General features: G+C 73.5%; 33 protein-coding genes and 1 pseudogene (1 of these 34 running past the window's edge). 10 read left to right on the forward strand and 24 right to left on the reverse strand.

Going from position 1 to position 57,671, the window contains the following annotated elements:
• The 7 genes and pseudogenes from ACWEFJ_RS30875 to ACWEFJ_RS30905 form a co-directional block, all read right to left on the reverse strand.
• Positions 1-690 (reverse strand): annotated as a pseudogene (locus tag ACWEFJ_RS30875) (molybdopterin-dependent oxidoreductase); the annotation flags it as partial.
• Between the two features lie 50 nt (positions 691-740).
• On the reverse strand, positions 741-1,817 hold the full coding sequence (locus ACWEFJ_RS30880) for an anti-sigma factor (RefSeq protein ID WP_449715893.1): 1,077 nt from the start codon (positions 1,815-1,817) through the stop codon (positions 741-743).
• The gene (gene sigK, locus ACWEFJ_RS30885; RefSeq protein WP_378097019.1) at positions 1,814-2,416 is read right to left on the reverse strand and encodes an ECF RNA polymerase sigma factor SigK; all 603 of its coding nucleotides are present in this window, start codon (positions 2,414-2,416) and stop codon (positions 1,814-1,816) included. The genes ACWEFJ_RS30880 and sigK overlap by 4 nt, the downstream gene beginning before the upstream one ends.
• Before the next feature lie 133 nt (positions 2,417-2,549).
• Positions 2,550-3,101 carry an HPP family protein gene (locus ACWEFJ_RS30890; RefSeq protein WP_449715894.1) on the reverse strand — a complete coding sequence of 184 codons (552 nt, stop codon included), beginning with the start codon at positions 3,099-3,101 and terminating at the stop codon, positions 2,550-2,552.
• Positions 3,098-3,556 (reverse strand): hypothetical protein, encoded by a 459-nt coding sequence (locus ACWEFJ_RS30895; RefSeq protein WP_378097013.1) that lies wholly within the window; start codon positions 3,554-3,556, stop codon positions 3,098-3,100. The genes ACWEFJ_RS30890 and ACWEFJ_RS30895 overlap by 4 nt, the downstream gene beginning before the upstream one ends.
• A 2-nt stretch (positions 3,557-3,558) precedes the next feature.
• A complete protein-coding gene (locus ACWEFJ_RS30900; protein WP_449715895.1) occupies positions 3,559-6,066 on the reverse strand; it encodes a molybdopterin oxidoreductase family protein in 2,508 nt (835 codons plus the stop codon).
• 154 nt (positions 6,067-6,220) lie between these two features.
• Complete coding sequence (locus ACWEFJ_RS30905) at positions 6,221-7,999, reverse strand: thiamine pyrophosphate-requiring protein (protein WP_378097008.1); 1,779 nt, start codon at positions 7,997-7,999, stop codon at positions 6,221-6,223.
• A 412-nt stretch (positions 8,000-8,411) separates the two neighbouring features.
• On the opposite strand from ACWEFJ_RS30905, the gene ACWEFJ_RS30910 reads away from it, so the two are divergent.
• Positions 8,412-8,822, forward strand: coding sequence for a hypothetical protein (locus ACWEFJ_RS30910; RefSeq protein ID WP_449715896.1), 411 nt, complete (start codon positions 8,412-8,414; stop codon positions 8,820-8,822).
• 72 nt (positions 8,823-8,894) lie between these two features.
• Here ACWEFJ_RS30910 and ACWEFJ_RS30915 read toward each other — a convergent pair whose 3' ends face one another.
• Positions 8,895-12,998 carry a beta-L-arabinofuranosidase domain-containing protein gene (locus tag ACWEFJ_RS30915; RefSeq protein ID WP_449715897.1) on the reverse strand — a complete coding sequence of 1,368 codons (4,104 nt, stop codon included), beginning with the start codon at positions 12,996-12,998 and terminating at the stop codon, positions 8,895-8,897.
• A gap of 938 nt (positions 12,999-13,936) precedes the next feature.
• Positions 13,937-14,926 carry a DUF1702 family protein gene (locus ACWEFJ_RS30920; RefSeq protein ID WP_449715898.1) on the reverse strand — a complete coding sequence of 330 codons (990 nt, stop codon included), beginning with the start codon at positions 14,924-14,926 and terminating at the stop codon, positions 13,937-13,939.
• 533 nt (positions 14,927-15,459) lie between these two features.
• On the opposite strand from ACWEFJ_RS30920, the gene ACWEFJ_RS30925 reads away from it, so the two are divergent.
• Entirely contained in the window at positions 15,460-15,882 is a 423-nt protein-coding gene (locus ACWEFJ_RS30925) for a hypothetical protein (protein ID WP_449715899.1), read from the forward strand.
• Complete coding sequence (locus ACWEFJ_RS30930) at positions 15,879-17,240, forward strand: cytochrome P450 (protein ID WP_449715900.1); 1,362 nt, start codon at positions 15,879-15,881, stop codon at positions 17,238-17,240. The genes ACWEFJ_RS30925 and ACWEFJ_RS30930 overlap by 4 nt, the downstream gene beginning before the upstream one ends.
• A 75-nt stretch (positions 17,241-17,315) precedes the next feature.
• Here ACWEFJ_RS30930 and ACWEFJ_RS30935 read toward each other — a convergent pair whose 3' ends face one another.
• Positions 17,316-18,044 carry a helix-turn-helix transcriptional regulator gene (locus ACWEFJ_RS30935; RefSeq protein ID WP_378096627.1) on the reverse strand — a complete coding sequence of 243 codons (729 nt, stop codon included), beginning with the start codon at positions 18,042-18,044 and terminating at the stop codon, positions 17,316-17,318.
• Positions 18,045-18,833: 789 nt separating this feature from the next.
• Here ACWEFJ_RS30935 and ACWEFJ_RS30940 point away from each other — a divergent pair.
• Both ACWEFJ_RS30940 and ACWEFJ_RS30945 read left to right on the forward strand, forming a co-directional pair.
• Positions 18,834-19,364 carry a DUF5987 family protein gene (locus tag ACWEFJ_RS30940; RefSeq protein ID WP_449715901.1) on the forward strand — a complete coding sequence of 177 codons (531 nt, stop codon included), beginning with the start codon at positions 18,834-18,836 and terminating at the stop codon, positions 19,362-19,364.
• The gene (locus ACWEFJ_RS30945; protein ID WP_378096620.1) at positions 19,361-21,001 is read left to right on the forward strand and encodes an FAD-dependent oxidoreductase; all 1,641 of its coding nucleotides are present in this window, start codon (positions 19,361-19,363) and stop codon (positions 20,999-21,001) included. The genes ACWEFJ_RS30940 and ACWEFJ_RS30945 overlap by 4 nt, the downstream gene beginning before the upstream one ends.
• A gap of 442 nt (positions 21,002-21,443) precedes the next feature.
• On the opposite strand, the gene ACWEFJ_RS30950 is transcribed toward ACWEFJ_RS30945, so the two are convergent.
• Together ACWEFJ_RS30950 and ACWEFJ_RS30955 are read right to left on the reverse strand one after the other, a co-directional pair.
• Positions 21,444-22,631 (reverse strand): acyl-CoA dehydrogenase family protein, encoded by a 1,188-nt coding sequence (locus ACWEFJ_RS30950; RefSeq protein ID WP_449715902.1) that lies wholly within the window; start codon positions 22,629-22,631, stop codon positions 21,444-21,446.
• Positions 22,632-22,676: 45 nt separating this feature from the next.
• Positions 22,677-24,008, reverse strand: a complete 1,332-nt coding sequence (locus tag ACWEFJ_RS30955) for an FAD-dependent oxidoreductase (protein ID WP_449715903.1) — start codon at positions 24,006-24,008, stop codon at positions 22,677-22,679.
• A 289-nt stretch (positions 24,009-24,297) separates the two neighbouring features.
• On the opposite strand from ACWEFJ_RS30955, the gene ACWEFJ_RS30960 reads away from it, so the two are divergent.
• Together ACWEFJ_RS30960 and ACWEFJ_RS30965 are read left to right on the forward strand one after the other, a co-directional pair.
• Positions 24,298-25,542 carry a cytochrome P450 family protein gene (locus ACWEFJ_RS30960; RefSeq protein WP_449715904.1) on the forward strand — a complete coding sequence of 415 codons (1,245 nt, stop codon included), beginning with the start codon at positions 24,298-24,300 and terminating at the stop codon, positions 25,540-25,542.
• A complete protein-coding gene (locus ACWEFJ_RS30965; protein ID WP_449715905.1) occupies positions 25,535-26,731 on the forward strand; it encodes an epoxide hydrolase family protein in 1,197 nt (398 codons plus the stop codon). The genes ACWEFJ_RS30960 and ACWEFJ_RS30965 overlap by 8 nt, the downstream gene beginning before the upstream one ends.
• A 66-nt stretch (positions 26,732-26,797) precedes the next feature.
• Here ACWEFJ_RS30965 and ACWEFJ_RS30970 read toward each other — a convergent pair whose 3' ends face one another.
• From ACWEFJ_RS30970 to ACWEFJ_RS31000, 7 genes are all read right to left on the reverse strand, one after another.
• Positions 26,798-27,217 carry an SgcJ/EcaC family oxidoreductase gene (locus tag ACWEFJ_RS30970; protein WP_378097844.1) on the reverse strand — a complete coding sequence of 140 codons (420 nt, stop codon included), beginning with the start codon at positions 27,215-27,217 and terminating at the stop codon, positions 26,798-26,800.
• Positions 27,218-27,480: 263 nt separating this feature from the next.
• Positions 27,481-28,308 (reverse strand): glycosyltransferase family 8 protein, encoded by an 828-nt coding sequence (locus ACWEFJ_RS30975; RefSeq protein ID WP_449715906.1) that lies wholly within the window; start codon positions 28,306-28,308, stop codon positions 27,481-27,483.
• Between the two features lie 291 nt (positions 28,309-28,599).
• A complete protein-coding gene (locus tag ACWEFJ_RS30980; protein WP_378097650.1) occupies positions 28,600-29,793 on the reverse strand; it encodes an MFS transporter in 1,194 nt (397 codons plus the stop codon).
• A gap of 121 nt (positions 29,794-29,914) precedes the next feature.
• Complete coding sequence (locus ACWEFJ_RS30985) at positions 29,915-31,171, reverse strand: RNA polymerase sigma factor (protein WP_449715907.1); 1,257 nt, start codon at positions 31,169-31,171, stop codon at positions 29,915-29,917.
• Between the two features lie 16 nt (positions 31,172-31,187).
• Positions 31,188-31,553 carry a YciI family protein gene (locus tag ACWEFJ_RS30990; protein WP_378097645.1) on the reverse strand — a complete coding sequence of 122 codons (366 nt, stop codon included), beginning with the start codon at positions 31,551-31,553 and terminating at the stop codon, positions 31,188-31,190.
• A gap of 37 nt (positions 31,554-31,590) precedes the next feature.
• Positions 31,591-33,207, reverse strand: coding sequence for a GMC family oxidoreductase (locus tag ACWEFJ_RS30995; protein WP_449715908.1), 1,617 nt, complete (start codon positions 33,205-33,207; stop codon positions 31,591-31,593).
• On the reverse strand, positions 33,204-34,568 hold the full coding sequence (locus ACWEFJ_RS31000; RefSeq protein WP_449715909.1) for an aminotransferase family protein: 1,365 nt from the start codon (positions 34,566-34,568) through the stop codon (positions 33,204-33,206). The genes ACWEFJ_RS30995 and ACWEFJ_RS31000 overlap by 4 nt, the downstream gene beginning before the upstream one ends.
• A gap of 216 nt (positions 34,569-34,784) precedes the next feature.
• Here ACWEFJ_RS31000 and ACWEFJ_RS31005 point away from each other — a divergent pair, with 216 nt between their 5' ends.
• The gene (locus tag ACWEFJ_RS31005) at positions 34,785-36,260 is read left to right on the forward strand and encodes an NAD(P)/FAD-dependent oxidoreductase (protein ID WP_449715910.1); all 1,476 of its coding nucleotides are present in this window, start codon (positions 34,785-34,787) and stop codon (positions 36,258-36,260) included.
• Positions 36,261-36,518: 258 nt separating this feature from the next.
• Here the strand turns inward: ACWEFJ_RS31005 and ACWEFJ_RS31010 are convergent, their stop codons facing one another.
• Positions 36,519-37,748, reverse strand: coding sequence for a glycosyltransferase (locus tag ACWEFJ_RS31010; protein WP_449715911.1), 1,230 nt, complete (start codon positions 37,746-37,748; stop codon positions 36,519-36,521).
• 15 nt (positions 37,749-37,763) lie between these two features.
• The gene (locus tag ACWEFJ_RS31015; RefSeq protein WP_449715912.1) at positions 37,764-38,735 is read right to left on the reverse strand and encodes a zinc-binding dehydrogenase; all 972 of its coding nucleotides are present in this window, start codon (positions 38,733-38,735) and stop codon (positions 37,764-37,766) included.
• 422 nt (positions 38,736-39,157) lie between these two features.
• Here ACWEFJ_RS31015 and ACWEFJ_RS31020 point away from each other — a divergent pair, with 422 nt between their 5' ends.
• Together ACWEFJ_RS31020 and ACWEFJ_RS31025 are read left to right on the forward strand one after the other, a co-directional pair.
• A complete protein-coding gene (locus tag ACWEFJ_RS31020) occupies positions 39,158-40,627 on the forward strand; it encodes an MFS transporter (protein ID WP_378098214.1) in 1,470 nt (489 codons plus the stop codon).
• Between the two features lie 369 nt (positions 40,628-40,996).
• A complete protein-coding gene (locus ACWEFJ_RS31025; protein ID WP_378093497.1) occupies positions 40,997-41,779 on the forward strand; it encodes a TIGR03084 family metal-binding protein in 783 nt (260 codons plus the stop codon).
• Between the two features lie 214 nt (positions 41,780-41,993).
• Here ACWEFJ_RS31025 and ACWEFJ_RS31030 read toward each other — a convergent pair whose 3' ends face one another.
• From ACWEFJ_RS31030 to ACWEFJ_RS31040, 3 genes are all read right to left on the reverse strand, one after another.
• Complete coding sequence (locus ACWEFJ_RS31030) at positions 41,994-43,469, reverse strand: hypothetical protein (protein ID WP_449715913.1); 1,476 nt, start codon at positions 43,467-43,469, stop codon at positions 41,994-41,996.
• Positions 43,470-43,489: 20 nt separating this feature from the next.
• The gene (locus ACWEFJ_RS31035; RefSeq protein WP_449715914.1) at positions 43,490-56,827 is read right to left on the reverse strand and encodes a hemopexin repeat-containing protein; all 13,338 of its coding nucleotides are present in this window, start codon (positions 56,825-56,827) and stop codon (positions 43,490-43,492) included.
• Between the two features lie 414 nt (positions 56,828-57,241).
• Positions 57,242-57,671: the 3' portion of a TetR-like C-terminal domain-containing protein gene (locus tag ACWEFJ_RS31040; protein WP_449715915.1), read on the reverse strand. 134 nt of this gene lie beyond the right edge of the window; only the last 430 of its 564 coding nucleotides appear in the window; its start codon lies off the right edge, out of view — the gene reads right to left on this strand; it ends in the stop codon at positions 57,242-57,244.

Raw genomic sequence — 57,671 nt, forward strand, 5'->3', positions numbered from 1 at the left:
GGTCGCGGCACTGCTGGCGGCGGCGCGGTCGGCGGCGGCGCGGTCGGCGGCGGCGCGGTCGGCGGCGGCGCGGTCGGCGGCGGCGCGGTCGGCGGCGGCGCGGTCGATGGCGGTGGCGGTGGCGGTGCCGTCACTGCCGGCGGTGCGGGTGCCCGCGCCGGCGTTGGCGGTGCTGTCGATGGGGTGCGGCTCGGCCGCAGCGGGCGTGTCCGCCGGGCTGTGGCGGGCGAGCCGGTGCAGCCGGCGGAAGACCAGCACGCCCACGGCCAGGCCGGCCAACGGTGCCGCCAGGGCGATCGCGCCCAGCGTGGGCCGGGTGAGCACCGCCGCGACGCCGAGCACGCCCAGCGCCGCGGCCAGGAGCGTGCCGGGCAGCGGACCGCGGCGCGACAGCAGGCCGGCCAGGACCGCCGCGGCAGCGACGACCGTGGCCATGCCCGCCAGCAGCACCGCCTTGTCGTGCTCGCCGAACGTGCGGACCGCGAAGTCCTTGACCGGGTGCGGTGTCAGGTCGATCGCGGTGTTGCCCACGGCCAGGAACGGGGACGCGAGCGGGTCGGTCAGCGCGGCCACGAGGTGACCCGCGGCCAGTGCCGCGGCCACCGCGACCAGACCCACCGCGACCGCCGCCCGCGACCGCAGGCGCGGCGTCCCGGCTTCCGACGACTGCCTGCGCGTGGAGGTGTCCATGCCCGGTGTTCGCGGCCGAGCGCCCGGCGGATTGCCCCGGCGGGCGATGCTCAGACCAGCGGCAGGACCACGACGGTGGGTGTGGTGGGTCGGGGCGACCCTCCTCGCGGCTCCACCGTGAGGCCCACGGCTTCCCGACCGGTGAAACCGCTCGCCAGCAGGGGTTCGGGGGCGTCGGCGGACGTGAGCAGCCCCGCCGGCCGTGGACCGTCGGCACCGATCAGCCACATCTGGTAGGTGCGGTCGTCCGGCAACCGGGCCAGCCCGTGGGCGAGGAACAACACCTGGCCCCTCGCCGACGATGCCACGACGGTGCCCGTGCCGCCGCCGGCGACCTCGCCGCGGACGAGCTTGGCGTCCGGTGCGGCCAGCAGCTCGGCGACCTGGCTGTTGCGGCTGTTGACCTGCTCCAATGCCTGGAGGTCGCGCTCCAGCCGATCGTTGGTCCGCACGCCCTGGACGCCCAGGGTCACCGCCACCGCGACGGCCGCCGCACCGGCCAGCGCCGCCGTCCTGCGCAACCAGGTGCCCCGCCTCCCGCCGGCACGCCGCCGGTGCGGTTCCGCGGGCAGGTCGGGCCGATCGCCGGAACCCCACCCGATCGGCCCGGCAGGCCGATCACCGGAGCCCGGCGCAACCGGCCCGGCAGGCCGACCCGACCGATCGCCCGAACCCCGCCCGATCGGCCCGGCAGGCCGATCACCGGAGCCCGGCGCAACCGGCCCGGCAGGCCGACCCGACCGATCGCCCGAACCCCGCCCGATCGGCCCGGCAGGCCGATCACCGGAGCCCGGCGCAACCGGCCCGACGGGCTGATCCGGCCGATCACCGGAGCCCGGCGGGAACGGCTCGGCGGGCCCATCCGACCGGTCGTCGGGGTCCGGCGGGAGCTGGGGGGTGCGGAGCGCGGCGGCCAGCACTTGTTCACGCAGGTGCGCGGGCGGCTCGGCCTCGGTGCCGCCGGCGAGCTGCGTGGCCGTCGCCAGCAGTTGGGTGGTCTCCTGCGCGCAGCTCGAGCACACCGCGATGTGGTCCTCGAACAGGCGGCGCTCGGCGGCGGAGACCGCGTCGAGCGCGTAGGCGCCGATCAGCGTGTGCGCCTCGGCGCGGGCGGTGTCGTCGGTCATCGGGTCACCCCCAGGCAGTCCCGGAGCCTGATCAGGCCGTCGCGCATCCTGGTCTTCACTGTGCCCAGCGGGATGCCGAGGACGGCGGCCGTCTCGGGGTAGCTGTAGCCCCGGAAGTAGCCCAGCAGGATGGACTCCCGCTGCAGGTCGGTCAACGTGGCCAGGCACCGGCGCACCTGCCGCTGCTCGATGCGCGCGGCCACCTGCTCGCTGACCGCGTCGAACGGCGTCTCGACGTCGCGGCGGGCGGCGAGGTCCTCCCGCCGGGTCGCGGCCTGCGCCGAGCGGACCCGGTCCACGGCGCGGCGGTGCGCCACGGTCAGCACCCACGTCTCGGCGCTGCCCCGGCGCGGGTCGAAGCGGGCGGCGGTGCGCCACACCTCGACCAGGACTTCCTGGGTGACCTCCTCGGACTGCGCGTGGTCGCGCACCACGCGGCGGACCAGCCCGAACACCCTGCCGACCACCTTGTCGTACAGCCGCGCGAACGCCGCGTCGTCGCCGCGCGCCACCAGGCCCAGCAACTCCTCGGCCGGGACGTCGTCCTCGTCACCGGTGTCGGTGGGTACGGCTTGGAGCTTGCGCTCACGGCCTGTCATCGTGCCCCTTCTCGGGTGGAACGGTCCTCGACCGCCGGCCGCGCCGCTCGCACGCGACTGCTCCCGACCGCACGGCCCGCTGCCCCCGGTTCGTCGCGGACCCCGCGTCGGATTGGTCCGGGTCCCGGGTCGATCACCGCCACAGCGGTTGGCGCACGCCGAGCAGGCGGTTGAGGGCCACGCCGAGCACGGTCACCAGCAGCACCCCCACGCCGATGGCGACCAGCTCGGAGGCGGACGTGAGCAGGCCCAGGCTGATGATCAGGGTCGTCGCCCCGGCGGGCGGGTGCGGGCAGTCCAGCACGCGCAGGACCAGGGCGGTCAGGGCGACCGAGAGGGCGGCGGCGCCGACGCGGGCTCCCGTGACGCCCTCCTGGAGCACCGGCGGGTGGTCGGTCAGGCCGAACAGGGCCAGGCAGCCCGCCCCGGCCAGGATCGCCACGCCGTGCCCGATCAGGGTGCTGCGGGGCGCGGCCGACTGCTGCCGGGGTGACTCGAAGAACAGCATCACGGTCGGGCCGAGGCTGGGGAACAGGTAGGGCTGCCTGACGAGCAGGGCGACACCACCCGCGGCGGCCAGGACCGCCAGGCACAGCGCGAAGGCGTACCCGGCGGCGCCGAGGCTGCCCGCCCGTCGTTCGGCCGCTTGGAGCGCGCCGCCGGGCCCGTCGTCCACGTCGCTCACCGGGCCGCGATGAGGGCCTGGGGCGCGGCCTGCTTGATCCGGGTGCGCAGCCAGGTCAGCTGGCGGGCGGTGTCCTGTTCGCAGGCGTTGACGAGGTCGAGCAGTTCCCGGTCGCGCAGGCCCTGGGCGGCCTGGCCGACGACGGTCCAGGTGATGTCGGTCAGGCTCGCCAGGGTGTAGAGGTCCTGGAGGTCGCGCAGCAGGCCGACCGCCCCGCTGCGGGTGGAGTCCAGGCCGGCGGCGTGCAGGCGTTCGGGTTCCTCCTCGCGGTGCTCGCCGTAGCGCTCCACGACCGGCGCCAGGGCCTCGGCCTGGTGGTCGGTCCGCTCGGCGAGGACCTGGCAGGTGTGCCACACGTCGGGCTCGTCCGCGTGGCCCCGGCCGACCTCGCGGAAGGCGCCGGCGAGCGTGGTCAGCGACGTGTGCAGCAGTCCCAGGTAGGTGGCCAGGTGCATGATCAGCCCTTCGACGCGGCGTGCGGCAGCACGTTCGGGGTGCGGTCGGGGGTCGGTGGCGGCGGGGGCGGGCCGGTCGGGGCCACCTCCTCGCGCACGTCGTCCTCGCCCGCGGTCGCCGGCACGCCCGCCGGGTCGTGCGGCGCGGACGCCGTCGTGGTGGGCGCGGGCGCGGGGCCGGTGGCGTCGGCGAGCCTGGTCACCCGGACCGCGCCGATCTTGAACAGCGGCTGCTTGGACACCGGGTCCCACTCGGTCAGGGTCAGCTCGTTGGCCGCCCGAGCGTGCCGGTCGTCGTCGGTGTCCCAGTAGCCGTAGTGGAACGGCACGAACACCACGCCGTCGCGGCCCCGGCCGATCCGGGCCCGCGCCTCGACCCGGCCGCGCGGCGACTCGACCCGGACCAGGTCGCCCTCGGCCACGCCCAGGGCGGCGGCGTCGTGGGCGGACAGCTCGACCCACGGCTCGGGCGCGGCGCGGCGCAGCTGCCGGGAGCGGCCCGTCTTGGTGCGGGTGTGGAAGTGGTAGGCGGTGCGGCCGGTGGTCACCACGAACGGGTAGTCGTCGCTCGGCCGCTCCGGTGGCGGGGCGTACTCGGCGGCCTTGAGGAACGCCCGGCCGTCGGGGCGCTGGGCCCGGTACTGCTCGGGCGAGGTGGAGCCGCCGGTGAGCAGGTCGTGGCCGTAGTCCTCGCACACGTCCGGGTGGGTGGGGAACACCCCGTCGGCGTAGAGGCGGTCGCAGCCGTCGGGGTGCTCGTCGTTGCACGGCCACGGGATGCCGCTGCCGCCGCGCAGCTCGTCGTAGGACAGGCCGGTGTAGTCGCACAGCCGGCCGCGGCTGCACTCCTGCCAGGCCCGGAACGCGCCCTCGGGGTCGGACCACTTGATCAACGGCTGCCCGTCGCGGTCGCGGAAGTCCATGCGGCGGGCGTAGTCGAGGAAGATGTCCAGGTCCGACCGGGCCTCGCCGGGCGGTGCGACGGCCTGGTCCGACAGGTGCACGGTGCGGTTGACGTTGGTGAACGTGCCCTGCTTCTCGCCCCACAGCGCCGCCGGGAGCACCACGTCGGCGTACTCGGCGGTCTCGGTGCGGAACCCGTCCTGCACGACCACGAACAGGTCTTCCCGGGCCAGGATCTCCCGGACGCGCGGCAGTTCGGGCAGGGACACGGCCGGGTTGGTGGCGGAGATCCACAGGAACCGGATGGAGCCCTGCTCGGCGTAGCGCCACAGCTGCATCGCGTGGGTGGGCGGGGCCCAGTGCGGGATGGTCAGCGGGTCGACGTTCCACAGCTGCGCCAGCTGCCCGACGTGCTCGGGGTTGTCCCAGTTGCGGAAGCCGGGCAGGTCGCCGTCGGCCCCGGTCTCGCGGGTGTTCTGCGCGGTGGGCTGGCCGTTCATCTGCAGGATGCCGCACCCGGGCCGGCCGATCAGGCCGCGCAGCAGGTGCAGGTTGTTCACCTGGCAGGACGCCGCCGTGGCCTGGTGGGACTGGTAGAAGCCCTGCAACACGGTGGACAGCACCCGCTCGGACGTGCCGAAGATCCGGGCCGCCCGGCGCAGGTCGGCGGCGTCGACCCGGCAGGTGTCCGCGACGTGCTCGGGCGTGTACGGCTCGACGGTGGCGGCCAGCTCGTCGTAGCCGAGCGCGTGGGCGGCGACCCAGTCGCGGTCCACCCAGCCGTTCACGATCAGCTCGCGGACCAGGCCGTTCATCAGCGCCAGGTTCGTGCCGGGCAGCGGGGCGAGGTGCACTCCCCCGGACTCCACCGCCGCCTCGGCGACCTTGGTGCGCCGCGGGTCGACCGCGACCACCGCGGGGCGGTCCGGTCCCGCCAGGCGGTCCAGCACGCGGGCCCACAGCACGGTCTGCGTCTCGGCCATGTTGTGCCCGAACAGGAAGATCGCGTCGCAGGACTCGATGTCGGTGTAGCTGCCGGGCTGGCCGTCGGAGCCGAAGCTCTCCTTCATCGCCGCCGCGGCGGTGGCCGTGCACAGCCGGGTGTTGCCGTCCATGTGCGGCGTGCCCAGGCCGGCCTTGCCGATCACGGCGAGGGTGTAGTACTCCTCCAGGAAGAGCTGGCCGCTGGTGTAGAAGCCGTGCGACAGCGGCCCCACCTCGTCCAGCAGCTCCCGCGACCGCCGGACGACGAGGTCCATCGCGGTGTCCCAGTCGGACTCGACCAGCACGCCGCCGCGCCGCACCAGCGGCCGGGTCAACCGGTCCCGGCCGTTGTACTGCCACGACCCGTACAGGCCCTTGGGCCCCAGCCGGCCGTGGTTGACCACGTCGCCCGCACGGCCCCGGACGCCGACCATGCGGCCGTCCTTGACGGCGATGTCGCAGCCGCAGCCGTTGCTGCACAGCACGCACGCCGACTGCACCCAGCGGTCCACGTCGGACTCCGCCACGCCGGCGTCCAGGTGCAGGTCGACGCGCACCGGCCACGGCTCGTCCTTCGCGTGCGGCGTCCGCGTGCCCCAGATGTCCGCGATCCGGTCCGCCATGTGCCCTCCATCGCTCCGGTGTGACCACCGTGTCGGCTACCCGCCGCGACGACCGCCAACCACGTCGTCCGACCGGATGCCGGCGGCCGGGTGACCAACCGGGGCGCCGGGTGACGACGAGTCCGGTTCCCCGGCCCCGGCCCGGCGGCGACCGCTACCCGTGCCCCTCGTCGGCGCGTTGCCGGCGCAGGTGGTCCCGTTCCGGGTCGCCGTCGGGCTCCTGGTCCAGCCCTTGGTGGATCATGTCGACCTTCTCGTCGGGCAGGTGCGGCGCGAGCAGCGGCACGGCCGGGTCCACGACGGCCTCGACGACCACCGGCCGGTCGGCGTGGAACGCCTCGTGCCACGCCTTGCCCACGGCGTCCGGGGAGTCGACCCGGATGCCGCGCAGCCCGAGCAGCTCGGCGTACGCGGCGTAGGGGAAGTCCGGCACGCGCTGCGAGGTCGGGAAGCGCGGGTCGCCCTCCATCTCGCGCTGCTCCCAGGTGACCTCGTTGAGGTCGCGGTTGTGCAGCACGAGCACCACGAACGTCGGGTCGGCCCAGTCGCGCCACCGGTCGGCGACGGTGATCAGCTCCAGCAGGCCGTTCATCTGCATCGCGCCGTCACCCACCAGGGCGACGACCGGCCGGTCCGGCGCGTCCAGCTTCGCCGCCAGGCCGTAGGGCAGGGCGCAGCCCATGGACGCCAGGTAGCCGGAGGTGTGCGCGGGCGCGCCGACCGGCAGCGCGAGGTGGCGGGCGAACCAGTAGGTGGCCGAGCCGACGTCCACCGCCACCCGCACGTCGAGCGGCAGGTGACCGGACAGCTCGTGCACCACCAGCTCGGGGTTGAGCGGGTCGGCGGGGGCCTGGGCGCGTTCCCCGGCGATGCGCCGCCACCGGGCCACGGCGGCGAACACCCGTTCCTCCCACCGGCGATCGGGATTGCGGCGCAGCAGCGGCAGCAGCGCCCGCAGCGTCTCGGTGGCGTCCCCCACCAGCGGGACCTCGACGGGGTACTTGCTGCCGACCACGCGGGCCTCGACGTCGATCTGCACGGCCCGCGCCTGCCCCGGCTCCGGGTAGAACTCGGTCCACGGGTCGTTGCTGCCGACGATGAGCAGCGTGTCGCAGCCGGCCATCAACTCGGCCGAGGCGGTGGTGCCCAGGTGCCCCATGACGCCGGTGTGCCACGGGGCGTCCTCGGGGATCACGGGCTTGCCCACCAGCGACGCCGTCGCCCCCGCGCCCAGCGCCTCGACCACCCGCGCGATCTCGGCCTGCGCGCCCGCCGCGCCGCGCCCGATCAGCAGCGCGACCTTCCGGCCGGCGTTGAGGACGTCGGCGGCCCGCCGCAGGTCGTCCTCGCGCGGCAGCACGCGGGGCCGGGCCACGACCGCCGAGGACGGCACCACGCCGTGGGTGTGCGGCAACTCCTGCGCCGCGTCGGCCCGCTGCACGTCGTGCGGCACGATGAGGCACGTCGGCACCCGCTCGGAGATCGCGGTGCGCATCGCGTTGTCCAGCAGCACCGGCAGCTGCTCGGGCGCGAACACCGTCTGCAGGTACTGGCCGCAGACGTCCTTGAACAACGCGTGCAGGTCCACCTCCTGCAGGTAGCCCGTGCCCAGCGCGGTGGACACGACCTGGCCGACGACCGCCACCACCGGGCGGCGGTCCAGCTTGGCGTCGTAGAGGCCGCCGAGCAGGTGGATCGCGCCGGGCCCCTGCGTGGCCAGGCACACCCCGACCTCGCCGGTGTACTTGGCGTGGCCCGACGCCATGAACGCGGCCATCTCCTCGTGCCGCACGGGCACGAACTCCGGGTCGCCGCCGGCCCGGTGCAGGGCGGCCAGGATCGGGTCGATCCCGTCGCCCGCGTAGCCGAACACGCGGGGCACGCCCCAGGTCCGCAGGCGTCGGACGAGCGCGTCCGCGACGGTGCCGCTCATGCCGCGCCCAGGGCGGTCTGCCACACCACGGCCTTCATGCCGCCTCCTCCGTCGTCGTCCCTGGACGGCTTCCCGCGCGACGGGCCGCGAAACGCGGGAGCGGAGCGGAACCCACCTCCGCACAGCCCGCCGGGCCGGCGGCAGCCCTGCCCTCCGACGTCCTGTTCACCGCCCGGCCCGACTCCGGCGGAGGCCGCGAGCCCGAGTCGTGCCGCCACCCGGAGCCGAACGCGGCACGCGACCCGCGCGGCGCCCGGGAGAGTCCACTTCGGTCCGTGAAGGCGTGTGACCTGGCCGGGTGGTTTCGGGTTCGGCCCGGTGATCACCCCTGGTCGGCGCGCGGTCCCGGTGGTGACAGTGGAGTGCGGGCGGCGACCGCCGCCCGTGCCGAGTCGGCGAGGAGTTGATCACCGTGCGAACCGTTCCCACGACCCTGTCCCGCATCGTCCTGGTGCCCTTGGTGCTGGCGGCGATCGCCGTCGGCCTCGGCGGGCCGGCGCACGCCGCCGGGCAGGCCACCCCGGCCTTCGGCGCGTCGGAGCGCGAGGCGGGCGCGGCCGATTCCCGGATCGGCCGGATCGAGTGGCAGGTCACCGACGACCTCGCCCTGTACGGCTACCTGGACCATCCCCGCCAGACCCTCCACCTCTTCCTCGAACGGGACCACGAGCAGGTCTGGCGCGGCACCCAGGTCGGGTCCGGCGACCTCGTGGGCGAGTTCCAGGACGGCAGGATCCAGGCTTCGATCGACTGGGACCGGGGCCGGCTCGTGATCGTCATCGGGTACCGGGGCGACCGGTACGAGAACAGGTGGACCTGGTAAAAGGCGCGTGGCGGTGGCACCGGGAGCCGGTGCCACCGCCACGTTGCCGCGCGCTACCTCATCGGGCCCCGCTCACGGGCAGCGCAGGGCCGGGTAGTCGATGCGGTGGCTCGTCGACACGCCGCCCTCCACGACGGTCGCGGTGACGACGCCCGCCGCCAGGTCGCCCGTCCGGGTGTTGAAGGACTGGTACGCCTGCTTGCCCGGCTCCACGGCGGCGAAGTGCTTGCCGCCGAACGGCGTGGCCACCGTGACCGCGACCGGTGACGTGCCCGTGTTCACCGCCGTGACCGCCAGGTGGGCGGTGCCGCCGACGCAGCGCGGGACGGCGGTGACGGCGAGGGCCGGCGTGGCCGCGGAGATCTCCAGCGTGTACCGGGTCGACGTCACGTGGTCCTGGGCGAAGGCGTCGACGGTGACCGTCCTGCGCCCCGAGGCGTCCAGGGTGATCTTGCGCGGGCGGGTGTCGTCGATCAGGACGCCGTCCACCTTCACCAGGCCGCTGGGCACGTGCGGGTCGAAGTCGACGTCCACCTCGGTGGTCCCGGCCGGGACCCGCAGCGCGTAGGCGGTGGCGCCGGGGGTGAAGGCCGGGGTGAGGACGCCCGGGGCGGCCTTGAGGCCGGACAGCTCCGACTCGGGGCCGTAGACCAGGGACTTGCTGGTGGCGACGCCGAACACGCCACCGGCCCAGCCGCCGGTCGACTGGAACCGGACGGTCACCACCGGGATCCGCTGCCCGTTCTCGTCCAGCACCGGGTTGCCCGCCTGGTCCACCTTCCACCGCGGGTTGTCCAGGTGCTTGCGGGGGATCTCGTCCGTCTGCAGGTAGAAGACGTTCGTGCCCGCGTTGCGGTTGACGGTCTCGGTCTTGAACTTCTCGTCGTTGAGGTAGACGTCGAAGGTGCGGCCGGCGTCGCCGGAGTAGTAGCGCACCCGCAGCAGGTTCGACGCCTGCGCCGGGTCGACCCGCAGGTCGTAGCTGAACCAGCCGGACGGGCCCTCCGCGTGCCGGAACTGCTGGCCGCTGAACACGCCGACCGACGAGTTGGCCTGCTTGAGGTTCTTGGCCCCCTCGAAGTTGTTGTTGTCGAAGCTGTACAGCGAGTCGATGGTCAGCTCGGTGTCGCGCAGCCGCCGCTTGTCGTCCAGGATGCGCTGCTGGGCCGCCTCGGAGTCGGCCGTCTCGTAGGAGAAGTAGAGGCCGTAGCGCTCGTCGTGGCGGCGGTAGTGCGGCGTGAACTCCAGGTCGGTGGCCGCGTTGCGGAGCGTGAACCGGACCTGCCCGTCGGCGGTGTCCGGGCCGCGCACGACGTTGTTGGCGAGGTCGGCCTTCCAGGCGGCCACGGTCGGCGTGTCGACCTGGATGACCTGCGGCGCGTCGGGGTCCAGGGACGCCGCGCGCACCAGGATGCCGACGCGGGCGAACTTGTCGAGGTCCTTGGTGCCCAGCCCGGCGCTGAGCAGCACCGGCCCGTACTTCAACGCGAAGAAGTCCGGGTTGTCGGGCGTCTCGACCAGCCGCACGGCCATCGGCAGCCGGTACTCGACCACGTCGCCCGCCCGGACGCCCAGCACCACGTAACCGCGCTGGACCTGCGGCGTGACGGCCGAGCCGTTGACGGTGAGGCCGGGCGCGGCGGCGGCCCAGTCCGGCACGCGCAGGCGCAGCTTGGCGTTGGCCGGGACCGCGCCGCCGTCGACCGCCTCGACGCGGAACGTGACCGTGTCGTCGTTGGGCAGGTTCGCCTCCTGCCGGACGCGCAGGTTGCCGTGCTCGAACACCGAGCTGAAGAACATGTTGACCCAGACGCCGTCCGATCCCGTGAAGTAGATCGAGTCGCCGAGCTTGGAGAAGTTCTCCATGCCGGTGCCGGTGCAGCACCAGAACTCGGTGAAGGGCATCGAGTACAGCTTGTAGTAGCCCGGCGCCATCGCCTGGAAGTACGTCGTCATCCCGGTGTCGGGGTTCTGCGACGACAGGATCGTGTTGATGAACGTGTTCTCGTAGTAGTTGGCGTACTTGACGTCCTGCGTCAGCTTGAACAGCTCGCGCGAGAGCTTGAGCATGTTGTACTCGTTGCAGGTCTCCGCCGTCTCGGCGTTGCCGACGACGCCCTTGCCGGTGGCGAACTCGTGCAGCGTGTCCGGGCCGTGGAAGTGCTCGGCCTGGCTGTTCGCGCCGGTGGCGTAGGTGTGGTGGTCGACCACGATCTGCCAGAAGTTCTGCGCGGCCTGCAGGTACATCGGCAGGTCGGCCTTCTCCTGCGCGGTCAGCTTGTCGTACAGGGCGGGGTTCTGGGTGAAGACCGTGTAGCGCTTCACCGCGCCGATGAGCTTGGGGATGGTGGTGTTGGCGTGCTTGCCGTTGAGCACGTCCCGGTTCGCCGCCAGCTCGCGGAACAGCGACAGCTCGTCGAACGCCTCGGCGGCCCGCTTGAACCGGGCGTCGCCGCCGCTGCGGGCGTACAGCTCGTACAGGGCGTCGTTCATGCCGCCGTACTCGGTGCGCAGCATGACGCTGGTGTCGGCCAGGGTGGACACGCGGCCGTACAGGTAGCCGCCGAAGCCCTTGGCGATCTCCAGGGCCTTGCCGCCGTGGGCGTCCGGGACGTACTTGTTGATGTCCAGCAGCCCGGCGAGCACCTTGTGCAGGTTGTAGTAGGGCACCACGACCGGGTCGTCGGACGCGCCGCGGCCTTCCACGGCGTCGAGCGCGGTGTCGCGGAACGGGCCGAGGTAGCCCGCGCGGGACGTGCCCGCGTAGGCCGCCTGCACCTCGGCGAGGCCGTCGACCGCCTCGGTGATCTCCCGGTGCAGCCCTTCCTTGACCGCCGGGTCGGAGGTCGAGGCGTAGGACATGGCCAGCGCGGACATGTAGTGGCCGAAGGCGTGGCCGCGGAAGTTGCCGCTGACCGCGCCGTTCTCCCAGCCCTGGTAGCCGGTGGCGGTGGGCGGGGTGAGGTTCGCCGTGCGGTAGAACCAGTGCAGGAACTGCCGGGAGTCGAGGCTGAGCAGGTACTCGTGCTCCTTGGCGGCGGCGTTGTCGAGGTACGCGTCGTCCAGGCGCACGCTCAGGCCGCTGTCCTGGAGGACCTCGCGGACGGCGGGCACGGTCACGGCGAACTCCCGGACGGTGGGCGCGCCGTCGGCGAACCGGACCGTGGCGGTGAGGGTGACGTGCGCGTCGTCCTCGCCCGCACCCGGCTGGTGCACGGTGCCGTCGAGGTCGATCACGTCGCGGTCGCTGGAGGCCCAGGTGACGGTCGAGCCGCTGGAGCCCTCGCGCGGCAGGGCGAGGGCGGCGGCGACGGTCGCGGGGAGCGTGATGGCGGCGGCGTCGGCCCTCGCCACGGCGTCCTTGTCCACGGTGCCGCCGCCTTCCTCGTAGAGGCCGACGACGTCGGCCGCGGTCGCCTCGCCCGCGTACAGCCGGTAGGAGTCCAGGGCGCTGGTCAGGAACGAGCCGTTGTACTGCGGCCCGTTGAAGCCGAGGGTCTTGGGCAGGTTCGCGTCGGCGGTGATGACACCGGTCGACGCGCCTCCGACGGGCTGCGCGACCTGGCTGGGCACGCGCAGGCCGTTGCGGTAGAACACGGCCCGCTTGGTGTCGCTGTGGTAGCTGACGGCGATGTGCGTCCACTGGCCGACGGGGAAGAACGCCGCCCGGTCGGCCGAGGACACCTGGATCTTGTACGGCTGCGCCCCGCCCGGGCCCGCGGACAGCGCCAGCGGCGAGCCGTTGCCCTCCGACGACAGGTACCAGCCGTCGCTGTTGTAGGCGGCCTTGTTCCAGGCGATCACCTGCTCGCCCACCATCGCGGTGTCCGGCTTGAGCCAGAACGACGCGGTCATCACCCTGGGCTGCAACTCGACGCCGCGGCCCAGGTCGAGGTAGGTGCCGGCGGTCAGCTTCAGCGCCGAGTCGCGGACGCCGGGCACGAACGCGTACGCCGGCGCGGCCGTGCCGGTGGCCTTCGCGGTCACCGGGTGGGCGAGGTCGGAGCCGTCGGCGAGGCTGTTGTCGAACTCGAGCGCGAGGACGGGGTCCCCGAGTGCGCCCTGGGCCTGCGCCGGCACGGCCAGCGGGCTCGCCACGAGCGCCACCCCCAGCAGGGCGGCGAGCGCGCCGGCGGCTCGCGGCCGGGTCACCGCGTTGGGTCTGAACCTCGTCATGGCAATCGCGACCTCCTCGACGCGTGCGCGTCCTCGTGGGCGGTGGGAGCGGACCCTGATCGGGTCCGGGCGGTGCAGACCAACGGCCGCGCCGGGGTGAGGTCGGCTGCGATCCCGGGGGACGGCGCCGTCGCCGGTTGGGACCGGGCGGTGGAGGTCGGGGCGGGGTTCCCCGCGATTCCCGGGCGGGGCAACGACCCGGGCCGGGCGGCGAGGACCGACGGCCGCGCCGGCGTGGGATGACCTGCGAATCCCGGGCTCGGCGCGGGTGCCGGTGGCGACGCGGCCGAGCCGTTCGGCCCGGGGCGCGGCGGCACGGCGGAGCCCGGGCGCGGCAGGGGCGCGACGGCTGCCGGACGGTGTCTCATGCGACGGGCTCCTCCCGGCGGTCAGGGCAGGGCGGACCGCCGCCCAGGGCGGGCGGTGGCCGTGCGGTCGGAGGGCGGGCGCGGCGGCCCGGAACCCGTGGTCGCCTCGACGACGCCGAGGCACCGTGACGAGAACCCCACTGTGTTAGCGCTAACATCTTTCGGCAAGAAAGTGAAACATCGTGGTAATGCCCGTGTCAACACCCTCTTGCACCGCAACCGCCTCGACACCGAGCGCGACGACGACGCCCGGCCGGCTCGGCCCACGAGCGCGCCGACCGGGCGGCGACACCGGATCCGCCGAGTCGTGTTAACGCGAACATCGAGCCGGGGGCGGTGATCGCCGACGCCGCGCGGAAGAGGTCGGCCGGACGGCTTCGAGGCTGCGGGCGTGGAGCGCGGTGCGGGCGTGGAGCACCGGGTAGTCGAACCAGCGCGGCCCGGTCGGCCCGGCACACCGCCATCCCGGCGGGGCCGGCGGTCAGGGGCGGTGTTCGCCCGCCGGGGCGGAACGGCACATTCCCGTTTCGACGGGACCCCCGTCGTCGCGATTGTTCGCCTTTCCGCCGGTCAAGCCGGAAGGGTGTCCTGAGCGGTCGAGAATTGCGCGCGAATGCGCGCGCGCCACAGTTCGTACGCGGTCACCGCGCCGTCCTCGTCCGGCGTGACGGCCTTGCGGTCGGCGAGCGCGGAAGCGTCGGCGGGCGACAGATCGGTCAATGCCCCGATGGCCGTCGCGCTGTGTTCCGGCACGAATCCGGAGTGCACCCGGGCCTTGGCCCCGAAGACCGCGCCCTGGGCGAGTTGCGCGTGGTGCTCCCCCGCCGCGGCGCGCAGCGTCGCCAACTCGGCGGACGTGGCGCCGCCGGCGAAGGTGGCGGCGAGCCCGACGCCGCTCCACAGGTCGGCGTGACGGGCCGGGTCGAACCGGAGGACCGCCGGCGTCACGTCGGCGGGTCGCGCGCCGTGGATGAACCACAGCGCGCGTCCGATGCCCTGGTCCACCGCCCGCGGGAAGTAGTCGGGCCGGCCCAGCCAGGGGTACGGCGCGGGCACCTGCTGCCGGGTCACCCACTTGTCGGTGTGGAAGTAGGCCAGGTCGAAGCCGTAGCCGTCGACCGCCAGCCAGCTCATCGTCGGGTGGTAGGGCGAGTCGGACAGGTCGGGCAGCACCTTGCGCCACAGCGCGCGGGGCAGTCGGGCCATCGCGAACCCGATGCCGATGTAGGCCAGGAACAGGTGCGGGTCGCCGGGGCCGCGCAGGAGGTCGCGCGTGCGCGTGCCGCGGCCCGCCACGTCGCGGATGGTGAGCGCCATCGTCGCGCCCTCGTAGGCGAAGCCGCGCAGGTCCGCGGCGACGATCGCGAGCCTGCGCTCGACCTCCCACTGGTCGCGCGCGTCGATGCCCCACTCGAACCCGCAGACGACCGACTGCGGGATGGCCTCCAGGTGGGCCGCCGAGGGCGAGGACGCGCCGGGGAACCCGCGCGCCTCGAACCCGACCTCCCGCAGCGGCGGCGCCATCACGAGCCGGCGCAACGATCCCAACGTCGTCGACATGTCTGACCCCCAGCGTCGGAGAGTGGTCTGCGGCCGGTGTGGCGAGGGCGGCGCCGCGCGGACGCCCCGGGGAAGAGGGTGACGGACCGAAGGCGGTCGGGCCACGCGTGCGGGCCATCCCACCTCCTCCCGAGGGCTGGGCGGACGGCCACCCGGCGGCACGACCGGGAGGGCTCCCGGATACCCCTTACAGCATTCGGCGTGGAGCCGGTGCCGCTCTTCTTCGAGAGTGCGCAATTGAGCGGCCGCCTTCATTCCACGCTCCGTGCGCACCGGTCGTGCCTCCATTCGGACGATGCCGCGCCGGCGGTCACGACAAGGCGATCGCGATGTTCCGGGAAAGCGCGCCGGGTCGGTTAGCACAATCGGAGAAGCAATGCCGCCGGCGATCATGCGAGGCTGTTCGCGAGCACGTTTCCGGTTCGTGCCCGGTCGTTCACGCGGCGGGTTCCTCCGCTTTCCCCCGGCCGCGCCCCCTGCCCCACGACGAACTCGCGTCCGCCCCGACGGGCAGGTTTCCGCTCCCGGCGCACGTGGGCCGACCCGACCTCGCCGGCCGGGTCGTCGAGCACGACCCGCGACCCCGCTCGGGCCGGTACGACCGGCGGCTCGGCAACCAGGCCAAGGAAGAGGGGACCGACATGGCCGAGACGAAACCAAGCCCGCCGCGCCACGACCCGAGGGTCGTCGCGGCACCGCGCACGATCCCGTGCACGACCTCCGACACCCTCGACCGCGCGGCCCTCGGATCGGCGCGGGCGGGGATGTGGCCTCTCACCACCCCCGCGCCCGACGAAGCCCCCACGCCGCGATCCGTCGGCGGCGGCTCCACCGGGTCGGTCGACTCCCCCGGCGTCGCGACCCGCGCCCGCCACGGGGTGCGGTCCGGCGCGACGTCCACTTCGGACTCCCCGGTCGCCGGGTCGCCGGGCGGCACCGAGGTCGTGCCGACGTGACCGGGTCCGCGGCCGACCTCGGGCGGACTCCCCCGGGGCCGCCCCGCAGCGCGACGTTCAGCCTGCTGCGGAAGCTGGCGGGCGACCGGCTCGACCTGATGTCCTCGGCCGCCGACCGGTACGGCGACGCCGTCCGGATGGCGATCGGCCCGAAGACGCTCTACTTCTTCAACCACCCGGACCACGCCAAGCAGGTGCTGGCCGACAACGCCGACAACTACCACAAGGGCATCGGCCTGGTGCACGCGCGCCGCGCCCTCGGCGACGGCCTGCTGACCAGCGAGGGCGAGCTGTGGCGCAAGCAGCGCAAGGCCACCCAGCCCGCGTTCCAGCACAAGCGCATCGCCGGGAAGGCGCGGGCGGTGGCGGAGTCCGCGGCCCGGCTCGTGGACCGGTTGAAGGCGCGCATCGGCGGTGGGCCGGTCGACCTCATGGGCGAGATGACCGGCCTGACCCTCGACGTGCTCGGCCGGACCCTGCTGGACGAGGACCTGTCGGAGTTCGCCTCGATCGGCCACTCGTTCGAGGCCGTGCAGGACCAGGCCATGTTCGAGATGGTGACGATGAGCGCGGTGCCGATGTGGGTCCCGCTGCCGCACCAGCTCCGCTTCCGCCGTGCCCGCCGGGAGTTGCGGCGCGTGGTGGACGAGCTGTCGGCGCGGCGGGACGCCCACGGCGGCGCCGGCGACGACGTGCTGTCCCGGCTGCTCGTCTCGATCCGCGAGGAGCGGGACCCGGCGTTCGGCACCCAGCGGCTGCACGACGAGCTGGTGACGCTGATGCTCGCCGGGCACGAGACGACGGCGAGCACGCTCGGGTGGACGTTCCACCTGCTCGACCGGCACCCGGAGGTCGCGCAGCGGGTCCGGGCCGAGGCGCGGTCCGTGCTCGGCGACCGGGCGCCCGCCTTCGAGGACCTGCCCGCGTTGCGCTACACCACGATGGTGGTCGAGGAGGCCATGCGGCTGTACCCGCCGGTGTGGATCCTGCCGCGGGTGGCGCAGCAGGACGACGTGGTCGGCGGGTACCGGGTGCCGAAGGGCTCGGACGTGCTGATCTGCCCGTACACCCTGCACCGGCACCCGGCGTTCTGGGAGCGGCCCGCGCGGTTCGACCCGGAGCGGTTCACGCCGGAGGCGAAGCACGGCCGGCCCCGCTACGCCTACATCCCGTTCGGGGCCGGGAGGAGGTTCTGCGTGGGCAGCCACCTCGGGATGATGGAGGCGACCTTCACCACCGCCGTGATCGCCCGCGAGCTGGACCTGCGGACGGTGACGGGCTACGAGGTCGTGCCCGAGCCGATGCTCTCGCTGCGGGTGCGCGGCGGGTTGCCGATGACGGTGCACGCCGCCCGCTGACCGCGCCCCCCATGAGCGGAGGACCCGCCACCCGATCCGGGTGGCGGGTCCTTCCCGTCGGATCCGGGTGGCGGATCAGCTCACGGGTTCGCCCTGCAACGCGACCATCCGCACGTCCAGCAGTGCCAGCAGGACCGGCGGGTCGAGGGCGGAGATGGGGCGCAGCGCCAGGTCGGCCTGCGTCACCGGGACGTCCGGGCGGACGGTGATCGGCCCGCACGAGGCCACGGCGAGCGCCTGGTCGGGGGCGAGCGGCCCCGCGCCGAGCGTCGACTCGCGGCCCAGGGCGACCGAGTGGGCCAGCACGTGCCAGGTGCCCGCCGGCACCGAGTTGAGGACGTACCGGCCGGGCCCTTCCAGCACGGAGCACCGGACCGGCGACCCGTGCGGGAGCCGGTCGGGGAAGAGCCCGACGAAGATCAGACCGGGCGGCCGCCCGGGTAACTCGAGGATCTCGCCCTGCACGGTCGTGGACGACGCGTCGGAGGCCCGCCTCGCCATCGGGATCTCCGGTGCGAAACCACCGAGCTCGCGGTAGGTGGTGGGCGAGACACCGACGCTGTTGCGGAACCTCGAACTGAAGGTGCCGACGCTGGTGTAGCCGACCCGGTGGCTGATGTCGGTGACGGTCAGTGACGTGCACAGGAGCAACCGCTTCGCCTCCTGCAGCCGGATCGCCGAGAGGAACCGGCCCGGCGAGATGCCGGTGGCCCGCTGGAACGCCCGGGAGAAGTGGAACTTGCTGTACATCGCGGTCCGTGCCATGTCGTCGATCGTGAAATGCTCACCAAGATTCTCGTGCATGAAGTCAATCACTCGCCCGATGGCTTTTTCGATGACTTCCTCCACTACTGCCCCCAACTCGTAGACGACACAAGTTGCCCGGTAAAGCGTGCCGCGGTGGCACCACACCGCGGTGCGTGACCTGATGGAAGCGCAACTTCAGCGCGGGCAGATTCGGCATCGGCCGAACCTGCCCGCTTCGGTTTCCCCAGTTCCCCAGCAATTTGTCAAAAAGTCTTTGCCACACGGCAAGCTACCAGGCCGTCCACGGTCTTCGCAAGACGCCCGAACCAGCCGACAACGCCCCGCATTTCCGATCAACGCGGCCGCGGAGAGGTCGCGATCTTGTGAACAACCGGAACGTCCGATCCGGACACCGCGACAGTAATCATCATTGTTCGTCGAACGCCCGCGAAATTTTCGGAGGTAAGGCGGCCGGACGTACTCCAACACGCCTAGCGGAGCACCGCAAAAATAGCATCGGATCCCGGCGGGAGTGTGGTAGGGCACCGCTGACCGGCACATATGGTGACCGGTGGGTTCCGGTCCGGGGTTCATTCCTTCAGCGGTACGCGTTACGACCGGACCCGCCCCGGTGTCGCCGAACGGACCGCGACCGGGGCGCGCCGAAGACCGCACGCACGAAGATGCGTGCGCCTTCACGAACGTCCGACGATATGACCGACACCGGCTTCCGCGGAAGCCCTTCCGCGCGCCGCGGACAACCCCCGGACGGGTTGTCGGCCTTCTCCCCCCTGACCGCAGGAGGAACACGCCGTGCCACCGGAAATTCCACAGGATGGTCGAACCATGACGCTGGAAGCGTTCGCGGACACGATAGTTCCCGGCGAGAAACGGGCGCCGGACGATCGCGCCATCGCGGGCGCGGCGACCGGTGGCGGAGCGGTAATCGCGGGCGCGGTCGCATTGCTGGAAACACCGGCCGCCGGAATCGCCGCCGGACTGGACGACCTGACCCGGATGCTGAACGACCACGCGAGCGCGTACGCCGCCGACCGCGGGATCGAACTGGACGGCTCGGTGCCGCCTTTCGTCTCCCTGGCCTACGCCGACCGGATCGCGCTCGTGCACGCCCTGACGTCGCCCGGCCACCCGGAGAAGGACGGTTGGGTGGCCCTCGCGCTGTTCAGCAACATGGCCTTCGACACCGGCGCGCACCTGCCCACCGCCGAGGCGATCGCGGCCGACCACCCGGGCCTGGTCGCGATGGGCTTCGCGAAGCCGGACCCGGACGGCCTCTGGCGGTTCCCCGCCTACTCCTACGGCAGACCGCTGGCCCGCCTGCACCCGGACACCACGCCCTCGGGGAGCCCCGCATGACGACCACCGAGAGCACCGACGTCCTCGTCATCGGCAGCGGGTTCGGCGGCGCGATCGCCGCCTACCACCTCGCCGCGGGCGGCGCGAAGGTCACCGTGCTGGAACGCGGCCCCTGGCTCGAGGGCAAGGACTTCGAGCACGACTTCCTGCTCGGCTCCTCCTACACGCGGATCTTCGACTTCGTGGTCGGGGACGGCATGAGCCTGCTGGGCGGCAACTGCGTCGGCGGCGGCAGCGTCGTCTACTTCGCCGCGATGCCCCGCGCCCCCCGGTTCATCTTCGAGCGCAAGGGCAGCATCGGCCGGCGGATGTGGCCCTCCGCGATCACCCGCGACACCCTGGACCCGTGGTACGACCGGGTCAGCGAGGCGTTGCCCGTGTCCACCCAGACCTGGGACGACGTCAGCTACGCGGGCGGTCTGTTCGCCGCCGCGTGCGACCACGCGGGCCGCACCGCCAACCCCGTGCCGGTGGCGATCGACAAGGCGTTGTGCACCAACTGCAACTGGATGATGGCGGGCTGCCGGTTCGACGCCAAGCGGTCGCTGCTGCTCAACTACCTGCCCGCCGCGGTCGCGCACGGCGCGGAGATCCGCCCGCTGCACGAGGTCCAGCAGATCGGCCGCACCGAGGACGGCGGCTACCGGGTCAGGTACAGCATCGTGCACGACGTCGACTACCGCGTGCACGTCGGCGGCGGCGAGATCGACGCGAAGATCGTCGTCCTGGCCGCGGGCGCGGGCGCCACCCCGGTGATCCTCCAGCGGTCCGAGGCGACGCTCGGCACGATGCCGGACGCGGTCGGCAAGTACTTCTCCGGCAACGGCGAGCGGCTCAACACCGCGATCATCGACGAGGACAAGGCACGCGACCTGCTCGGCCTGAGCCGCGAGGACGGCCTGGCCTACGCCGCCAACCAGATCGGCAAGGGCCCGGTCGTGGCGAGCTGGGACAACCTGGACGGCTCGCTGCCGGAGTTCTCCCGCTACTCGCTGGAGCAGCTGTACTTCCCGCCCGGTTTCGGCACGATCCTGGCCCAGGTGCCCGACGCGAGCGGCCCGTCGTGGTTCGGCGCGGAGAAGAAGCGGATCGTCGAGAGGTGGCAGTCCTGGCTGACCATCTTCTCCATGACCGAGGACGACAACGAAGGCGTGTTCGGCCCTCCCCCGCCCACCGGCAACGCGTACCGGATCTCGCAGCAGATGCTCGGCCGCGGGCCGATCCGGTACCGCCCGACCGAGAACACCCTGTTCGGCTGGCGGCAGTCCGACGCGGCGGTCAAGGAGATCATGGAGCGCGACGGCCTGTCGCGGGTCGAGCCGTGGACCAACGACGTGGTGGGCGCGTACACCGTGCACCCCTTGGCGTCGTGCCGGATCGGCGACGACCCGGCGACCTCGGCGCTGGACGACCGGCACGAGCTGCGCGGCCACCCCGGCATCTTCGTCACCGACGGTTCGGCCGTGCCGGGCGCGCTGACGGTGAACCCGGCGCTGACCATCGCCGCGCTCGCCGAGCGGGCCATGCCCGGCATCGTGCACGCCCTGCGCGAGCGCGGGGTCGACGTGACCTACGGCGCGCCCTCGCCGGAGGGCCGCAACAGCGCGCGCCGGGTCACGGCGACGGTGATCGACTGATTCCGGTCCGGGGTCTCCGGCAAGGGCTCGTCCCACGCCCCTGCCGGCCCTCGGGCCGCGGCCGGACGCGCCGCCGGAGCCGACCGCGAGGCGGGACCTCGCGGACCGCGCCCGGCGGCGTGCCGCGCACAGGCCCCGGTGCCGAAGACCTCACGAGCCCGAACCCCGCCAACCGCGCACAACAGCGCGCCGCGCACAGGACCCCGGGTGCCGAAGACCTGGTCGACGCCGACCGCGAGGCCCGACCCCGCGAACCGCGCCCGGCGGCGTGCCCCGCACAGGACCCGGTGCCGAAGATTCACGACCCGAACCCCGCCAACCTTGGCCGGCACAGGTGGCGCAGGTGCCCGAACCGCTCGGTGTCGCGGCGTTCCACCACCCCGGACGCACGACGGCGGCAGGGGGTGGGCGGTCTCCCGCCCACCCCCTGCCGCCGTGCCCGTCAGATGTACATCGAGTTGGGCTCCAGGCCGCAGAGCACCCGGCCGTACAGTTCGAGGTTGGTGTTCGGGTGCATCAGCGCGTGCAGGTTCAGCGTCTGGATGTCGCGGGAGATGCGCTGGATCGGCACGTCGGAGTAGACCGACGAGCCGCCGCTCGCCGTGCTGACGACGTCGACGGACTCCTTGACCAGGCCCAGCACCCGGCCGAGGGCGGCGCGGGCGGCGACCCGGTCCAGCACCGTCCACGGCTCCCCGGTGGCGGACTTCTCGTCCACGGTGGCGGCCAGCCGGGTGGCGTGGAACTCCGCCTCGTCGGCCTTCAGCGTCGCCTCGGCCAGTTGGAGGTGGGTCAGCGGGGCCTCCCGCTGGCTGGTGTAGTCGGTGTAGGTGATCTTGCGGCCGGGCAGCCGGTCGAGGAACGTCTCCAGGGCCGCCCTGGCCAGCCCCACGGCGCTGCCCGCGAACGCGACGCAGCCGGTGGCGATCATGGGGGCCCGGAAGATCGGCGAGTCGGCGTTGAGCACCGACGCGTACCGGCCCTGGAGGATCCCGACCATCGGCAGCACGCGGTCGCCCGGCACGAACACGCCGCGGGCCACGGTGGTGACGCTGCCGGTGCCGCGCAGGCCGGAGGTGTGCCAGTCGTCCACGATCTCCAGGTCCGACAGCGGGACCAGGGCCATGACCGGCCACTGCGCGCCGCCGTCCGGGGTCGGGGCCATGGCCAGCACGAGCTGCCACCGGCTGTGCAGCGCCCCGCTGATGAACTGCCACCGGCCGTCGACCACGATGCCGCCGTCGCGGGGCACGGCGGTGGCGGTCGGGCTCAGGACGCCGCACACCAGCGCGTCCGGGGTGGAGAACACCTCGTCCTGCACGTGGTCCGGGAACAACCCGGTGAGCCACGCGCAGGTGGACCACACCGCCGAGAGCCACGCGGCCGAGCCGTCACCGCGACCGATCTGGACCAGCGTCCGCAGCATCGTGCCCGCGTCCGCCTCCGCGCCGCCGTACCGCGTGGGCACCCGCATCCGGAAGACCCCGGCCTCCCCCAACGCGGCGAGCACGGCGTCGTGCTGGCGCCGGTTCTCGTCGGCCCACAACGCGTGCTCGCGCAGGAGCGGCGTCAGGGCCGACGTCCGGCCCTCGAGGTCGGTCGGGGGCAGGGTTTGCGTGGTCGATGTCATTGCACCCTCCGGGTTGCGCTGGGGATCGTCGTGCGAGGGGGTGGGTCACCGGGTTCGGGCCTGCCACAGGACTCGGGACAGCAGGGGCAGCCGCATCAGGGCGGTGGGCGGGTCGACGAGCCCGGCGACCCGCATGAAGGCCCGCGACACGTCGCTGTCCCTGGTCGCCGCGACCTGGAGCCGGGACATCAGCGCGTTGCCCATCCGGACCTTCAGCGTGCGGCGGCCCTCGACGCCGGGGAAACCCAGGTCGCCGCCCGCCGACATGTCCCACGGCGCGTCGATCGCCCGCGCCAGGTCGCGGAAGTACCGCCGGGCCGGGCTCGGCCCGCGCCCGAGGTGCTCGCGCAGCACGACCGCGCCGATCGCGGCCACGGACAGGCCCTGCGCGTAGATCGGGTTGAAGACGCACGCGGCGTCGCCCAGGGCGAGCAGGCCCTCCGGCAGCCGCGCCATCCTCTCGTACCGTCGGCGGACGCTGCTCGGGAAGCGGAAGGTGACCGGCGGGCCCATCGGCTCGGCGTGGCGCACCGACTCGAAGATCGACGGCACCGGCAGGGACCGGACGTAGGCCAGGAAGCCCTCCGGGTCGGTGGGCGGCCGGTCGCCGAGGATCCCGTTGAGGGACACCGAGTAGCGGTCGGGCAGCCGGGCGAACGTCGCGCCGCGCGGGTTTCCGGGCGTGGCCACGGAGATGATCGCGATGCCGTCGCCGATCGGGTCGTGCTCCAGCGGGCCGCGGAAGTCGCAGGTGGTGTAGGTGAGGTCCATCCGCACCTGCTCCTCTTCCACCTGCGGGTAGCCCATCTCCCGCAGCCACCGGGGTGTGCGGGAGCCGCGGCCGGTCGCGTCGACCGTCAGGTCGGCCGGGAGCCGCCGTGCCGGTTCGGACCCGTCGCGGTCCTGCACCAGGGCTCCGGTGACGCGGTCGCCGCCCGGCGCCGCGTCGAGCCCGACGACGTCGGTGTTCTCCAGGAACGTCACGTTGGACAGCTCGGCCACGCGGTCGCGCATCCGTTCCTCCAGCCGCCAGCGGCCGGCGGAGATGCACACCAGGTCGGTCTCCACCTTGCGGATGCCGCGGCCGTTGAAGTGCCAGCCGAGGCTGGTGCCGAAGTCGCGCGTCGGCACGCCGGTGTCGGCCAGCTCCTTGGTGAAGCCGGGGAACAGCTCCTCCAGGATCTGCTGCCCGCGGGCCAGCAGGCCGTGGATGTGGTGCCCCTGCGGCACCGCGCGGCGCGGTCCCGTCACGCCGATCAGCCGGTCCCGGTCCACGACCGTCACCTCGCGGTAGAAGTCGGCGAGCACCCTGGCCGCGAACAGCCCCGCCACGCTGCCGCCCAGGACGACCGCCCGGTCCCCGATCCGATCCGTCATGTGGCCTCCCCAGGATGCGGGCTGGATACCAGGAGCGTTACAGCGCGCCACACCGGACGCACCTTCCAAAGTGCGCCATCACCGCCGGTCGATCCTCCTCGGTGGACGGTTCCGCACGCGACGGACGACCGCTTCGCCGCCCGCGACAGGTGCAGCACTCTGGAAGATCCGACGGGCCGCCCGCCGATCTACCGTGGGACGGATCGTTCGATCGGCGCCGGTCGGTCCCGGACTCCCGCGGCGCCCGTGCCGATCCCCCGGAGTTCACCCACAGGGAGGCTGTGTCCCCATGGCTGAAGCCCAATGCCCCTACGTCCTCGACACCCAGGGCGCCGACACCCACGGGGAGAGCGCCCGTCTCCGCGAGCAGGGCCCGATCGCCCTGGTCGAGCTGCCGGGCGGGGTGCGCGCCTGGTCGGTGCACGACTACGAACTGGCCAAGCAGATCCTGTTGGACGAGCGGTTCTCCAAGAACCCCAGGACGAGTTGGCCCGCCTACATCAACGGCGAGATCCCCCGCGACTGGCCGATGATCAGCTGGGTCGCGATGGACAACATGGCCACCCACGACGGGGCCGGCCACGCGCGCCTGCGGCGGTTGCTGCTCAAGGCGTTCACCACCAGCCGGGTCGAGGCGATGGCGCCGCACATCGACGTGATCGTCCAGGACCTGCTCGACGAGATCGGCGCCGGTGACCCGGACGAGGTGGTGGACCTCAAGTCCCGGTACTGCCAGGCGTTGCCCTCCCGGCTGATGTGCGAGCTGTTCGGCGTGCCCGAGGAGGCGCGGGCCGACGTGCTGCGCGGCGGGCACGTCAACGTGGACACCCGGATCACGCCCGAGGAGGCCGAGGCCAACGTCGACCAGTGGGAGAAGGCGATCGCCGACCTGGTCGCGTTCAAGCACGAGCACCCCGGCGACGACCTGACCAGCGCCCTGATCGCGGCCAAGGAGGAGGACGGCTCGCAGCTGACCGACTCCGAGCTGATCGGCACCCTGCACCTGATGCTGGGCGCCGGTTCCGAGACGATGGTCAACTCGCTGAACTACGCCATCATCGCCGTGCTGTCCGACCGGGACCTGCGCGACAAGGTGATGAGCGGCGAGGTGCGGTGGGAGGACGTGATGGAGGAGACGCTGCGCGTCGAGTGCCCCGTCGCCCACCTGCCCTTCCGGTTCGCCACCGAGCGGTTCGAGCTGGGCGGCGTGACGATCGAGCAGGGCGACCCGCTGATGATCGACTACGCGGCGATCGGCCGCGACCCCAAGCTGCACGGCGAGACCGCCGACGTCTTCGACGCGACGCGCGCCGACAAGACGCACCTGTCCTTCGGGCACGGCGTGCACTACTGCCTGGGCGTGCGGCTGGCCAAGGTGGCCACGCTGGCCATGCTGCCGGCGTTGTTCGAGCGCTACCCGGACATCGAGCTGACCGTCCCGCGCGACCGGTTGGAGCCGCAGGGCAGCTTCATCATGAACGGCCGCAAGGACTGCCCGGTCCGGCTGCGGGGTCGGGTGGCGGCGCATGTCTGACCACGTCCGCGCGACCGCCGGGGTTCCGGTGGAGCCGTTCCGGATCGACGTGCCGCAGTCCGACCTGGACGACCTGCGCGACCGGCTGGCCGCCACGCGCTGGCCGAGCGGGTTGCCCGACGTCGGGTGGGACCGCGGTGTGCCGCCGGGGTACCTCAGGGAGCTGGCCGACTACTGGCGCACCGGCTACGACTGGCGGGCGGCGGAGGCGCGGCTGAACGAGTTCCCGCAGTTCGTGACCGAGATCGACGGCACGAAGGTCCACTTCCTGCACGTGCGCTCCCCCGAGCCGGACGCCGTGCCGATGATCATCACGCACGGGTGGCCGGGGTCCGTCGCCGAGTTCCAGTCGGTGATCGGGCCGCTGACCGACCCCCGCGCGCACGGCGGCGACCCGCGTGACGCGTTCCACCTCGTCATCCCGTCCGTGCCCGGCTTCGGCCTGTCCGGACCGACGAGCGGGCCGGGGTGGGGCATCGGCCGGATCGCGGCCGCGTGGGCGGAGCTGATGCGCCGCCTCGGCTACGACCGGTACATCCCGCAGGGCGGCGACATCGGCGCCTGGATCAGCCTCACCCTGGCCGGGATGGACCTGCCGCACGTGCTGGGCGCGCACGTCAACTTCCTCATCACCGCTCCCCCGGCCGACCCGTCGGCGTTCGCGGGCCTCGGCCCGGTCGACCTCGAACGCCTGGGACTGCTCAAGTCCTTCGTGGACACCGGGTCGGCCTACATGGCGTTGCAGGCCACCAGGCCGCACACGTTGTCCTACGGGCTGACCGACTCGCCGGTCGGGCAGCTGGCCTGGATCGTCGAGAAGTTCCGCGAGTGGAGCGACTCGGCGAAGGTGCCCGAGGACGCGGTGGACCGCGACCAGCTCCTCACCAACGTCATGCTCTACTGGCTGACCGGGACCGCCGGCTCGTCCGCGCAGCTGTACTGCGAGATGGCCGACACCCTGCCGACCTCTCCGACGCCGCCGCCCGAGCAGCCGCCGTTGCCCGTGCCGCTGGGCGTGGCGGTCTTCCCCCGGGACTCGGCGCTGCCGGTCCGCAGCTTCGCCGACCGCGCGTTCCCGAACATCGTGCGGTGGAGCGAGCTGGACCGCGGCGGCCACTTCGCCGCGATGGAGGAACCGGACCTGTTCGTGGCCGAGTTGCGGGAGTTCCGCCGCGCCCTGCCGTCCTGACGGTCGGCGGGCGCACGCGAAGGGGGCGGGGACCAGCGGTCCCCGCCCCCGTGCCGTGACCGGCGGTCAGGAGGTCGGCGTGTCGCGCGGGCAGTTCTGGTACACCGCGAGCTTCCACTCGCCGTCCCGCTTGACGAGGATCCACGACGCCCGGATGGCGTTGGCCTCCGTCAGCTCCGTCTCCCCCGGCGGCAGCACGCCGCCCACGGTCAGCAGCGCGACCGCGCCGGGCGCCAGCGGCTTCAGGTCGATCGGCTGCCCGGTGACGGTCGTGCCCTTGTAGTGGCCCGCGTACGCGGCCGCCATGAACTCGCGGATCTCGGCGCGGCCCCTCTTGTAGACGCCGGGCAGGATCAGGGTCCCGTCCTCGAGGAACAGCTCGGCGAACGCGTCGGCGTCGTGCGCGGCCCACAGCTCGACCATGCGGGCGGGCACGGCCGCGATCAGCGCCTGCTCGTCGGCGACGGTACCTGGGGTGGTGGTCATGGACTTCTCGCTTTCAACGACGGCCCCGCACCGGCACGACGGGGACCTCGACGGATGGACGGGCGGGGCGGTCGCAGCGCGGGGATCCGGCCGTGGCCCGGGGCGGACCGCTCGATCACGCGCCCCCACGCCCTGTCGTGGCCCGCGGCGCTCGACCCCCACCATGGTCGCGCCCGGGGTGACGGCAGTGCATCTCGGAGGATGCTCGATAACGCCGCCCGTCCCGGTCCGGCCGCGCCCCCCGCGAGCGCGGCGATCCGGGGTCAGACCCGGCTCGCGATGGCGTCCTCGGCCTTGCGGCGGTACTCGTCGTACCGCGCCTTCCGCTCGTTGTCCGGGCAGTCGTCGTCCCACAGCTTCACCGGGCCGATCGAGTGGACCAGCCGCGCCCGCTCGATGCCGTCCGCCGTCGACGGGTCGATCTCCGCGAGCATGTGGTTCCACGTCTTCGGCAGCCGCAGCCAGCTCCCGTGCAGGGTGCGGTTCAACGCGTCCTGGTCGGTGAACCGGGCCTCGGCCGCGTGCCGCCTGACGTACTCGAAGCAACGCTCCGTGACGGCCCGGTCCCGCCAGGTCGGCAGGTCGATCAGCAGCACCCCGGCGTTGAAGTAGGGCGCGTCCGGGTCGAGGTCCGGGTACCCCGCCAGTCCGGGCAGCCCGCCCATGTCGGACAGCCTGCCCGCGTGCGCGTCCCGCACCGCGCCCAGGACGTTGCCCCGCAGGTCGAGGTCGAACAGCTCGCGCAGCGACCCGGCGCACAGGATGTCGCAGTCCAGGTACAGCAGGCGTTCGACGTGCCCGGGCAGCAGGCGCGGCAACAGCAGGCGCAGGTAGGTCGCCCTGCTGACGTAGCCGAACTCGTCGACCGTGGACACGGGCAGGTCGTCCAGCCGCACGTCCGGGTCGAGGATGGTGACCCGGGCCCGGTCCCCCACCTGCGACGTGACCCGGTCCCTCATCTCCGCCGTCACGTCGGGGGCCACCAGGAGCCAGAGGGCGACGTCGGGCGAGCGGTGGTGGTCGAGGACCGACTCGATGGCGGCGTGCGCGTGGCGCCCGTACGCCGAGTCGAAGGTGAAGGCGATGTCCATGCGGTACCTCAGATCATCGGCGAGGTGACGGTCTGTGATCGGACGGTAGCCGGCGCGAGGTGGGCGGGCATCTCTCAGGATGCGCTCCTGGCACGTCCGCCCCGCGCGGGTCGCGGCAGTCCGGCCGCGACCCGCGCGGGCGTCGACGTCCGTCACCGCGCCGGCGGGCCGTCCCGATCCACGCCGGGGCGGTGACGTCGAACAGGGACGGGACAACCGGGCGCGGGCTCCGTCACCGCGCCGGCGGCCGTGACCGCCGGCAGGGACCGGACAACCGGGCGCGGACGAGGGTCACGGGAGCACGTCGACGTCCGTCACCGCGCCGCTGCGCCGCCGGGCCAGGTCGACGGTCCGGGCCGCGGCCGCGACCCCGAGCAGGAACGGGATCATCAGCGCCAGCGTCCACGGCAGCCCGATGGAGTCGGCGATCCAGCCGATGACCGCCGGGCCGACCAGGATGCCGGAGTAGGTCATGGTGCTGAACCGCGACACCATGGCCGCCGCCCCGGCGTCGCTCCCGCCGGTGAGTTCGGCCCCGTAGTGGCCGACCGCGCCGAACAGCACGGGCAGCGCCAGGGACACGCCCAGGCCCACGATCCCGAACCCGGCGATGCCGAGCCACGGCGACGGGCTGAGCACCACGACCGCCATGCCGGCGGCCGCGGTGAGGCCGCTCCACCGCAGCAGGCGCGTCGCGGACACGCGGGCCTGGATCCGGTCGCCGACCAGGCGCGGCGTGGTCTGGCAGATGGCGAACGCGACGTAGGCCAGGCCGGCCAGGCCGAGCGACGCCTGCCGGTCCTCGTGCAGGAACACCCCGCTCCAGTCGGCGACCGCCACCTCGGCCGTCATCACCATGACGCCCATCGCCCCGAACACCAGCAACGTGCGGGTCCACCCGGTCCGCCACGAGGTCCACCGGCCGCCGAGCGACTCGGCCTTCTCCGGGCCCCGGTCGGCCCGGGTCGGCAGCAGGAACCGCCCGGCCACCAGGGCCGCGGGCACGAGCACCGCCGCCAGCAGCGTGAAGTGCTCGGTCCGGGACATGCCGACGTGGGCCGCGCCCGACCCGACCAGCGCCCCGATGATGGACCCGATGCTCCACGCGCCGTGGCAGCCGCTCATGATCCGCCGCTTCGACGCCCGTTCCACGGCGACCGCGTGCACGTTCATGCTGACGTCGAGGATGCCGTGGACCGCGCCGAACGCCATCTGCGCCACGGCCATCGCCAGGAACTCCGGCGCGAGGCCGATGCCGATGAGCAGCACGGGCAGCGCGGGCGCCGTGATCCACACGATCCGCCTGCCGCCGAACCGCGCGGTCAGCGCGCCGCTCATCTGCATGGCGAGGACCCCGGCCACGCCGAACAGCGCGCCGAGCAGCCCGAGCTGCCCGGCGGTGAGGTCGAGGTCCTGCTTGAGCGAGGGAGTACGCACCGCGAAGCTCGCGATCAGCAGCCCGTTGATCCCGAACACGGTGGTCACCGCCCACCGTGCCTGAACCGTCCTCGCGGTCGTCCGCTCCTCGTCCATCCGCCACCCCTCTGCCTGGTGCCGTTCGGCGCCCTCGTATAGACGACGAACGGGCAGCGCGCGGATCGACAGGTCAGTCGAGGTGGAGGGTGACCTCTTCGAGGCGGCGGGCCAGGAAGGCGCGTTCCACCTCGTTGTCGGTCATCGCCAGGGCCTCCTCGTAGGAGGTGGCGGCCTCCGCCCACCGCCCGAGCCGGCGCAGGAAGTCGGCGCGGGCCGCGCTCAGGTAGGCGTAGGTGCCCAGCGCGGGCTCGTCCAGCAGCGGCGCGAGCGCCGCGAGGCCCGCCTCGGGGCCGTCCCGGAACCCGATGGCGACCGCGCGGTTCAGCTCGACGACCGGCGACGGCCACAGGCGGCGCAGCACGCCGTAGAGGCCGACCACCTCGACCCAGTCGGTGTCCTCCCAGGTTGCCGCCTCGGTGTGCACCGCGGCGATCGCCGCCTGGACCGCGTACTTCGTCGGACCGCCCCGCCGCAGGGCCTCCGTCAGCAGCGTGGTGCCCTCCCGGATCTTGTCCGCGTCCCACCGCGTGCGGTCCTGCTCGGCCAGCAGGACCAGCCGCCCGTCGGCGGACAGCCGGCTGTCCCGGCGGGCGTCGGTGAGCAGCATCAACGCCAGCAGGCCGGTGATGTCGGTGTTGTCCGGCAGGAGCTGGTGCAGCGTGCGCGCGAGGTGGATCGCGCCGTCCGCCAGGTCCTCCCGCACGAGTTCCTTGCCGACCGGCGCGGCGTGGCCGGTGGTGAACACCAGGTGCACGACCTCCAGCACGGCGCCGACGCGTTCCGGCAGGTCGGCGCTCGACGGCACGCGGTACGGGATGCGGGCGCCGCTGATCTTCTTCTTCGCCCGCGTGATCCGCGCGGCCATGGCCGTCTCCTGGACCAGGAAGGCCCGGGCCACCTCGGTCGTGGACAGGCCGCACACCAGCCGCAGGGTCAGCGCCACCTGGGCGTCGCGGGACAGCGCCGGGTGGCAGCAGGTGAAGATCAGGCGCAACCGGTCGTCGTCGAACACCGACCGGTCCGGCCGGTCCTCCGGCCCCGGCACGACGTCGTCGGTGACCAGCAGCGGCAACGCCGAGCGCAGCACCGACTCCCGGCGGAGGATGTCCTTCGCGCGGTTGCGCGCCACGGTGGTCAGCCAGGCGCCCGGCTTGGCCGGCACGCCGTTCGCCGCCCAGTTCCGCAGCGCGTGGGCGTAGGCGTCCTGGGCGCACTCCTCGGCGAGGTCCAGGTCGCGCACCAGGCGCACCGTCGCGGCGAGCACCACTGCCCACTCGCGGCGGTGTGCCTGCGCGACGGCCTCCCGGACCTCGGCGTCGTCGGTCAAGCCGTGCCGTCCCGACTCAGCCGACCTCGACGATCGGCCGGATCTCGACCCCGCTGTGCGACACCGAGACCTCCGGCAGGAGCTTGGCGAGCCCGATCGCCGCGTCCAGGTCGGGCGCCTCGATCAGGTAGTAGCCGCCGAGCGCCTCCTTGGTCTCCAGGAACGGCCCGTCGGTGGTGGTCGGCTCGCCGGTCGCGCTGCCGCGCAGGCTCGTCGCCGTCGTCGTCGACATCAGCTCGTGACCACCGAGGATGGCGTCGCCGGCCGCGGCGGCGAACTTGCCGTGCGCCGCCTCGTTGTCCTTGCGCTCCTGCTCGGACATCGACTCCCAGATCTGCTCGTCGCCGTAGATCAGGACCAGGTACTTCGCCATCTCACGCATCCCATCGATCGCTTGGGGGCCGGTTCCGACCCTCTACCTACACGACGAACGAGTCGGCCGCGAATCGACGCCCGGCCGCCGCGTTCTCCTCCGAAGTCCGCGGCGCGAGGCCCCGCATCAGGTCCGCGGCGCGCTCGGCGACCGCCATGACCGGCGCGTTCGTGTTGCCCCGCACGAGCGTGGGCATCACCGACGCGTCCACCACCCGCAGGCCCTCGATCCCCCGCACCCGCAGGTCGGCGTCCACCACCGACCCCATCGCGCAGGTGCCGGCGGGGTGGAACAGGGTCTGCGTGTACCGCCGCACGAACGCCCGGACGTCGTCGTCGCCGTCCGACGCCGGCGTCTGGAGCGCCCGCTCGGTGTACGGGGCCAGCGCCTCCTGCCGCGCGATGTCCAGGCCGATCCGCACGGCGGCCACCATGGCGTCCAGGTCCGCCGGGTCCCGGTAGTAGTCGTGGCGGATGCGGGGCTTCGCGGTGGGGTCGCCCGACAGCAGCGTGACCGAGCCGCGGCTGCCGGTGTCGAGCAGGCACGGGCCGAACGACACGCCGTGCCCGGTCGGCGGGGACATCCCGTTGTCGACCAGCATCACCGGCAGGACGTGGAACTGCGCGTCCGGCGCGGACAACCCGGGCCGGGTGCGCACGAACCCGCCCGCCTCGGGGACGTTGGAGCTCAACGGCCCGCGCCGGTGCTCGGCGTACTCCCGCGCGTGCCGCGGGTCGCCCGCGGTGAACAGGCTGACCGGCTGCAAGTGCCCGTACACCAGGTTGACCGACGGGTGGTCCTGGAGGTTCCGGCCGACCTCCGGCTGGTCGAGCACGACCGGGATGCCCAGGCCCGCCAGCTCCGCCGCCGGGCCGACGCCGGAGAGCAGCAGCAGTTGCGGCGAGTTGTAGGCGCCTGCGCTGAGGACCACTTCCCGCTCCGCGCGGACCGCGACCTGCTCGTCCAGCCGCATGCCCACGACGCCCGTGGCGCGGTCGCCGGCGAAGGTGATCCGGTGCGCCTGGACGTTGGTCAGCACGGTCAGGTTGGGCCGGTCCAGCGCCGGGTGCAGGTAGGCGTTCGCGCTGCTCCACCGCTCGCCGTCACGCTGCGTGAGCTGGTAGAAGCCGAAGCCGTCCTGGCGGTCGGCGTTGAAGTCGTCGTTGCGGCCCAGGCCCGCCTCGACGGCGGCGTCCACGAAGGCCTGGCTGCTCGGGTTGTTCGAGCGGCTGTCCGACACCCGCAGCGGTCCGCCGACGCCGTGCCACGGGCCGGCGCCGCGTTCGTTGTCCTCCGCGCGCAGGAAGTACGGCAGCAGGTCCTCGAAGTCCCAGCCCGGCTGCCGCCACCCGTCGTAGTCCGACGGGTTGCCCCGGACGTAGATCATGCCGTTGAGGGCGCTGCTGCCGCCGACCACCCGGCCGCGGGGCAGGAACAGCCGCCGGCCGTTCAGCTCGGGCTCCTCGTGGCTGTCGTAGTCCCAGTCCAGCCGCGTGCGGAGCAGCCGGCCGCCGTGCGCCGGCACCCGGATGACCTCGTCGGTGTCCATGGTGCCCGCCTCGATGAGGCAGACGGTGACCTCGGGGTCCTCGGTCAGCCGCGAGGCGAGCACGCAGCCCGCGGAACCCGCGCCGACGATGACGTAGTCGTAGGACGCGCTCATGCCGCCACCCGCCCGTCGGCCCGCAGCAACGAGACGACCTCGACGAGGGCGTCGGCCGTGCGGCGGATCTGCGACCGCTCGACCACGAGCGCCGGGCAGACCACCACGTTGGGGCCGTACGCGCGCAGGATGATGCCGTGCACCTCCTGGAGGCGGGCCGACACCGCGTCGCCCATCACCGGCTCGCGGGTTTCCCGGTCCGCCACCAGCTCGATCGCCGCCATCGCGCCGACGACCCGGATGTCGCCGACCATCGGCAGCGCGGCGACCGGCGCCAGGTCCTCGCGCAACCAGCCCTCGATGACCTTGGCCCGCTCGACCAGGCCGTCCCGCTCCAGCACGTCCAGGTTCGCGAGCCCGACCGCGCACGCGGTGGGGTGCGCGGAGTACGTGTGCCCGTGGCCGAAGACCACGTCGGGGCCGGCGACGGTGTCCGCGACCGCGCTCCGCATCAGCACCGCGCCGAGCGGGAGGTACCCGCTGGTGAGGCCCTTGGCGGCGGTGATGAGGTCGGGCCGCATGCCGAGCGCGTCCGAGGCGAACCAGTGCCCCGACCGCCCGAACCCGGTCACGACCTCGTCGGCGATCAGCAGGATGCCGTGGCGGTCGAGCAGGTCGCGCACCCGCGGCCAGTAGTCGGCGGGCGGGACGTGCACGCCCGCACCCGCCATGACGGGCTCGCCGATCATGGCGGCCACCCGCCCGGGGCCGAGCCGCCCGATGGTCTCCTCCAGCTCCCGCAGGAGGAAGTCGGTGGGGTCGTCGGAGCCGTACAGCTCGGCGGCCCGGTACAGGTTCGGCGGCGTGACCTTCTCGACGTGCGGCAGGTTCGGGCCGACGCCCTCCTGCATGCCCGGGAACCCGGTCAGCGTGCCGCTGCCGTAGGTGGTGCCGTGGTAGCCGAAGTGCCGGGAGATGAACCAGGTGCGGTCCGGTTCGCCGCGGTGGCTGTGGTAGAGCCGGGCCACCTTCATCGCGGCCTCGACCGCGTCCGAGCCGCCGCTGGTGAAGTGCACGCGGTCGAAGCCCTCGGGGGCCAGCCCGACGAGCCGCGTGGCGAGCCGGACGGCCTTGTCGTTGGAGTAGCCGTAGAAGCCCGAGAAGAAGGCCAGCCGGGCGCTCTGCGCGGCGGCGGCCTCCACCAGCTCGGCCCGCCCGTGGCCGACCTGCGAGGCCCAGTTCCCGGCGCCGGCGATGTCGAGGTACTCCCGGCCGTGCGCGTCCCACACGCGGCAGCCGGAGCCGCGCACGATGACCAGCCGCTCGGGACTGCTCCCCGCCTGCTGCGGGTGGACGAGGTGGGCCCGGTCCAGGTCCTCCAGCGTGGTGGCCGACATCTCCGCCGTGGTGCCGCTTTCCATCTCTATCACCGCAAGCCCCGTCTCTGTCGGTGGGTCGTGGCGCGCTCAGGCCGATCCTAGGAACGGCGGGGCGCGCGGGGATCTCTGATCGTGCGGTCTTCGTCCGGGCACAACGGACGGACCGCGCGCCAAGGCCGCACAGACGAAGATGCCCTGCCGTGCCGGGGCCGTGATGCTGTGCACGGCAGCGCAACCTCGTACCGAACAGGGGAACCCATGACCACGCGTCAACCAGTGGACGTGCTCATCGTCGGCAACGGTGTCATCGGCCTGTCCATCGCGTACGAACTGGCCCGCCGGGCCGAGCGGTTGCGCGTCGTGGTCTGCGGGCCCGGCCACCGCACCGGCGCCGCGTCGGCGGCCGCGGGCGCCATGCTCAACACCTTCGGCGAGGTCACGAAGTACACGCTGCTGTCGTCGGCCGGGGAGGGCAAGTTCCAGCTCTGCCTGGACGCGCTCGACCGGTGGCCGTCCTGGATCGGGCGGCTGACGGCCGACTCGGCGGACCACGCGCTCGACCGCGCGTACGTGGCGGGCACGACGGTCATCTCGAACAGCATCTCGGGCCGGCTCGACGACGACAACTACGCGGCGTTCCGCGCGGCGCTGACCAAGTTCGCCGAACCGCACGAGGAAGTGGACCCGCGCGACGTGCCGGGCCTGAACCCGGTGCCGCAGGCCCGTCCCCTGCGGGCCGTGCACGTGCCGCGCGAGGGCGCGATCGACGCCCGCCGCGTGCTGGCCGCGCTGGAGTCGGCCACTGCGGCGCTCGGCGTCGAGCGGGAGGAGCGGGAGGTCGAGGCCGTCGTCGCCGCGGGCGACCGGGTCACCGGCGTGCGCCTGGCCGACGGGACCACCGTCCACGCCGGCACGGTCGTCGTGTCGACCGGCGCGTTCAGCGGCAAGCTGCTCGACGGGGTGCTGCCGCCCGGCGCGGTGCCGATGATGTTGGCGGGCAAGGGGATCGCCGCGCTGACCCGGCGCACGGAGGGCGGCGGGTTTTCCGGCGTGGTCCGCACGACCACGCGCGCGGGCGCGTGCGGGCTGCACGTCGTGCCGCTCGGTGACGGCGTGGAGTACCTGGGCGCGACGAACGCGTTGTACGAGCGGCCGCAGCGGCTGGCCGACCTCGGCCAGAGCGAGTTCCTCCTGCTGTGCGCGTACGAGCAGCTCGACCTGGCGATCTACAAGTCGGACATCGAGCGGTGGCTCGTCGGCAACCGTCCGGCCACTGTGGACGGCTACCCGCTGATCGGCCGGACCTCGTTGGCGGGTCTCGTGGTCGCCACCGGCACCTACCGCGACGGGTTCCACTGCTCGCCGGTGATCGCCGGGCTGGTGGCCGACGACGTGCTCGGCGAGGCCGCGATCGCCGACCGGCTGCCGATGTTCGCGCCGGAGCGGCCGCCGATCCGGTCGCTCACGCCGGAGGACTCGGTGGAGGAGTTCGCGATGCAGGCGGTGTCCGGCGGTTTCGAGGACGGGCTGCGCCTGCCGGCGGGCTACGGCGGCACGTCCGCTCTGGACGACCACTACCGCCGGGTGGCGCGGCGGTACTACGAGCGGTTCGACGCGCCCGTGTCCCTCACCATGGACGTCCTGCTGACCGCCGTGTTCTCGCCCGACCCGGACCAGCACCCCATCACGCGGTACCTGAAGGCGGCGCAGCGCCACCACGGCGTGCCGGCCTGACCGACGCGCGGCGCGCGGGCGGGAATCGGCCGCGCGCCACGCCGTCAACGACCTACCGGCCTTGCACGCCGCGCACGGCCGGGGGATCCCTCGGCCGTGCGCCACGTCAACGACCCATCGGCCTGACACGCGGTGCACGACCCGCGATCCCTCGGCCGCGCGCCGCGCCGCCAACGACCCACCGGCCCGACCCCGCACGCCGGGAACGGCCGAGGAGCGTTCCCCCGGCCGTTCAGCGCGTCCGGCGCGGCGACCCCGTCACGAAGTGGCGTCCACCACCCGCCGGCCGATCCGCTTGGCCTCCGCCAGCAGGTCGTCGTTCCACCGGTCCCTCAGCCCGCACAGCCGCGACGTGATCACGACGAGGTCCGCGCCCTGGTCCGGCAGCGGGGTCTCCAGCCCGATGGCGTGGTGGCCGGTGTGCCGGCCGTCCGCGAGCGCGCGGTCCAGCAGCTCGCGGTCGAAGTCCATCAGGACGGCGGGCGGGAGCGAGGCGGGCACCGAGCCGCCGGAGCCCAGCACCGCCACCACGCCGTCGACCGGGCCGGCCTCGGCGAGGGCGCGGGCGATCTCCTCCGACACGTCGACCGGCGCCCGGCCGCTCCAGTCGACCAGTTCGCCGTAGTACTCCTCCCACGGGAACAGCAGGGTCTCGGCGATCACCCGCACGCCGATCTCCACCTGGGGGTCGCGGTGCTTGGCGTGGAAGTGCCTCATGTTGTTCAGCAGGCTGGGGTCGAGCACGGACCAGTCGTGCTCGGTCGGCGTCTCGATGACCCACGCCTCGCGGTTGAGGTGGAACTCCACCCCGTCGCGGTACAGCCGGTAGGCCAGTTCGAGGTCCTCCGCGCCCCAGGTCACGAAGGACTCGTCGAAGCCGCCGACCGCCCAGAAGTCGGCGGCCGTGACGGAGCAGTTGATGGTGAACGTGAGGCTCCACGGCACGTGCCGGCGCTGGAGGTCGAAGTCGCACTTGACCAGCGACTCGTGGCGCACGTCGAAGAAGGCCGGGTCGTCGCCGTACCGCTCGACCACCTCCTCGGGCGTGGCCCGCTGGAGGAGGTCCACGAGTTCCATCATCGGGTCGTCCGGGTTGTAGCCATAGGCGTAGCCCAGCGAGACCCGGCGGGGGTTCGGCGCTCCGTGGGCGCGGAGGTGGTTCTCCAGGAACCGCGCCGGCGCGAGCGCGCCGGTGTCCAGGAACACCAGCACCGGCGCGGTGCTCATCCGGGCGCCGGCGTTGCGCGCCGCCCCGGCCCGAAAACCCAGGTCCTCCTGGTAGTGGTAGGAGATCCGCAGCGCGTCGGCGAACCCGTCCACCACGGCCTTGGTGTCGTCGGTGGAACCGTCGTCCGCCACGACGACCTCGAACTCCTCCGGCGGGATGCTCTGCCGGGTGAGTTCGGACAGCGTCCGCCGCAGCATCCCGCTCCGGTTGTACGTCGGGATCACCACGGAGATCCGCGGTGGCGAGCTGAATCGGGTCATGACGCCTCCCAGCGATCAGAAGCGGAGCAGCACCTTGGCGCGGTAGGCCCCCTTGAGCTGGGCCTGGACCGCCGGCACGAGGTTCTCCAGGCCGTCGATGACTGTCTCATGCAGGACGACCTCGCCGCTCGCGACCAGCCCGGGGAACTCCGCGGCGAAGCGGGGGAAGAGGTCCTGGTGGTCGTCGGTGGTGAACCCGCGCACGGTCAGCCGCCGTTCGACGACCAGGTGCATGTTCCCGATGGCCGGCTTGCGGCCGGTGCGCAGCTGCTCGGTCCACCCGCACAGGACGAGCCGCCCGTGCACGTTCATGGCCGAGATGGCCGCTTCGAGCTGCCAGCCGCCGACGTTGTCGTAGTACACGTCCACGCCGCCGAGGTCGGGCCAGCCGTCGTGGTAGTCGAACGCGTCGTCGAAACCCAGCTCCTTGACGACGAACTCCGCCTTGTCCGGCGAGCCGACGCTGCCGATGACCCGGCCGGCGCCGCGCACGCGGGCCAGCTGCCCGGCGACGCTGCCGACCGCGCCGGCCGCGCTGGAGACGACGACCGTGTCCCCCGGCCGGATCTCGACCTGGCTCAGCCCCACGTACGCCACCACGGCCGAGCTGAGGTGGTGCGACAGCGACGGGTACAGGTCGCGGTCCACCACCTCGAACTCGGCCGCGTCCGCCACCGCGTACTCGCGCCAGGCGAGGCGGTGCAGCACCACGTCGCCGGGCCGCAGGCCGGGCGCCGCCGACTCGACGACCTCGCCCAGGGCGTGACCCCACGGCGCCACGCCGAGGTCGTAGTCCGGCACCTCGGGGGGCTCGACGTCCTGCATCCGCATGAGCAGACCGGGGTCGATCGCCATGTAGAGGTTGCGGACCACCACCTCGCCGGGACGCGGGTCCGGCACCGGCACCTCCACCAGCTCGAGTTCGCCGGGCACCGGCAGCGTGCCCGGCGGACGGCTGATCAGGCGGATCTCACGGCTTGTCGTCATGTCGGGTCGCTCCTCCGGCCGCCGGCTTGTCCGTCCCCCGACCTCGGCCGAGGGCGGTTCACGGTAACCGCCTGCGCCGGCCCCGCAGATCTTTCAGGTTGCTCACTCGGCGGCGGCCCGTGCTCCCGCCGGGAACGCCGGCGGACCGTTCGGGACACCGCAGTCGCGCCGGGACGCGACGGGTCGCGCGATCAGCCGATCGGACGCCGGCGCTGGGCCGGGCACCGGGTCGGTCGCGGCGGAACGGACGCGTCCGGCGGCGCGCCGGGCGGTCCACCGTGGACAGCGCATTTTGGAAGGTGGCGACGGCGGGTTCCGGTGGCACGCTCCAAAACCTCCGAGCACCGGAGGCGGCGCTCGGCCGAATGCCCCCACCCGCAGAACGAGCAGGGCGCGAACCCTGTGACCGAGGAGGAGCCGGCATGGACTTGAAGCCGATCGAGAGCGGGGCGACGGACCCCGCGACGGGCAGGGACCCGCGGCGCTGGGCCGCTCTCGCCCTCCTGTGCGTCGCCAGCTTCATGATGATCCTGGACTCGCAGTTCGTGGTCCTGGCGCTGCCGTCCATCCAGTCGGCGTTGGAGATGTCGCCCGAGCAGGTGCAGTGGGTCATCACCGTCAACGCCATCACCTTCGGCGGCCTGCTCCTGCTCGGCGGCCGGATGGCCGACCTGATCGGCCGCCGCAAGGCGTTCATGATCGGCGTGGCCGGGTTCCTGCTGACCACGATGCTGTCCGGGCTGTCCTGGGACGCCGGCACCCTCGTCATCGCCCGCGCCCTGCACGGCGTGTCCTCCGCGCTGATGGTGCCCAGCGCGTTGTCGATCCTGATGAACACGTTCCAGGAGGGACCGGAGCGCAACCGGGCCATCGCGGCGTGGTCCGCGGTCGGCGGTGTGGGCGCGGTGGGCGGCCTGCTGGTGGGCGGCGTGCTCACCACGGAGCTGGGCTGGCAGTGGGCGTTCCTGGTCAACGTGCCCGTCGTGCTCTGCCTGCTGGTCGTGACGCCGTTCGTGCTGCGGGAGAGCCGTGACAGCGCGCAGCGGCGCACGTTCGACGTGGCCGGGGCGCTGACCGTCACCCTCGCGCTCGCCGCCCTGATCTACGCGACGGTGGACGGACCGGTCGCCGGGTGGGCCAGCGTGCGGACGATCGGCCTGTACGTGCTGGCGGCGGCGTTGATCGCGTTGTTCGTGGTGATCGAGTCGCGGTCCTCCGCGCCGCTGGTGCCGCTGCCGATCCTGCGCAAGCCCACCGTGCTGGTCGGCAACCTGCTGATGATGCTCGTCGCGGGCATCGTGTGGGGCGAGGGCCTGCTCATCTCCCTGCACACCCAGCAGGTGATGGGGTACTCGGCCTTCGAGTCCGGCCTGGTCAGCGCGGCCATGCCGGTCATGTCGGTCGCGGGCGCCTACGTCGGGCAGGCCATGGTCACCCGACGCGGCTTCAAGCTGCCCATGGCGGTGGGCGCGATCGGCCTCGGCGCCGCGTGCCTGCTGCTGACCCGGCTGCCGATCGGCGCGAACATCACCACGACCATCATCGTGCCGCTGGCCCTCTTCGGCCTGTGCCTGGGCATCGGGCACACCACGTCCAACATCGTCGCGCTGACCGATGTGGACGAGCCGGAGTCCGGTTTGGCGTCGGGCCTCATCTCGGCGGGGTTCCAGATCGGCGGCGCGATCGGCACCGCGATCGCCGCCACGGTCGCCGTGTCCGTCACGGCCGGTTCCACGGAGCCCGCCGACCTGGCCGCGGGCTTCGAGGCGGGTTTCGTCGCGTTGGCGATCATGGCCCTGCTCGCGCTGCTGCTCGCCTTCGCCCTGCCCGCCTACACCAGGCGGACGGGCAAGCGGCGCGCCGCCGCCGAGGCCCGTCCCGCGGCGGGCTGACCCCGCCGCCGGTTCGCCCCACCGCCGTGGCGGTGGGGCGTTCACCCGCACGCGGAGTCGGGCACGTCGATCCACCCGGCGGTGTCGGGCGATCGGCGTGCCCGTCCCGGTCGTGCCGCTCGGCCCGCCGCCGGGTCGCGGCACGCGCCCGTGCCTTGAGCGCCCGGCGCTCCTCCCGGCGCGGGGCAAGAGCACGTCACGATGACCGTGCCGCCGCCGGGTCGCGGCACGCGCCCGTGCCTTCCGCGGCCGGTGACTCCCCGGCACGGGCAAGAGCACGTCGAGATAAGACATCCACCGCCCGCTGCGGGATGCTCGACCAGGCGCGCTGGTGCGGGAAGTTCCCTTGCGAACGGGAGGAGCACGACCGTGGACGTGATCTCGGCACTGACTGCGACAGGTGACGACGTGGACCGGATGGTGGCCGACCTCGACCCCGGGAAGTGGTCGCTGCCCACCCCGGCCGTCGGGTGGACGATCAAGCACCAGATCGCGCACCTGACGACGATCTTCTCGCTGGCGGGCCTGTCGGCGGCCGACGGCGACCGGTTCACCGCGCTGCTGGCCACCCTGTCCGACGACTTCAACGCGAACGTCAACGCCGCCATGGCGCCGCACCTCACGCTCGACCCCGACGCGCTGTTCGCCCTCTGGCAGGAGACCAAGAGCCGGACCATCGACGCGCTGGCCGCCGTCCCCGCCGACCAGGTGGTGCCGTGGCTGGTCAACCCGCTGCCGCCCGCGATGCTGGCGAGCGCCGGGCTGATGGAGCTGTTCGGCCACGGGCAGGACATCGCGGACGCGCTCGGGATCACCCGCGAGTGGGACGACCGGGTCGGCTTCCTGGTCGCGTTCGCCGTGCGCACCAAGGACTTCGGCTACCTGGCGCGCGGCGAGCAGCCACCGACCGAGGAGTTCCGGTTCGAGATCACCGCCCCGTCGGGCAAGCGGTGGGACTTCGGCCCGGAGGACGCGACCCAGCGGATCAGCGGGCCGGCGGTGGACTTCTGCCTGCTGGTCACGCGGCGGCGGCACCACCGGGACCTGGCCGTCACCGCGTCCGGCGACCTGGCGACGCGCTGGTTGGAGATCGCGCAGGCGTACCGGGGTCCGGCGGGCGAGGGTCGCGCGCCCGGCCAGTTCGCCCACTAGCCGGGCAGGGAACCGCGATCACCCGCCCTGGTCCGCAGCCGGCACGAACCCGCCGTCACCGCCCCGGTCCGGCGCGTGGACGCCGACCGGGCGGTGGCGCGAACACCGGGCGGGCGACACCCCGGCGGCGACGGCACACCCACCCGCCGGCCACAGCAGACCCGGGTTCGGCGCGCTTGCCCGACGGGCGCGGCACACCCGCCCGCCCTGGAAGTCACGTCTTCTCCTCGTCCTCGGGGCGCACGTACTTCCGCCCGATCTCCACGGTGAAGTCGTACCCGGCCTTCTTGGCGAACGCCCGGAGCTTCTCGGCGTCCCTCTCCACGTCCTCGTAGGTGACCACCACGTCACCCTTGATCCCGCCGAACACCCCGTAGTTCAGCACGACCTTGTCGACGTCCCGCCACGACAGGTCGCCGTGGATCTGGGCCTCGACGTACGCGCTGAGGTTCGCGCCGTCGCGCTCGACCTTCGCGGCCTGCTCCTCGTCGAACTCGAAGCCGGTGGCCTCGGCCGCGGCGAGCCGGGCGATGTCCAGCTCGGTGTAGGCGAAGACCGACTCCGGGTGGTCGGCGCCGACGAAGGACACCGCGGACTGGAGGAAGTCGACGCTCCAGCTGTCGCCCGGCGTGCGGGTGGTGCGCCAGTCGATGTCCCGCTTCCAGTACACGACCGACGAGCCGTACCGCGCGCTGACGCCGAACGCCTGCGACGCCCCGACCGCGGCGGCGTACTTGGGCATCTCGCCCGGTTTCAGGTAGTTGGGGAACTCCGCCTGAAGCCTGCGCCGGTAGACCGCGGCGTCGGACGTGTCGTCCTCGTCGAGCGGCGGCCCGACCGGTTCGCGGGCGAACGCGCCGTCGCCACCGCCGATGAACTTGAGCGGGGTCCCGTCCGTGCGCTTGAGCGCGAACGCGTACCCGAACCGCTCCTCCACGCCGCCGCGCGTGCGCAGGTTGGCCGACGCCTGCGACGTGCCGGTCTCCCAGACGTTGCGGAACAGGCCCTCATCGTCGGCGATGAGGAGGTCGAGCAGCGTGTCCCCGGCCACGACCCCGTCCCGGTTGCCGCCGGGCGGGATGGACAGGAAGAAGTTCGTCGCGAGCCGTCGCTCCCGCAGGGACTGGAGGATGGCGGGGAGGTGCTCGGACCGGTAGTGCGTGCCGAAGGTCTCGTTCAGCTTCCTCAGGCGGGCCTCGGACTCGCGCAGGGCTTCCTCGCGCTGCAGTTGGCCCTTGCGCTCCGCCACGACCAGCGCCCAGACCTGGTTGGGCGTCAGCGCGCCGTAGAAGTCGGGTCGCAGCTCCTGCAGCGCCTTGATGTCCATCAGGTCCCGCGCGCTCGCGACCATGCGCTGGGCGCCGGTCTGCATCGGGTTGTCCATCGGCGGATCGGCGAACGGCATCGGCGCGGCCTGCGGCGGCGTCCGCCGCTCGGAACCCTCGCCGCGCAACTGCGCCAGCATGGGGTCGTCCCGGTTCGCGTTCGCCGACTCCTCCCGCATCCAGAGCTCGCGGGCGGTCCGGAGGTCGTCGGCCACGTTCACCGGCGTGGCTTCCTTCTTCTTGCGCTTCTGCTTCGTCAGCCGCACGTCGTCCGCCGGGCTGCCCGGCCGCGCCGGTTCCTTGCCCTTCTCCCGCTTCTTCTTCTTTCGCGTGGTGGTGGACGTCTTCTTCCTCGAGGGCTCCATCGCTGCCCGTCCTCTCGTGTTCAGGCCACCGTGGCCCGGTAGGCCAGCACCAGGCCGAGGCCGGTCAGGGCCTCCTTGTCACCGTCGAGCACGAAGGTCCAGCCGCCGCCGTCCACGCGCAGGTCCGGGGTGAGCAGCAGCTTGCCCTCGGTGAGCGCCATCGACCGGTCGCCGTCGACCGTCAGCCGCGGCGCGGCGCCGTCGGCCGTGCCGTAGCGGGGGTAGATGCCGATGATCCGGTTGCCGGTCAGACCGGGCAGCAGGTCCGCGGTGATCGGGAGGGTCAGCCGGTCGCCGTCGCCGTCGACGAAGTCGCGCCACTCGTCGGGGAACTCGGTCGCGACGTCGAGGAACCGGGCCGCCGGGTAGGGCTTGAGCATGCCCTTCACCACGTTCGCGAACAGCTCGCCGCCCTGTGCGGCCGTGTACCGCACGGTCAGCAGGACGTCCCGCAACCGGGTCGCCCGGCGCCCGGTCAGCTCCAGGCGCCACGTGGACACCGCTCCCGTGCCCTCGAACGGCAGGTAGCGGGCATCGTCGTAGCGCAGCTCGAACAGCCCGTTGTTGTCCTGCTCGCCGGGTTGGGACAGCGCGATCTGCTGGCCGGCCCGCCAGTCGACGCGCAGGGTGGCGGGCAGCGGCTCCGCGGGGTCGAGCAGGTGCCGCACCGCCTTCGGGTCCGGTTCCAGCACGGTCTTGTGGCCGAGCTGGGTCAGCGTGGCGTTGGGCTGCGCCGCTTCGCCGTCGTCGTCCACGAAGGTGACGGTCAGGGTGCGGATCTGGCGTCGGAAGTGACCGGGGAAGTCGCGGTCGAACAGCTCCTCGGGCAGCGTGAACTCGCACGACCCGCTCGTGGCCAGCCGCAGCGCCGCCGCCGGCTCCAGGTCGAGCAGCGACACCTGCTTGGTGATCTCCAGGTCGCGGGCGGCGGTGTCGGCGTAGAGCTGGTTCAGCCGGTCCAGGTCCACACCGAGGCTGTCGCCGGCGAGCAGGCCGGCGCGGCGGCTGTCCCAGTGGGCCGGGCGGATGACGGACGCCTCGGCGTCGCCCAGGCCGCGCTCGAACCTCAAGGCCCGTTCGGCGGCCTTCGCGGTGTCGTGCGCCAGCGAGTACGCCTGGAAGTACAGGCCGGACAGCCGGCCCGCCATCCACCCGTACAGCTCGACGTTGGTGAACTTGTCCTTGAGCAGCGCGCCGACGGCCCGGTTGTGGGTGATCTCCTGCGCGAGGACCTCGGCCTCGCGGCGCGCGACCGCGAGCTGCTGCTCGGCGGCGGCCACCTGGTGGTTGATCTGGGCGAGGTCGCCGGTGGCGTTGGCCAGCTGGAACTCCCACTCCTGGCGGGTGCGTTCCTGCTCGGCGCGCACGCCGAGCAGTTCGCCCGTCACGCTCAGCCCCTCGCCGAGCACCTGCGGCATCTCGGAGCCCTTGTCGAGCACGTTGCCCAGGTGGTGGCCGCCCCACGTCGAGCCGACGCTGAACGGCCCGACGGTGGCCTGCGGCACGGCGTGCGCGATGGCGGCGCCGACCTTGAGCAGGCCCGAGGTCAGGTGCAGGGCCGCGGCCGCGCCCATCGTCCCGAGCTGGGCCTGTTCCAGCGGGGTGAGGCCGGTCGCGATCAACTGCTGGTAGTGGGCGATCCGCTGGTTGGCCGCGTCACGGCTCGCCTGCAGCTCGCGCAGGGTCGCCGCGGCGGCCTCGACCTGGGCGTCCCTGATCGACCGCGTCATGTCCAGCAGGACGCCCTCCTGCCGGTTGTGCAGCAGGCCGAGTTCCTCGGCGTCCCGCCGCTCCAGCACCGAGAGCAGGTCGCCGCCGAGCTGGCGGAGCCGGTCGACCAGGTCCTGGGCCCGGCGGAAGGTCGCCTCGAACCGGTGGTGCGGAACGGTCGCGGCGACACCGGCGGCGACCGCCTGGTCCACCCCGACGCCGGCGGCCACGCTGCGGACCAGGTCCATCGGGTCGATCGGCGGCTCGAACAGGGGCAGCGGCAGGCTGACCCCCAGGATGTTCAACGAGTCCCTGATCTTGCGCAGCCGGTCCTCGACCCGGTCCCAGTACGCGGTGAACGCGCTGTTGTCCGGGATCCGGAAGTAGCGGTTCGCCACGCCGGCGTGGACGCCACCCGGTCCTTCCAACAGTGCGCCGCCGCCGGTCAACTCCGCCAACAGGTCCAGCTCGCCCGGCTCGTCGTCCAGCTCCCGGTAGGTGCGCGACGGGCTGAGCGGCGCCTTCCCGGGCAGCTCGGGCCGCAGGCCGAGCAGGTCCCAGGCGAAGACGTAAAGCATCCGGGCCTCGTCGATGCTCTCCCCGGTGTACTGCCGGAACAGCATGTCGCCCCAGTCGAGCAGGTTGTCGAGGTAGGCCATCACCACCGCGCGGCGGTAGGCCACCGGGCGCAGGTCGGCGATGGCGTGCGGGTCGAACGGGTCGTCGCGGTAGGCGTCGACGAGGCTGTCGCGATCGCCCACCAGGTCGTAGTACCGCCGGAGGTCCGCGATCAGCGCGGTGCGTTCCTGCAACTGCTCGACGGCCTGCACGACGCCCCGCCACAGGGTGCGCTTCGGTTCGCGGGTGCGCGGCGTGATCCGGGCCTTCGCGGCGGTCACCGCGTCCGCGAGCAGCACGTGCAGCCGCGAGGACGCCAGCCGGTCGAGCACCGCGAGTTCCCCGCCGTCCAGCGGGCGGTTCTCGCGGAACGCGGGCGTCAGCCGCTCCAGGTCGGCCAGCACCTCGTCCAGCCCGGCGGCGAGGCCCGCCGGTTCGTCGAACCCGGCGGCGGCGAGCCTGCCCGCCAGTTCCGCGAGGTCGCGCCGCGACCGGTCGGCCAGCGCGGCGAGGTCCACCGCGAGGAACGGCAGGAACCGCCAGTACCGGTCGGGTTCGGTGGGGTCGAAGACGTGCTCGTACCACTGGCGCGCGTCGGCGAACCGCTGCGCGGCGTTGAGCGCCTGCGCGATCAGGACGGGCGCGTGGAAGAAGATCTCCCAGTAGTACAGGCCGTTGGCGCTCTGGAAGTCCAGGTGGGCGCTCGCGGGCAGCCGACCTGGCACGACCCGGTCGTCGCGGAGCCGGATGGTGTTGCGGTCCGACCGCTCGGTCGAGAACGCCGGGCGCTCGTCCAGCTCCTGACCGGCCGGCGCCAGCAGGGCCGCGACGCCGCCGCCCAGCAGCCGCTGGTTGAGCTGCGCGGCCGTGCTCGTGGTCAGGCGGACGACCTCGATCGGCAGCGCGGCCCGCTCGAACGGTCGGGGCACCGTCGTCGTGGTCGGGTAGCCGAGGTGGCTCCCGCCCGCGAACAGGTACAGGCGCCGGTCCGACTCGCTGTCCAGCACGCCGGTGACCTCGGCGAAGTTCTCCGGCAGGTCGCCCCAGTTGCCGTCGACCGGCGCGAAACCGGTGACGTCGGTCAGGCCGGACGACAGCCGCGCGTAGAACGCGCCGCTGAACGCGTAGCGGTGCGGGCCGCGCCGGAACACCGCGGTGATCCGCTGCGCCAGCGGTTCCGGGTAGCCCTCGTCGACCGTGTCCGGCACCGGGCCGCCCTGGGCGGGCAGGGTGTAGCGGACCAGCTGCCGGCCGCTGGTCAGGTACAGGTGCGGGCCGTCGAGGTAGGCCGAGTCCACGGTGGTCAGCCCGCCGGTGGTCGCGCCGCGGGCCAGGTCCCGGCTCGGGAAGCTCGTCTCCACGACCTTGGGCTTGCGGGGCGGCCGGCCCTCGCCCGGCCGCTCGACCTCGACCCGGGTGCACGTCAGGGTGGCGTCGTTGAAGTACCACGACGTGTCGCGGACCCGCAGGGCCGCGCCGATCCTCGCCCACGTCGGGAAGTTCTCCCCGCTGTCGGGGAACCTGCGCGCGTGGCCCTCGTCGGGCGCCCCGTAGTGGTTGCCGGTGTACCGGACGTACTCGTCGCCGACGAACACGTAGGTGAGCCGGCGTTCGGCGTCCACGATCGCCGCGTCGAACCGGGTGAGCCCGGAGCCCGCGCCGAACAGGGCGGTCGCCGGGGCGCCGAGGTCGTCGCCGCGCTCGATCCGGCCGCCGCCCGCGGCCGAGTGGAACCACTCGACGCCGTTGAGGTCGGTGAACGCGGCGTCGACCCGCGCCCACGCCGGGAATCCCTCGTCGTTGGTCAGGAGGTCCTTGGGGTACCCGGGGTCGAGCGCGCCGAACACACCGCGGTAGCGGAAGTACTGCCCGCCCGAGAACACGTAGGTGTGCTCGCCGTCGGGGTCGCGGCGGTGCAGGACGGCGTCGACCAGGCCGGTGCGGGTCAGGTGCGTGACCGCGCGCCCCCAGCGGTCCGCGGTGGCGCCGGCGTCGCCGGGCCTGCCGTCGGTGATCCGGAGGTAGCGGTGGGCCTCGTTGTCGAAGAAGTACCGGACGCCGCCGGGCAGCTCGACCGCGGCGTCGACCCGGGTCCACCCGGTCAGGCCGAGGTCGGCGAGCGGGCGCGGCACGACGGGCTCGGCCGGCGCCACGACGGCCGGGCGGCACAGGAAGCTGCCGCCCTTGTGGTCGATGCTGAACCAGGGGCCGTAGTCGCCCCCGCTCGGGCTGGTGAACCGCACCAGCCGGGGCCGGTTCGCCGGGTCCGCGCCGGCCGCCGCGTCGATCTCCGCCGGGGCCAGGACCTCGCGGAGCGGGTCGGTGGCGGCGGCGGGGCCCGCGCGGAGGGCGGGCACCGGCAGCACCTCCTCGACCAGTTCCGCGGTCAACGCGGACGCCTGGACGTGCGTCGCCCTGGTCAGCACCGGAGGCGCGCCGGGCCCGCCCGGTGTCGTCGTGATCACCGAGTAGGTGCAGGTCACGGCGATCGACTCGGGGTCGTCGGAGTGCCGGCCCGCCACCTCGACGGCCAGCCGCACGTCGTGGATCGTGCCGTCGCCGCGGGTGTCCATGGCCAACGTCTGCGCGGGCACCCACTCCCCGGCCAGGTTGTAGAACGAGTAGTGGATCCGGACGTGCTCGGTCGCGGGCGGTGCGGTGACCTCCTGCCGGTCGCCCTGGTCGCGGGTGGCCAGGGTGGTCGTGGCCGGTGTGGCGGGCGGGACGGTCTCGACCGTGGTCCAGAACACGAACACCCGGTTGAACGCGTGCACCGGGTGGACCTCGTCCGCGTCGATCTGCACGTCGACCTTGAGCCACGGCTCCCACGAGCCGGTGAGCTTGTCCGCGCTGCGGAACCGGGCGCGCCGGTAGTAGTAGCGCCGCGGCTCGGTCCGGGTGCGCCCGAACAGGACCAGGTCGCGGGTGTCCTCGGCGCCCGCGGTGTAGACGTGGCCACCGGCGATGGCCAGGCGGGACACCTCGGTGTACTCGTCCAGGTAGCGCTTGTAGGCCAGTTCCACCGACGCGGGCGTGACCTCGCCCTGGAGCAGGTCGGCCTCCAGCGCCTCGAACGCCGGGGTCTTGCGGTCCCGCAGCTCCGGGCGCAGGTAGTTCTCCGGGTACAGGAAGACCTTGCGGTTGGCCTCCCAGACCCGGTAGTTGCGCATCCAGGTCCACCACGTCCGCAGCCGGTCGCGCACCTGCCCGCCGACGGGCGTGACGTCCTCCAGGTCCAGGAAGTAGCGGTGCAGGAACAGCTGGGTGGCCGCGATGGCCTCCCGGATCGGGGACGTCGTGCCCCGGCTGCCCATGTCGACGTCGATCAGGAACCGCTCGAACAGCTCGCGGGAGGTGTCCGCGCCGGTCCTGGCGAGCACGGCCGCCACCAGCGCGTCCCGTTCGGCCACGGCCAGCTCGTCGTGGACCTGGCGGGAGAGCACCGCCCAGTCCTGGGGGCTGTGCCGGCGCGCGAGCAGGTCGTGCAGCAGCGCGGCCGCGGCGGCGTCGGAGGGCCGCTCGCCGTGCAGCCCCGACCAGACGTCGAAGACCGCGGCGGGTCCCGCGCCGAGCGCGTCGGCGGCGGTGAACACGTCGACCAGCTTCAGCACCGTCTCCAGCTCGACCCGGTCGTCGTCGGGTGCGCCGGTGCGCAGGGCGCGACGCCTGAGGAGCCAGCGCACGTCCTCCACGTCCCAGCCCATGATCTCGGCGAGCCGGAGGTGGGGGTCGGCGACCGCGCCCGGCCCGGTCGCGACGAACTCCGCGAGCCCGTCGCGGGTGCGGGCGAGGTCGGCGAACCGGGTGATCGTGCGCAGGTCCTCGAACCGGTAGTCCGCCCAGGCCGACCACCGGCGGTGGAACGGCTGGGGGTAGGTCCGGTCGACCTGCCGGTGGTCGCCGCCGGAGTAGCGGACGTAGCGGTCGCCCCGGCCGAGGTAGGTCCGTCCGTCGAGGACGAACGCGACGTCGACGCGCTCCTCGATGTCGGCGGGCAGGTCGCCCCAGTCGTCGCGCACCGTGCGGGGGAACCCGTCGTCCACGTGGCGGAGGTCGTTGCCGCCGTAGCGGGCGTACTGCCCGTCCCGGAACACGTGCAGGCCACCGGCCGGGGCGACGAACGCGGCGTCCACGCCGGGGTTGTCGGTGAACGCGTTGCGGACCCGGCCCCAGACGCCGGCGATCGGCCGGACCTCGGGCGCCCGCACGTCGATCCAGTGCGGGCCGGCGAAGAGGCGCACGCCGCCGTCGGCGCCGCGGAACGCCGCGTCCACGCCGTCGCGCAGCGGCTCGGGCAGGGCGTCCAGGCCCAGTTCCCGGGGCAGGGAGGTCTCGATCGCGCGCGGGTAGCCCTCGTCCGCGAACGCCAGGTCGCCGCCGGAGTAGCGCACGTACTGGTCGCCGCTGAACAGGAACGTGCGGCCGTCGTCCACCAGCGCGGCGTCGACCCGGCCGCGCTCGGCGAGCGTGTTGCGCACCCGGCCGAGGCCCAGCCCGGCGGCGTCGTAGGTGGCGGTCAGGGTGCGTGAGACGACGTGGCACTCGCCGCCGACGAACAGGTGCGCGGTGCGCCGGTTGGCCACGACGGCGTCGACCACCGCGCCGGCGCCCGCCTCGACCCGGGCGGCCACCGCGTCCTCGAACGAGTCGGGCAGGTTCGCGAACGCGTCCTCCTCGCGGAGGTTGTCCGCGATGAGCTTGGGGTAGCCGGGGTCGGCGTGGCGGTAGGCGGTGCCGGTGTAGCGGACGTACTGGTCGCCGGAGAACAGGAACGTCCTGTCCCCGGCGACGAACGCGGCGTCCACGCGGCCGCCGCCGGCCACGAAGTTGTTGCGCGACCGGCCCCAGGCGTCGCGGATCGGGCGCGTCGGCGCGACCGCGCCCCCGGTGACGCGGGTGAACCGGTCGGCGAAGAAGAGGTAGGTCGCGGCGTCCGACCCGAACGCGGCCGGCGCCGTGAACGCGGCGGTCACCGGGCCGGGCCAGTCGCGCTCGACGCCGGGCCAGAGCCTGCTCACCGGTCGGGCGGGCGACCACGCGCCGGTGACCTCGTGCCGGGCCAGGTACTCGTCCCCGGTGATCACCAGCATGTTCTCGCCCTCGAACAGCACCGCGTCGGGCGCGGTGAAGCCGGCGGGCCGCAGGTGGGCGGGGACGTCCCAGAACGTCGCGTCGGCGCGCAGCGGGCAGCCCTCGTCCGGCCGGGTGTAGTCGGTCCCGGAGAACACCAGGTAGCGCTGGGCGCCCTCGGCGTCCGGGTGCTCGAACACGTAGGTCAGGCCGCCGCGGACGTAGGCCAGGGTGACGCCGGTCAGGCCGGCCCAGTGCTCGGCGATCGACCGGGGCTCGCCGACGATGTCGGCGTCCGCGGCCCGCGGGCCTTCGTAGACCACGAACTGGTCGCCGCTGAACACGTAGGTGCGCCCGTCTCGCCCGACGAAGGCGGCGTCCACCCGGTTGTCCTGCGCGATGGTGTTGCGGCCGCGGCCCCAGTCCTCGGCCAGCGGGTACTCCCGGTTCAGCCGGACGTCGAAGCACCTGGTGCCCTTGAACAGGTAGGTGTTGCCGTCCGCGCCGCGCAGCACGGCGTCCAGGCCGGTGCGGAAGGCGGCGGGCGCGGTGCGCAGGACCCGCGGCCGCGCCGGGGTCTTCGTCACCGTCGTGCCCTCCAGGGCGCTGTAGCGCCGCCAGCCGTCCGGTCCTTCGGCGAGGACCGCGCCGTCCTCGACGAACGCGCACCGGACGTCGTCGAACCCCGGGTAGCGGCGGTGCAGGGCGTCGGACACGGCGTGCCAGCGGCCCGCGACCAGCAGGTAGGCCGTGCGCCGGTCGGCGAACGCGGCCTCGACCGGGCCGGTCAGCGGTTCGGGCAGCCCGGCGAACCGGGGCTCGTGCCGCAGCGACCCGATCGACCGGGGGTGGCCGTCGGCGACGGTGGCGAGGTCCGCGCCGTCGTAGCGGACGTACTGGTTGCCGCTGAACAGGTACGTGGCGGAGTCCAGCACCAGGGTGGCGTCGACTCGGCCGTGCCGGGCGATGGCGTTGCCCACCCTGCCCCAGAAGGCGGTGTTCGGGGCCGGGTACCGGTCGTCCACTCCGGTGTGGTCGGCGCCGGAGTAGCGGACGTAGCGGGTGCCCGAGAAGACGTAGGTCCGCCCGTCCCGGCCGACGAAGGCCGCGTCGACCCGGTCGAACGGCAGGCTGTCCCACCGCTCGGCCAGCGGTCTCGGCTCGGACCACCAGCGGCGCTTGGCGTCGAACACGACGTACCGGTCGCCGGAGAACAGGTAGGTCCGGTCGTCCCGGCCGGTGAACACCGCGTCCACGGTGGTGAACCCGCCCTCGGGGAGGTTCCACCAGTTGTCGGCCAGCGGTCGCGGGTAGCCGGCGTCGGGCGTGGCGTGGTCGCGGGTCGAGTACCGGACGTGGTACTGGACGTCCTGCTCGGGGTCGGCGTGCACCTCGATCCGGTCGGCCGCCCGCCGCAGGACGAGCTTGATCCCGCGTTCCGCCTCCAGGCGCCACCGCGGGGCGGAACCGGTGACCCGCGTGTCCGCGCCGACGCCGATCCCGCGCTCCCGGAGCAGGTCGCGCAGCGCCCGGGACACGACGCCGGCGGCCAGGTCGGGCTCGTGCTCCGGCGGGAGGTCGAACAGCAACCCGCCCGCGCCGAACAGGTGCGTCGCGCCGTCCAGCACGAACGACGCGCCGACGCGGCGCAGCCCGCCCCAGTCCGGGGCGATGCGCCGCGGGTGGCCCGGGTCGACCGCGGCGTAGTCGGAGCCGGAGTACCGCAGGTACCGGTCGCCGCTGAACAGGTAGGTCATCCCGTCGAGGCCGACGAACGCGGAGTCGACCACGCCGTCGGCCAGCGTCGGCGCCAGCACGCCCCAGCGCCCCGCGGTCGGGCCCGGTCGGACCGGCGCACCGGTCCCGCCCGGCTCCAACGCGACCGTCCGGCCGTCCTTGAACAGGTGCACCACCCCGGACGGCTCGGCGAAGGCCGCGTCCAGCGCGCCGTCGAACCCGACCGGCACACCGGGCAGGTGGGACTCGATCGCGCGTGGGTAGCCCTCGTCGACCAGCACGCCGTCGTTCTCGATGCTGTCCGAGTAGCGCACCACCTGGTTGCCCGAGAACAGCACGACCGACGACGCCTCGGCGTAGGCCGCGTCGACCCGGCCGGTGTCGGCCAGGGCGTTGCGCACCCGGCCCCAGACCTCGGCGGTCGGGCGCTCGCCGAGCACGTCGCCGACCGCCAGGCAGCGATCGCCCGAGAACAGGTGGGTCGTGCCGTCGCGGTCCTGGAACGACGCGTCGACCGCGGTCCGGAACCGCTCCGGCAGCGGCGTGTGCCGCCCCTCCCCCTCCCACCACTCGCCGATCGCGCGCGGGTAGCCCTCGTCCACGAAGGCGAGGTCGGGGCCGGAGTAGCGCACGTACTGGTCACCCCGGAACAGGTAGGTCCGGCCTTCGTCGTCCACGAAGGCGCTGTCGATCCGGGCCGGTTCGGCGTCGAAGGCGTTGCGGACCGCGCCCCAGACCTGCGGGCGGCGGTCCCAGTGCCCGGCGCCGGGCGCGCGGGTGAAGGTGTGCGACCCGGCGGCGTCGTGCCCGACGAGCCATTCCGTGCCCTGCGCGTCGGTGAACGCGGCGTCCACGCCGAGGAGTCCGGCGAACCGGGGTGACAGCTCCGCGAGCGGCGCGGACGGCCCGGTCGGGGTGTCGGCGCCCTGCGGGTAGGTCCACCACGCCGCGCCGTGGAACAGGTAGCGGTTGCCGTCGGCGGACTCCAGCAGGGCGTCGACGCGGTCGACGCCCGCCGGCAGCACCAGCGGCTCGGGGAACTTGCCCGCCAGGTCCTGGTCGTGGAAGGCGACGCCGATCCCGGTCGGGTCGAGCCCCAGCCGGGCGGCCAGCAGGGCGAACCGCCGGATCCGGTGGTAGGCGCGGCGGCCGGCCGAGCCCGCCGCGGGCAGCACGTCGAACGCCTCGGCCACGCTGCCGCAGACCCCCGCGCACAGGGCCTCGACCGTGGCCGCGCGGTGCCCGGTCGCGTCCGCCAGCACCCCCAGCAGCGCGTCGCGCTGCACGCCGGCCCGGGCGGTGAGGGCCGCGGTGACCTCCTCGACGCCCGCGAGCAGTTCGCGGGCGGCGGTGTGCAGCAGGGCGAAGACGTCGGCCGCGTAGTCCTCCAGGCCGGGCAGGGTGTAGCCGAGGGCGTTGGACGGCGTGGCGAACCAGGCCAGCCGCTCCTCGGGCACCGCGAGGTCGTCGTGGAGGTCGCCGCGGGCGACGAGGACGGCGACCAGCCGGGCGGTCTCGTCGGCGTCGAAGCCCAGCCCGGCGAGGGCGTCGAGGTCGAACCGGTAGGGCCGCTGGTCGGTCAGCACGGTGGCGATCCGGCGGGTGATCGCGGCCAGGTCGCCCGCGGGGAACAGCCGTTCCCAGGGCGAGCCGGCCGGCGACACCACGTTGTCCGGGTCGGCGAAGAAGGCCCGGAGCTCCTCGGGCACCACGTTGTCGTGGAGGTAGGAGCCGGCCAGGGCCTCGGCGACGGCGCGGGCGGCGGCGTGGTCGGCGATCTCGCCGAACCGGTCCGCGTCCACGGTGAGCGCGGCCGTGCGGGCCGCGGCGAGCTGCCCCTGGACGGCGCGCAGGACGGCCGCGCGGTGCGGGTGGAACGTCACGGCGAGGCCGAACCCGTCGAGGGTCAGCCGGGCCAGCGCCGCGGGGTCGACGTAGTTGTCGTCGCCGTCGACGTAGCCGTTGAACCGCAGGCTCTCCAGCAGGTCGGCCCGTTGCCGCGCGGTGAGCGCGATGTCGGCGAAGACCTCCGGGTCGACCGGGACCGGCTCGGTCCGCGCGCGGTCGGCGAGGTCGCGCAGCAGGTCGAACACGTCCGCCGCGACGGCGTCGAGGGGCACGTCGACCGCGAACCCGGCGGCGTTCCCCCGGTCGGCGAAGAACTCCGGCGCGCGGACTTCGCCGGACGGGTCGAGGTGGCCGAGCACGACCAGGTTGTCGTACAGCTCGGCCCGCTGCTCGTCGGTGAGCCCGCCCAGCGTCGTGAGGTCCGAGGGGTAGAGGGCCGCCGGGTCGGCCGCGCAGCACTCGGCGACGAGGGCGAACAGCGGCTCCCGGACCGCGGAGAAGTCGGTCGTGAGCCGGAACCGCGCGGCCGTCGTCGGCAGCCGCTCGGGCAGCAGCGTCCCGGACGGGTCCAGCAGGCCGGTGAGCACGAGGTTGGTGAAGACCTTGCCGGCCAACGGCGCGGCGAGCCCGAGCCCGCGGAAGTCCTCCTCGGTGATCGCCGCCAGGTCGGTCACCGCGTCGTACGCGGCCGTCCCGACCAGGGCGGGGTCGAGCCGCAGCACGCGGTGGTCCCGGGCGACGACCCCGTCGGACTGGACGAGCACGTCGTGCAGGACCTGGGCGGCGCGCTGCCCGAACCGCTCGGACACGAACAGGTCGGGGGTCAGGCCGACCTCGTCCAGCGCGTCGTGCAACCGGGCGCGGACCGCGTCCCAGTCCTCGTCGACCTCACCCGGCGCCGTGCGGCCCAGGACGTCGCGCAGTTCCGCGCCGTCCACGCCGAGCGCCCGCATCCACCGCACCACGCCGAGCAGGAGTTGCGCCAGGCACAGGCCCGAGCCGACGTCACGCGCCTCCAGCAGCGCGTAGGGGTCCGCCGTGGGCGGTTCGGTGTCGAGCAGGCCGCCGAAGGCGCTCGCGCGCACGCTCAGCGGGTCGTTGCCCAGCGCGTCCAGCACGTCGAACAGCTCGGTCGCGGTGACGTCGAGCGCCCGGGTCAGCCGCCCGACCCGGTGCAGCAGGGACAGCGCGTCCAGGCCGATCCCGTCGCGGTCGAACGGGCCGGAGCCGGCCACCGTGCCGGGGTACCGCTGCCGCACGCGCCGGACGGTGGTGACGAGGTCCGCCTCGGACAGGCCGACCGCGCGGCCCACGCGGGCGCGGTACTCCTGGTTGCGCGGCGCGAGGACGTCGCCGGAGGCGCCGAGCACGCGCACGCCGTCCGCCGGCGGGGTCGCGGGACCGGCGATCACCGTGCGCTCGGCGGCGAACGGCTCGTTGAACACCCGCTCGAACAGGTCGCCGTCGAGCGGTCCCGCGAGGGCGGTGACCACGTCGACCGGGAGGTCCAGGGCGCGGTGCAGGTGGACGACGACGGCCAGCACGCGCAGCGCGGCCGGGTCGATCCGGTTGCCGCAGCAGCGGCGGAGCACCACGTCGGTCTCGGGGAGCGTCAGACCGGTCCGGCGCGCCAGCCGCACGAACCTGCCGACCCGTTCGAACCACTCCGGCGGCACGGGCGCGGAGCCGTCGCCCCACACCAGTCGCCGGCCCCCGGGGTCGAGGGCCACCCGCGGCCCGCCCTGGTGGACGAACGCGTCCGCGCCCAGGGTGACCAGGGCGTCGAGTTCGGTGGCGGTCAGCCGCGTGGCGCGGACGAAGGCGGGGACGTCCTCCAGATCGGCGAACGAGCCGTCCACGCCGTAGTAGTTCGCCAGCAGGTCCGCGGGGTCGGTGACGACCGTGGTCACCAGCGCGACGTCGGCGGCGGAAAGACCCAGGAACTCGCGGGCGACGACGTCGCGGTCCGACCGGCGCGCGAACAACTCGTACAGCTCGACCGGGCCGACCCGGAAGTGGCGCAGGTAGCGGCGCACCTTTTCCCGGTCCAGGTCGAACGGGAGGGCGAACGGGAACTTCAGCCGCGTCAATTCCGCGTGCGCGTCCGGGCCCACGACCGCGGCGAGCACCCGGTTCACCACGTCCAGGTACGGTAATTCCGTGTAGGCGTGTTCGCCGTCCAGCGGGATCGTCGCGATGTCCGGCCGCCGGTCCGCGCCGGTGAGCGGGTCGCCGGCGAAGTTGTCGTCGATCAGTTCCAGCAGGTCGGCCAGGTAGGCCGCCGGCGAGTAGACCGAGCGCCCCTCGTCGACCGCGCGGAAGTCGAGCGCCCCGAAGAGCTGCTCGTAGGTCGGCAGGGAATGGTCACGACGCACAGCGGCCCCCAAGGTTGACTACGTCGGCAACGGTGATCGGCCACGACGTCGCGGCCGGGCGGGAATCACCGGGAAGCCGCGCCCGGCCACCGGTTCGATGCGATCCGGGACCACCCGGATTCCGGCGGTGGATCCGCCCGCCTTCGCCACGGGCGGCCGACGCCGGACCACCCGCCCTCCCGGGAATCGTCCGGGAGACGGCAACCCCACCTCCGAACCGGTCATCGCCACTCCCGGACCGGCCGCTACGCGACACCGCGCATCTTCACCCGGATGGCCGCCGGGAATGGGGCGCGGTGAGCGGAATGCGCACCACCGCGCGGCGGGCGACCGAAAGGAACGACCCGGGTCGCCCGAATATCCGAGCACTTCGCTACTGAATGGTCCACATGTTTCCGGTGTCCCGTCACCGGTTCAGGGACGCCGGTCCGCCGTTCCCAAACCGGCGACCACCATGCGGATCAGCATGTCGTAGGTCTCGCCCAGCTCCTCGGGCCGTTGGAACGCGCGCTCCGCTTCGAGCACCGCGAAGCCGTGCACGGCCGCGCGCAGGCACCGGACCGCGTGGACGACGGCGGTGTCGTCCAGGTCGTAGGCGCGCAGGGTGGCCAGCATGACGCCGATCAGCCGCTCCCCGGCCTCCGCGACCCGCGGCTCGGGCGCCTGGCCCAGCGCCGCGTAGCGGTGCGGGTGCGCCAGCACGTAGTCGCGCCAGGCCGTCATGAGCGCGCGGACCGCCTCGTCGGCGGAGCGGCCGAGCACCGCGCTCCCGATCCGCTCCGACAGCTCGTCCATGATCCGCGCGGACATGAGCGCGCGCAGTTCCGCCAGGTTGCGGACGTGC

It is taken from the genome of Actinosynnema sp. NPDC004786 (genome assembly GCF_053601135.1).

Excerpts from the sequence above, each read along its gene's own strand:
- ACWEFJ_RS30990 (WP_378097645.1), bottom strand. The coding sequence starts at position 31,553 with ATGCGTGAGATGGCGAAGTACCTGGTCCTGATCTACGGCGACGAGCAG.
- ACWEFJ_RS30970 (WP_378097844.1), bottom strand. The coding sequence starts at position 27,217 with ATGACCACCACCCCAGGTACCGTCGCCGACGAGCAGGCGCTGATCGCG.
- ACWEFJ_RS30900 (WP_449715895.1), bottom strand. The coding sequence starts at position 6,066 with ATGGCGGACCGGATCGCGGACATCTGGGGCACGCGGACGCCGCACGCG.
- ACWEFJ_RS30895 (WP_378097013.1), bottom strand. The coding sequence starts at position 3,556 with ATGCACCTGGCCACCTACCTGGGACTGCTGCACACGTCGCTGACCACG.
- ACWEFJ_RS30920 (WP_449715898.1), bottom strand. The coding sequence starts at position 14,926 with ATGTCGACGACGTTGGGATCGTTGCGCCGGCTCGTGATGGCGCCGCCG.
- ACWEFJ_RS31010 (WP_449715911.1), bottom strand. The coding sequence starts at position 37,748 with ATGACCCGATTCAGCTCGCCACCGCGGATCTCCGTGGTGATCCCGACG.
- ACWEFJ_RS31015 (WP_449715912.1), bottom strand. The coding sequence starts at position 38,735 with ATGACGACAAGCCGTGAGATCCGCCTGATCAGCCGTCCGCCGGGCACG.
- ACWEFJ_RS30945 (WP_378096620.1), top strand. The coding sequence starts at position 19,361 with ATGACGACCACCGAGAGCACCGACGTCCTCGTCATCGGCAGCGGGTTC.
- ACWEFJ_RS31005 (WP_449715910.1), top strand. The coding sequence starts at position 34,785 with ATGACCACGCGTCAACCAGTGGACGTGCTCATCGTCGGCAACGGTGTC.
- ACWEFJ_RS30955 (WP_449715903.1), bottom strand. The coding sequence starts at position 24,008 with ATGACGGATCGGATCGGGGACCGGGCGGTCGTCCTGGGCGGCAGCGTG.
- ACWEFJ_RS30995 (WP_449715908.1), bottom strand. The coding sequence starts at position 33,207 with ATGAGCGCGTCCTACGACTACGTCATCGTCGGCGCGGGTTCCGCGGGC.
- ACWEFJ_RS30935 (WP_378096627.1), bottom strand. The coding sequence starts at position 18,044 with ATGCACGAGAATCTTGGTGAGCATTTCACGATCGACGACATGGCACGG.
- ACWEFJ_RS30915 (WP_449715897.1), bottom strand. The coding sequence starts at position 12,998 with ATGACGAGGTTCAGACCCAACGCGGTGACCCGGCCGCGAGCCGCCGGC.
- ACWEFJ_RS30905 (WP_378097008.1), bottom strand. The coding sequence starts at position 7,999 with ATGAGCGGCACCGTCGCGGACGCGCTCGTCCGACGCCTGCGGACCTGG.
- ACWEFJ_RS30940 (WP_449715901.1), top strand. The coding sequence starts at position 18,834 with ATGACGCTGGAAGCGTTCGCGGACACGATAGTTCCCGGCGAGAAACGG.
- ACWEFJ_RS30960 (WP_449715904.1), top strand. The coding sequence starts at position 24,298 with ATGGCTGAAGCCCAATGCCCCTACGTCCTCGACACCCAGGGCGCCGAC.
- ACWEFJ_RS31030 (WP_449715913.1), bottom strand. The coding sequence starts at position 43,469 with ATGGAGCCCTCGAGGAAGAAGACGTCCACCACCACGCGAAAGAAGAAG.
- ACWEFJ_RS30950 (WP_449715902.1), bottom strand. The coding sequence starts at position 22,631 with ATGACATCGACCACGCAAACCCTGCCCCCGACCGACCTCGAGGGCCGG.
- ACWEFJ_RS31000 (WP_449715909.1), bottom strand. The coding sequence starts at position 34,568 with ATGGAAAGCGGCACCACGGCGGAGATGTCGGCCACCACGCTGGAGGAC.
- sigK (WP_378097019.1), bottom strand. The coding sequence starts at position 2,416 with ATGACAGGCCGTGAGCGCAAGCTCCAAGCCGTACCCACCGACACCGGT.
- ACWEFJ_RS30965 (WP_449715905.1), top strand. The coding sequence starts at position 25,535 with ATGTCTGACCACGTCCGCGCGACCGCCGGGGTTCCGGTGGAGCCGTTC.
- ACWEFJ_RS31020 (WP_378098214.1), top strand. The coding sequence starts at position 39,158 with ATGGACTTGAAGCCGATCGAGAGCGGGGCGACGGACCCCGCGACGGGC.
- ACWEFJ_RS30975 (WP_449715906.1), bottom strand. The coding sequence starts at position 28,308 with ATGGACATCGCCTTCACCTTCGACTCGGCGTACGGGCGCCACGCGCAC.
- ACWEFJ_RS30880 (WP_449715893.1), bottom strand. The coding sequence starts at position 1,817 with ATGACCGACGACACCGCCCGCGCCGAGGCGCACACGCTGATCGGCGCC.